Annotated in this window: 47 protein-coding genes and 5 pseudogenes (2 of these 52 only partly in view); 17 read left to right on the forward strand and 35 right to left on the reverse strand. The window is 70.3% G+C overall.

The features are described 5' to 3' along the window. The 4 genes and pseudogenes from I8N67_RS05140 to I8N67_RS44880 form a co-directional block, all read left to right on the forward strand. Positions 1–5, forward strand: the 3' portion of a protein-coding gene (locus I8N67_RS05140; protein WP_200301369.1) for a SigE family RNA polymerase sigma factor. 565 nt of this gene lie to the left of the window's left edge; 5 of the gene's 570 nt are visible here — the last part of the coding sequence; its start codon lies beyond the left edge, outside the window; the stop codon is at positions 3–5. Next, a complete protein-coding gene (locus tag I8N67_RS05145) occupies positions 2–880 on the forward strand; it encodes a hypothetical protein (protein WP_200301370.1) in 879 nt (292 codons plus the stop codon). Before I8N67_RS05140 ends, I8N67_RS05145 begins: the two co-directional genes overlap by 4 nt. An 84-nt stretch (positions 881–964) precedes the next feature. Continuing rightward, the gene (locus tag I8N67_RS05150; RefSeq protein WP_200301371.1) at positions 965–1,795 is read left to right on the forward strand and encodes a pectate lyase; all 831 of its coding nucleotides are present in this window, start codon (positions 965–967) and stop codon (positions 1,793–1,795) included. A gap of 5 nt (positions 1,796–1,800) precedes the next feature. Continuing rightward, positions 1,801–2,063 (forward strand): annotated as a pseudogene (locus tag I8N67_RS44880) (polysaccharide lyase family protein); the annotation flags it as partial. A 204-nt stretch (positions 2,064–2,267) separates the two neighbouring features. On the opposite strand, the gene I8N67_RS05155 reads toward I8N67_RS44880, so the two are convergent. Further along, positions 2,268–3,425: a right-handed parallel beta-helix repeat-containing protein gene (locus tag I8N67_RS05155; protein WP_307835154.1), complete on the reverse strand. Its 1,158-nt coding sequence runs from the start codon at positions 3,423–3,425 to the stop codon at positions 2,268–2,270. Between the two features lie 233 nt (positions 3,426–3,658). On the opposite strand from I8N67_RS05155, the gene I8N67_RS05160 reads away from it, so the two are divergent. Further along, entirely contained in the window at positions 3,659–5,875 is a 2,217-nt protein-coding gene (locus tag I8N67_RS05160) for a family 43 glycosylhydrolase (RefSeq protein ID WP_200301372.1), read from the forward strand. A 7-nt stretch (positions 5,876–5,882) separates the two neighbouring features. Here the strand turns inward: I8N67_RS05160 and I8N67_RS05165 are convergent, their stop codons facing one another. From I8N67_RS05165 to I8N67_RS05255, 19 genes and pseudogenes are all read right to left on the reverse strand, one after another. After that, positions 5,883–7,037 carry a right-handed parallel beta-helix repeat-containing protein gene (locus I8N67_RS05165; RefSeq protein WP_200301373.1) on the reverse strand — a complete coding sequence of 385 codons (1,155 nt, stop codon included), beginning with the start codon at positions 7,035–7,037 and terminating at the stop codon, positions 5,883–5,885. Between the two features lie 47 nt (positions 7,038–7,084). Then, entirely contained in the window at positions 7,085–8,242 is a 1,158-nt protein-coding gene (locus I8N67_RS05170; RefSeq protein ID WP_200301374.1) for a dienelactone hydrolase family protein, read from the reverse strand. Then, entirely contained in the window at positions 8,229–9,263 is a 1,035-nt protein-coding gene (locus I8N67_RS05175; RefSeq protein WP_200301375.1) for a pectinesterase family protein, read from the reverse strand. The genes I8N67_RS05170 and I8N67_RS05175 overlap by 14 nt, the downstream gene beginning before the upstream one ends. A gap of 1 nt (position 9,264) precedes the next feature. Beyond that, a complete protein-coding gene (locus tag I8N67_RS05180; protein WP_200301376.1) occupies positions 9,265–10,383 on the reverse strand; it encodes a pectinesterase family protein in 1,119 nt (372 codons plus the stop codon). Beyond that, on the reverse strand, positions 10,383–11,690 hold the full coding sequence (locus I8N67_RS05185; RefSeq protein WP_200301377.1) for a pectate lyase family protein: 1,308 nt from the start codon (positions 11,688–11,690) through the stop codon (positions 10,383–10,385). Before I8N67_RS05185 ends, I8N67_RS05180 begins: the two co-directional genes overlap by 1 nt. Positions 11,691–11,795: 105 nt before the next feature. Continuing rightward, the gene (locus I8N67_RS05190) at positions 11,796–12,602 is read right to left on the reverse strand and encodes a rhamnogalacturonan acetylesterase (protein ID WP_200301378.1); all 807 of its coding nucleotides are present in this window, start codon (positions 12,600–12,602) and stop codon (positions 11,796–11,798) included. 153 nt (positions 12,603–12,755) lie between these two features. Continuing rightward, the gene (locus I8N67_RS05195; protein WP_200301379.1) at positions 12,756–14,102 is read right to left on the reverse strand and encodes an ABC transporter substrate-binding protein; all 1,347 of its coding nucleotides are present in this window, start codon (positions 14,100–14,102) and stop codon (positions 12,756–12,758) included. Positions 14,103–14,187: 85 nt separating this feature from the next. Next, entirely contained in the window at positions 14,188–16,203 is a 2,016-nt protein-coding gene (locus I8N67_RS05200) for a pectinesterase family protein (protein WP_200301380.1), read from the reverse strand. 33 nt (positions 16,204–16,236) lie between these two features. Then, positions 16,237–17,817: a glycoside hydrolase family 43 protein gene (locus I8N67_RS05205; protein WP_200301441.1), complete on the reverse strand. Its 1,581-nt coding sequence runs from the start codon at positions 17,815–17,817 to the stop codon at positions 16,237–16,239. 5 nt (positions 17,818–17,822) lie between these two features. Next, complete coding sequence (locus tag I8N67_RS05210; RefSeq protein WP_200301442.1) at positions 17,823–18,665, reverse strand: DUF6807 domain-containing protein; 843 nt, start codon at positions 18,663–18,665, stop codon at positions 17,823–17,825. Between the two features lie 2 nt (positions 18,666–18,667). Further along, entirely contained in the window at positions 18,668–19,870 is a 1,203-nt protein-coding gene (locus tag I8N67_RS05215; RefSeq protein WP_200301381.1) for a Gfo/Idh/MocA family protein, read from the reverse strand. Then, positions 19,867–21,186 (reverse strand): pectate lyase family protein, encoded by a 1,320-nt coding sequence (locus I8N67_RS05220; protein ID WP_200301382.1) that lies wholly within the window; start codon positions 21,184–21,186, stop codon positions 19,867–19,869. Before I8N67_RS05220 ends, I8N67_RS05215 begins: the two co-directional genes overlap by 4 nt. Beyond that, positions 21,183–22,085, reverse strand: a complete 903-nt coding sequence (locus I8N67_RS05225) for a carbohydrate ABC transporter permease (protein ID WP_200301383.1) — start codon at positions 22,083–22,085, stop codon at positions 21,183–21,185. The genes I8N67_RS05220 and I8N67_RS05225 overlap by 4 nt, the downstream gene beginning before the upstream one ends. After that, positions 22,082–23,029 carry a carbohydrate ABC transporter permease gene (locus I8N67_RS05230; protein ID WP_200301384.1) on the reverse strand — a complete coding sequence of 316 codons (948 nt, stop codon included), beginning with the start codon at positions 23,027–23,029 and terminating at the stop codon, positions 22,082–22,084. The genes I8N67_RS05225 and I8N67_RS05230 overlap by 4 nt, the downstream gene beginning before the upstream one ends. 195 nt (positions 23,030–23,224) lie before the next feature. Further along, on the reverse strand, positions 23,225–25,015 hold the full coding sequence (gene araD / locus I8N67_RS05235) for an L-arabinonate dehydratase (protein WP_200301385.1): 1,791 nt from the start codon (positions 25,013–25,015) through the stop codon (positions 23,225–23,227). Continuing rightward, a complete protein-coding gene (locus I8N67_RS05240; RefSeq protein ID WP_200301386.1) occupies positions 25,012–25,923 on the reverse strand; it encodes a dihydrodipicolinate synthase family protein in 912 nt (303 codons plus the stop codon). Before I8N67_RS05240 ends, araD begins: the two co-directional genes overlap by 4 nt. Before the next feature lie 89 nt (positions 25,924–26,012). Beyond that, the gene (locus I8N67_RS05245) at positions 26,013–26,678 is read right to left on the reverse strand and encodes a GntR family transcriptional regulator (RefSeq protein ID WP_200301387.1); all 666 of its coding nucleotides are present in this window, start codon (positions 26,676–26,678) and stop codon (positions 26,013–26,015) included. Between the two features lie 138 nt (positions 26,679–26,816). Then, positions 26,817–27,606 (reverse strand): annotated as a pseudogene (locus I8N67_RS05250) (MBL fold metallo-hydrolase). Between the two features lie 89 nt (positions 27,607–27,695). Continuing rightward, positions 27,696–28,289: a TIGR03086 family metal-binding protein gene (locus tag I8N67_RS05255; RefSeq protein ID WP_200301388.1), complete on the reverse strand. Its 594-nt coding sequence runs from the start codon at positions 28,287–28,289 to the stop codon at positions 27,696–27,698. A gap of 215 nt (positions 28,290–28,504) precedes the next feature. Here I8N67_RS05255 and I8N67_RS42295 point away from each other — a divergent pair. Next, positions 28,505–28,750 (forward strand): annotated as a pseudogene (locus I8N67_RS42295) (MFS transporter); the annotation flags it as partial. A 26-nt stretch (positions 28,751–28,776) separates the two neighbouring features. Here I8N67_RS42295 and I8N67_RS05260 read toward each other — a convergent pair. Then, positions 28,777–30,132, reverse strand: a complete 1,356-nt coding sequence (locus I8N67_RS05260) for an NsdA family TPR-like regulatory protein (protein ID WP_200301389.1) — start codon at positions 30,130–30,132, stop codon at positions 28,777–28,779. A 304-nt stretch (positions 30,133–30,436) separates the two neighbouring features. Here I8N67_RS05260 and I8N67_RS05265 point away from each other — a divergent pair, with 304 nt between their 5' ends. The 3 genes from I8N67_RS05265 to I8N67_RS05275 all read left to right on the forward strand — a co-directional run bounded on the left by I8N67_RS05265 (position 30,437) and on the right by I8N67_RS05275 (position 32,546). Continuing rightward, positions 30,437–30,634: a hypothetical protein gene (locus I8N67_RS05265; RefSeq protein WP_200301390.1), complete on the forward strand. Its 198-nt coding sequence runs from the start codon at positions 30,437–30,439 to the stop codon at positions 30,632–30,634. A gap of 237 nt (positions 30,635–30,871) precedes the next feature. Beyond that, the gene (locus I8N67_RS05270; protein ID WP_307835155.1) at positions 30,872–31,735 is read left to right on the forward strand and encodes a radical SAM/SPASM domain-containing protein; all 864 of its coding nucleotides are present in this window, start codon (positions 30,872–30,874) and stop codon (positions 31,733–31,735) included. Positions 31,736–31,742: 7 nt separating this feature from the next. After that, positions 31,743–32,546: a protein kinase gene (locus I8N67_RS05275; RefSeq protein ID WP_234045086.1), complete on the forward strand. Its 804-nt coding sequence runs from the start codon at positions 31,743–31,745 to the stop codon at positions 32,544–32,546. 70 nt (positions 32,547–32,616) lie between these two features. On the opposite strand, the gene I8N67_RS05280 is transcribed toward I8N67_RS05275, so the two are convergent. Together I8N67_RS05280 and I8N67_RS05285 are read right to left on the reverse strand one after the other, a co-directional pair. Next, entirely contained in the window at positions 32,617–33,783 is a 1,167-nt protein-coding gene (locus tag I8N67_RS05280; RefSeq protein WP_200301391.1) for a hypothetical protein, read from the reverse strand. After that, complete coding sequence (locus tag I8N67_RS05285; RefSeq protein WP_200301392.1) at positions 33,780–34,769, reverse strand: 5-dehydro-4-deoxyglucarate dehydratase; 990 nt, start codon at positions 34,767–34,769, stop codon at positions 33,780–33,782. Before I8N67_RS05285 ends, I8N67_RS05280 begins: the two co-directional genes overlap by 4 nt. Before the next feature lie 266 nt (positions 34,770–35,035). Between I8N67_RS05285 and I8N67_RS05290 the strand changes: the two genes are divergently transcribed. From I8N67_RS05290 to I8N67_RS05310, 5 genes and pseudogenes are all read left to right on the forward strand, one after another. Continuing rightward, on the forward strand, positions 35,036–35,845 hold the full coding sequence (locus I8N67_RS05290) for an NAD-dependent epimerase/dehydratase family protein (RefSeq protein ID WP_200301393.1): 810 nt from the start codon (positions 35,036–35,038) through the stop codon (positions 35,843–35,845). Positions 35,846–36,151: 306 nt separating this feature from the next. After that, positions 36,152–36,922, forward strand: coding sequence for a DeoR/GlpR family DNA-binding transcription regulator (locus tag I8N67_RS05295; RefSeq protein ID WP_200301394.1), 771 nt, complete (start codon positions 36,152–36,154; stop codon positions 36,920–36,922). Between the two features lie 76 nt (positions 36,923–36,998). After that, positions 36,999–38,369: an ABC transporter substrate-binding protein gene (locus tag I8N67_RS05300; protein WP_200301395.1), complete on the forward strand. Its 1,371-nt coding sequence runs from the start codon at positions 36,999–37,001 to the stop codon at positions 38,367–38,369. Between the two features lie 32 nt (positions 38,370–38,401). Next, a pseudogene (locus I8N67_RS05305) lies at positions 38,402–39,088 on the forward strand (zinc-binding dehydrogenase); the annotation flags it as partial. A gap of 183 nt (positions 39,089–39,271) precedes the next feature. Then, positions 39,272–40,504, forward strand: a complete 1,233-nt coding sequence (locus I8N67_RS05310) for a TerD family protein (RefSeq protein WP_200301444.1) — start codon at positions 39,272–39,274, stop codon at positions 40,502–40,504. 173 nt (positions 40,505–40,677) lie between these two features. Here I8N67_RS05310 and I8N67_RS05315 read toward each other — a convergent pair whose 3' ends face one another. From I8N67_RS05315 to I8N67_RS05335, 5 genes and pseudogenes are all read right to left on the reverse strand, one after another. Next, the gene (locus I8N67_RS05315; protein ID WP_200301396.1) at positions 40,678–41,697 is read right to left on the reverse strand and encodes a 1-aminocyclopropane-1-carboxylate deaminase; all 1,020 of its coding nucleotides are present in this window, start codon (positions 41,695–41,697) and stop codon (positions 40,678–40,680) included. Positions 41,698–41,916: 219 nt separating this feature from the next. Beyond that, positions 41,917–42,555 (reverse strand): annotated as a pseudogene (locus I8N67_RS05320) (GntR family transcriptional regulator); the annotation flags it as partial. A 91-nt stretch (positions 42,556–42,646) separates the two neighbouring features. Continuing rightward, positions 42,647–44,236, reverse strand: coding sequence for a TROVE domain-containing protein (locus I8N67_RS05325; RefSeq protein WP_200301397.1), 1,590 nt, complete (start codon positions 44,234–44,236; stop codon positions 42,647–42,649). 471 nt (positions 44,237–44,707) lie between these two features. Then, positions 44,708–46,180, reverse strand: a complete 1,473-nt coding sequence (locus I8N67_RS05330; protein ID WP_200301398.1) for an alkaline phosphatase PhoX — start codon at positions 46,178–46,180, stop codon at positions 44,708–44,710. A 332-nt stretch (positions 46,181–46,512) separates the two neighbouring features. Continuing rightward, a complete protein-coding gene (locus I8N67_RS05335) occupies positions 46,513–47,973 on the reverse strand; it encodes a hypothetical protein (protein WP_200301399.1) in 1,461 nt (486 codons plus the stop codon). 435 nt (positions 47,974–48,408) lie between these two features. Here I8N67_RS05335 and I8N67_RS05340 point away from each other — a divergent pair, with 435 nt between their 5' ends. Continuing rightward, on the forward strand, positions 48,409–50,232 hold the full coding sequence (locus I8N67_RS05340; RefSeq protein ID WP_200301400.1) for a DUF8508 domain-containing protein: 1,824 nt from the start codon (positions 48,409–48,411) through the stop codon (positions 50,230–50,232). 26 nt (positions 50,233–50,258) lie between these two features. Here I8N67_RS05340 and I8N67_RS05345 read toward each other — a convergent pair whose 3' ends face one another. From I8N67_RS05345 to I8N67_RS05355, 3 genes are all read right to left on the reverse strand, one after another. Next, positions 50,259–50,993 carry an SRPBCC family protein gene (locus I8N67_RS05345; protein ID WP_200301401.1) on the reverse strand — a complete coding sequence of 245 codons (735 nt, stop codon included), beginning with the start codon at positions 50,991–50,993 and terminating at the stop codon, positions 50,259–50,261. A 19-nt stretch (positions 50,994–51,012) separates the two neighbouring features. After that, complete coding sequence (locus I8N67_RS05350; RefSeq protein WP_200301402.1) at positions 51,013–51,693, reverse strand: ArsR/SmtB family transcription factor; 681 nt, start codon at positions 51,691–51,693, stop codon at positions 51,013–51,015. Positions 51,694–51,783: 90 nt separating this feature from the next. Next, the gene (locus tag I8N67_RS05355) at positions 51,784–52,488 is read right to left on the reverse strand and encodes an antibiotic biosynthesis monooxygenase (protein ID WP_200301403.1); all 705 of its coding nucleotides are present in this window, start codon (positions 52,486–52,488) and stop codon (positions 51,784–51,786) included. A gap of 145 nt (positions 52,489–52,633) precedes the next feature. On the opposite strand from I8N67_RS05355, the gene I8N67_RS05360 reads away from it, so the two are divergent. Next, positions 52,634–53,689 (forward strand): YihY/virulence factor BrkB family protein, encoded by a 1,056-nt coding sequence (locus tag I8N67_RS05360; RefSeq protein WP_200301404.1) that lies wholly within the window; start codon positions 52,634–52,636, stop codon positions 53,687–53,689. Between the two features lie 63 nt (positions 53,690–53,752). Here the strand turns inward: I8N67_RS05360 and I8N67_RS05365 are convergent, their stop codons facing one another. Continuing rightward, positions 53,753–54,016, reverse strand: coding sequence for a DUF3618 domain-containing protein (locus tag I8N67_RS05365; protein ID WP_200301405.1), 264 nt, complete (start codon positions 54,014–54,016; stop codon positions 53,753–53,755). Then, positions 54,013–54,477: a phage holin family protein gene (locus tag I8N67_RS05370; protein ID WP_372443638.1), complete on the reverse strand. Its 465-nt coding sequence runs from the start codon at positions 54,475–54,477 to the stop codon at positions 54,013–54,015. Before I8N67_RS05370 ends, I8N67_RS05365 begins: the two co-directional genes overlap by 4 nt. Before the next feature lie 165 nt (positions 54,478–54,642). Between I8N67_RS05370 and dapA the strand changes: the two genes are divergently transcribed. Further along, positions 54,643–55,539, forward strand: a complete 897-nt coding sequence (gene dapA, locus I8N67_RS05375; protein WP_200301406.1) for a 4-hydroxy-tetrahydrodipicolinate synthase — start codon at positions 54,643–54,645, stop codon at positions 55,537–55,539. Positions 55,540–55,549: 10 nt separating this feature from the next. On the opposite strand, the gene I8N67_RS05380 is transcribed toward dapA, so the two are convergent. Next, positions 55,550–56,785, reverse strand: coding sequence for a WD40 repeat domain-containing protein (locus I8N67_RS05380; RefSeq protein WP_200301407.1), 1,236 nt, complete (start codon positions 56,783–56,785; stop codon positions 55,550–55,552). Further along, positions 56,782–57,309 carry the 3' portion of a SigE family RNA polymerase sigma factor gene (locus I8N67_RS05385; RefSeq protein ID WP_200301408.1) on the reverse strand. It continues 33 nt past the right edge of the window, so the window shows 528 of its 561 coding nt (coding positions 34–561); the start codon falls outside the window, past its right edge; its stop codon occupies positions 56,782–56,784. The genes I8N67_RS05380 and I8N67_RS05385 overlap by 4 nt, the downstream gene beginning before the upstream one ends.

A 57,309-nucleotide genomic window follows, 5' to 3' on the forward strand; every position in this document is an offset into this window, starting at 1 on the left:
GATGAGGGACGTGCACGAGGAGCTGCGTGCCCGGCTGCGCGAGTCGGCCGAGGCACACGAGCCCGACCGCGCCCGCATCCTGGCCCGGATCGAGCGCGGCATGGCCGCCCCCGAGAAGCACCGCGTCCGCGAGGCGACGCGGCCGCCGCTGTGGGGCTGGGTGCGGGTGGTCACCGCCACCGCCGGTGTCGCGGGTGTGCTCGCGGTCGGCGGCTACGCGGTCGCCTCCGCGGTGAAGGCCGAGGAGAAACCGCCGGCCGACCAGACCGTCGCGGTCTCCCCGACCCCGCCCGACTCCCCCGCCGCGACGAGCCGGGCCCCGGCCCACCCCGACCACCCGACCCCGAGCACCCGTGACGACTCGGCGGCGAAGCCCAGCTCGACCCCGTCGAGCAGCCCGTCGGCCAAGGACACGACCACACCGAAGCTGCCCACCTCGGGCAGCGAGGAGGACGGCCCGCTCTGGTCGGACGGCTCGGTCGACCCGCACAGCAACGACTTCTGGGCGCAGAGCGATCTGACCGTGAAGACGAGCGAGCAACTCACCGCTCTCTCCGTCCAGTTGAGGATCGCCCAGACCGGCGGGGTCACCTCGGCCGGCGCCTGGCGCTCGCTGCCGGAGCAGGACTTCGACCTCACGGTCGAGGAGGACGACGGCTTCCTGGTCTACACCTGGGTGCTGAAGGACGGCCGTACGGTCCCGAAGGGCGAGTTCGTCTTCGCCGGGCAGTACAACCACGAGCGCGGCGGCCGGGACGCGGACGGCGACCGCTACGCGATGACGGCGAGGACGGAGAAGGCCGGCGGCGAAGAACTCGCCGTGGCGGGCGACTTCGAGGGCCACGACGACAACGACTCCACAGACGAAGGCGATTCGTAAAGAAGTCTCGCGGAGGCGGCAACCCTTTCTCCACCGGTGGCGACCAGTAGGCGCAAGAGTCACCACCAGCAAGGAATCGGGTACATGACCGCACCTGCAGAACAGCGCGTCCGGCACCGCCGTCGGGTCACCGGCCGGCGGGCCGTGATCGGCTCGGTGGCCGCCCTCGCCCTCACCGGCGGAGCCCTCGTGACGACGTCGCTGCTGTCCCCCGCCGACGCCGCCGCCACCTGGCCGACGGCCAAGGGCAGCAAGGCCGTCTCCTCGACGATCAAGGTGTCGGGTACGTACGACGGCAAACTGAGGAAGTTCTTCGGCAAGGGCGCGCTGGGCGACGGCAGCCAGGACGAGGGCCAGGACCCGATCTTCGAGCTCGCGGACGGCGCGGTCCTGAAGAACGTGATCATCGGTGTCCCGGGCGCGGACGGCGTGCACTGCAAGGGCAGCTGCACCCTGAAGAACGTGTGGTGGCTGGATGTCGGTGAGGACGCCGCAAGCTTCAAGGGCAAGTCCTCGAAGGCCGTGTACAAGGTCGTCGGGGGCGGCGCGAAGAACGGCTCCGACAAGGTGCTGCAGTTCAACGGCGCCGGCAAGCTGACCGTCACCGGCTTCCGGGTGCAGAACTCCGGCAAGCTGGTGCGCTCCTGCGGCAACTGCAAGAAGCAGTACAAGCGCACGATCGTGCTGAGCGACATCGACGTCGTGGCGCCCCTGAAGGCGATCGTCGGCGTCAACGCCAACTACGGCGACACCGCGACCCTCTCGAAGATCCGCATCCATGGCGACCCCAAGAAGAAGGTCAAGACCTGCGTGCGCTTCAAGGGCAACAGCTCGGGCAAGGAGCCGACGCAGATCGGTGTCGGCGCGGACGGAACCACCTGCAAGTTCTCGTCATCTGCCATCACGTACAGGTAAGCCAAGAGTGGACGGGCAATGTCACGCTCGGTGGCGGGGACCCGGCCGCGTCCTTCCCCGCGTACATGTGGCAGGGCGTCAACGACGGCATCCTCGTGCACTTCAAGCTCACGGCCGCCCAGGCCGCACCGCGCACACCCTGCGGATCGGTGTCACGGACGCGTTCTCAAACGGGCGTCCGCGGGTATCAGTCAATGACTGGGGCTCGTCGATCCCGACGGCCCCGAAACAGCCCTCGACCCGTTCCCTCTCCACGGGTTCGTGCAGACCTGCCGGCCTGAGCCCCCCTCGGCCGGCAGCGGGTGCCGACCAGAGCCCCCCTCGGGGTCGGCACGCACAGAACGCCCCCGCCGGTGACGACCGGCGGGGGCGTTCCTTTCAACTCCCGGGCCCTGCGGCTTTTCAGGGGCGCGGGGAACTGCGCGACCAGCCACAGCCGGCCCGCGGCTTCCCAACAACCTGTCGCGGCAAGTCAGTTCATCGTCGTACCGACAGCCGTGGAGCCCGTGGTCAAAAACGTGGTGACCGGCAAGGACCCGTTCGCCTGCCGCGAGGCATACGCCGAGGCGGGGTCGGTCGACTTTAAGGCCGGCGCGGCCATCTGGCTGTCCCAGTTGTTGGCCGCGGACACGGTTGAACCGCCGAGCTTCGCCTTGCCCGTGCCGTTGCTCACCGCCAGGTTCCGCGCCAGCCGGGCCTTCCCCGTGGCGAAGGAGAACCCCTGCTCCTTGTTGGCGTACGCGGTGTTGCGGTTGAGCAGCATCGCCCCGGTGTTGGAGTTCTCCGTGAAGCCGTGCAGCGTGTTGTTCCAGGCCGCGTTGTTGTTGGCGGAGTGGGCTACCGACGCTCCGCCGCCGCCCAGCTCGAACCCGTTGCCGTTGCCCTCGAACGCGGAGTCGTTCCAGCGGTTCTTGCCGTTGCCGAAGGCCCAGGAGTGCTCGACGGTGACGGGTGAGGAGAACTGCCAGAGGTCGAGGCCGTCATCCGAGTTGTTGTAGAGGCGGGCGCCGGTGATCTTGTTGCCGGTGCCGGAGCCGAACTTGATCGCGATGCCGTCGGCGTTCTGGCCGTGGCCGGCGGCGTCGTAGTTGCCGTAACTGTCCAGGTTCCGCACGAGGTTGTTCGTCGTGCCGTCGCCGCGCAGGGTGAAGCCGGAGTCGCCGTTGTTCGCGGTGACGAGGTTCTCGAAGATCCCGCCGACGGAGGAGGTGGCGACGAAGCCCTGGGCCGGGGAGTTCTGGAACGTCAGAGCGGAGACGGTCCAGTAGTCGCCATAGATCCCGGCGAGCCAGGAGCCGGCGGCCAGCTCGGAGCCGTCGATCCTGACCTTCTCGCTGCCGTACGCGGTGAGCGTGATCCGGGCCGAGGCGGTGCCGTTCGCCGTGGACTTCAGGGTCTTCGTCGGCCGGTAGGTGCCACCGCGCACCTGGATGACCGTACCGGCGGTGGCGCTCGCGACGGCCGACTCCAGCTGGGCGGCGCTGGAGACGGTGACCGTGGTGGCGGCGGCCTGGGCGCCGTCGCGGGAGAGGCCGAGGTGGACGCCGCCCGCCCCCGCGGCGACGGCCACCGCGGCGGCGATCGACAGGGTGCGGGTTCTGCGATGGCGTCCACTGCTGCTCTGACGCACGGGTGTTCCTTTCTCAGGGGGACGAGGAACGAAGCGGGCCGGAGGGGCCGCCCCGGCCCGCTTCTGATCACTGGTCGCCGCCCGGCCGTAAAGGGTTGCCGTGGTCCGTACGAAAGTCGTCGAAAGTTTCGCTCACGATCGCCACGTCCTCCCCATTGACGCGTCGTGCCCCACTGGTGAGACTCCAGAAGTCCATATCCAACAGAATCCACCAGACTTCCACAGGATGTGTCATGCGCCCCACCGCCCGTACGCTCCTGCTCCCCCTCCTCGCACTCTTTCTCAGCCTGCTGGCGGCCCCGCCGGGTGCGGCCGCCCAGCCCGACGCGAAGGCATCGGCACCGTCCGTGAAGAAATCCAAGTACGCCGGCTATCTCTTCGCCTACTTCACCGGTGAGGGCACCGCCGACGGCGAGCAGATCCGCTATGCCCTCAGCCGCGGCAACGACGCCCTGCACTGGCGGGAGCTGAACGCGGGCAAGCCGGTCCTCACGTCCACCACCGGCGAGAAGGGGCTGCGCGACCCGTTCGTGATCCGCTCCCCCGAGGGCGACAAGTTCTACATGATCGCGACCGATCTGCGGATGTACCAGAACAGCAGCGGCAGTTGGGACCAGGTCCAGCGACACGGCAGCAAGTCGATCATGGTCTGGGAGTCCACGGACCTGGTGAACTGGACGGACCAGCGCCTGGTGAAGGTCTCGCCCGACTCGGCCGGCAACACCTGGGCGCCGGAGGCGTACTGGGACGACAGCCTCGGTGAGTTCGTCGTCTTCTGGGCGTCGAAGCTGTACGCCGACGACGACCCGGACCACACCGGCTCCACGTACAACAAGATGATGTACGCGACGACGAAGGACTTCCGCACCTTCAGCGAGCCGAAGGTCTGGAACGATCCGGGCTACTCGGTCATCGACTCGACCGTGGTGAAGCACGACGGCACGTACTACCGCTACACCAAGGACGAGCGCGACCCCACCTCCTCCAGCCCCTGCGCCAAGTTCGTCACCGGTGAGAAGTCGACGAGTCTGACCTCGACGAAGTACGACTTCGTGGCGGACTGCATCGGCAACGGCGCCATGGACCGCGGTGAGGGGCCGACGGTGTTCAAGTCGAACACCGAGGAGAAGTGGTACCTGTTCATCGACGAGTACGGCGGCCGGGGCTACCTCCCCTTCGAGACGACCGACCTCGACTCCGGCAAGTGGACTCCGTCGACGAACTACCAACTCCCCGCGAGCCCCCGGCACGGCACGGTCATCCCGGTCACGCAGAAGGAGTACGACCGGCTGCTGGCCGCGTACCCGGTGAGCCCCACCTCGGTGGTGGACGTGACGGCCAAGGGCCAGGAGGGGTACGCGATCGTCACCGAGGACGCGAACAAGGTCGTCCTGCCGATGGAGCCCGACGCGAATCTCGTACGGCTGGCACCGAAGCTGTGGCTGGGTGAGGGCGCGACGGTGAGCCCCGAGCCGGGCGCGCGCCGCGACTTCCGCAAGCCGCAGAAGTACACGGTCACGGCGGCGGACGGGACGAGGCGCGTCTGGACGGTCGAGGCGGTGCCGACCCGCAGCCCGGTCCTGCCGGGGCTCTACGCCGATCCCGACGTCAAGTACATGAACGGCCGCTACTGGATCTACCCGACGACGGACGGCTTCGCCGGCTGGGGCGGCACCCAGTTCAAGGCCTTCTCCTCCAAGGACCTCGTCCACTGGAAGGACCACGGCCTGATCCTCGACCTCGGCCCCGATGTGACCTGGGCCGACAAGAACGCCTGGGCCCCGGCGATCGCCGAACGCGACGGCAAGTACTACTTCTACTTCTGCGCCGAGGGGAACATCGGCGTCGCTGTCGCGGACTCCCCCGCCGGCCCGTTCAAGGACGCCCTCGGCAAACCCCTGGTCGCCAAGGGCCAGTACAGCGGCCAGGCCATCGACCCGTCGGTCTTCGTCGACGACGACGGACAGGCGTATCTCTACTGGGGCAACGGGCACGGATACGTCGTACCGCTGAACGACGACATGGTGTCGTTCGACGCGACCGAGGTGAAGGACATCACCCCGGACAACTACCGGGAGGGCTCCTTCGTGATCAAGCGCGGGGGCACGTACTACTTCATGTGGTCCGAGGACGACACCCGCAGCGAGAACTACCACGTGGCGTACGCGACCGGACCGTCCCCGCTCGGCCCGTGGACCAAGCGGGGCACGATCCTGTCCAAGCGTCCCGAGTACGGCATCAAGGCGACCGGCCACCACTCGGTGGTGAACGTGCCCGGCACGGACGACTGGTACATGGTCTACCACCGGTTCGCCCTGGGCGGCCCCGGCAAGTCCGGCGGGGACGGCACGCACCGGGAGACCACCATCGACCGCATGGAGTTCGCGGCCGACGGGACGATTCTGCCGGTGGTGCCGACCCTGGAGTCGATCAGGCCCGTCAAGAAGTAGGCGCCGTTCAGTTCATCGTCGCGCCGATCGTCGTGCTGCCCGTGGTCAGGAAGGTGGTCGCGGGCAGCGTGCCGCTCGACGAGCGGGCGTTGTACGTCGAGGAGGCGTCGGTGGAGCGGAACGACGGGGTGGAGATGCCGGAGTCCCAGTTGTTGCCGGACGAGACCACCGACGAACCCTTGCTGACCGTGCCGCCGCCGTTGCTCACCGCCAGGTTCTTGCCGAGCCTGGCGGCGCCGGTGGCGAAGTAGTAGCCCCACTTGGTGTTGGCGTAGGCGGTGGTGCGGTTGATGACGATGGCGCCCTTGTTGCTGTTCTCGGTGAAGCCGTGGCCCGCGTTGTCCCAGGCCGCCGAGTTGTTGATGACGTGGGCCACGGTCTCGCCGTCGCCGCCCAGCTTGTAGCCGTTGCCGTCGCCCGCGAAGGCGGAGTCCGACCAGCGGTTCTTGCCGTTGCCCATCGCCCAGGTGTGCTCGACGGTGACGGGGGACGAGAAGGACCAGAAGTCCAGACCGTCGTCCGAGTTGTTGTACAGGCGGGCGCCGGTGATCAGGTTGCCGCTGCCTGAGCCGTACTTCACGGCGATACCGTCCGCGTTCTCCCCGTGGGTGGCCGCGTCGTAGTGGCCGTAGGAGTCGATGTTCCTGACGAGGTTGTTGGTGGTGCTGTCGCCGGTGAGCGTGAAGCCGGAGTCGCCGCCGTTGATGGTCTTGATGTTGTCCCAGACCGTGGAGGCGCAGGACTGGCAGACGACCGCGCTGTCCGGTGAGTTCTGGAAGGTGATGCCGGAGACGGTCCAGTAGTCGGCGGTCAGCTTGAAGATCCAGTCGCCGTCGGGGAGGTTCGAGCCGTCGATCTTCACGGTCTCGGAGCCGTACGGCTGGAGGTATATCCGGCTGGACGAGGTGCCGTTCGCCGTCGACTGGATGGTCGCCGTCGGGTAGTACGTGCCGCCGCGCACCTGGATGACCGTACCGGCGGTGGCGTTCTTGATGGCGTTGGACAGGTCGGTGGAGTTGCTGACGACCACGGTGGCGGCGTGGGCGGGGCTCGCCAGGGTGCCGAGGCCGGCGGCCGCGGCGACGGTGACGAGAGCGGTGAGGGACGTACGGACGCTCCGGCTGCTCCTGCTGCTCCTGCTGCTGCTCCTGGTACGACGCATGGGATGCGGGTCCTTTCCTGCGAGCGGGGAGAGTGGGGACGGTGGAGCTACAGGACGGCGTCCAGCCATGTGACGACGTCGTCCTGCATGGGTGCGGTGAAGACATGGCCGAGGTCCGGCCGGATGCGGATGTCCAACCGCTCCCCGGCGTGGCGTGAGCGCCAGACGGCGCGCAGCTTCTCGTGCGCGACCCGGAGACCCTCGCTGGTGAAGAGGGGGTCCTGGCCGCCGTGGAGGAAGAGCATCGGCTTGGGGGCGCCGATGCTCGCCACGTCGGGGAAGTCGAGGTGCCGGGCGAGCCCGGGGTGGAGCATGTAGTAGGAGGACTGGCCGCGCAGGATGTTGTTGCCGGGGACCATGACCTCCTTGAGCCCGGTCATCCAGCAGACGCTCGCCGCGGCCGCGATGTCGTCGCTGAGCGCGGCCGTCTGCCAGGCCCGGAAGGCGCCCATCGAGAAGCCGAGGGCGGCGACCCGGCGCCGGTCCACCCGGTCGAGGCCGGCCAGGAAGGCCGCCGCGCGCACGTCCTCCCTGGCCATGAGGCCGGCGAGCGAGGAGCCCAGGTTGTAGAAGTTGCTCGCGAGGGCCTGCTGCCCGTCATAGGTGACCGAGCCCCGGTCGCCCCAGCCGAGCGCGTCCACGGCGAGGACGACGTATCCGCGCCGGGCCAGCTCGTCGCCGGCGAACCGCCCGCTGAAGTACCGGTCCGCCCAGGTCTGCGCGGAGCTCAGCCGGGTGTCGTCGAACCAGGGCCGGACCAGCTTCTCCTTCCCGATGTCGAACTTGGCGCCGTGGTCGTGCAGCAGCAGGACCGCGGGGAACGGCCCTGTGCCGTGCGGGGTGAGCAGGGCGCCCCGCACCCGGCCGTACCGGGTGAGGGAGAAGGTGACCAGCTCCCGGGTGAAGCCGTCGCCCTCGGCGCGCCGCTCGCCGAACTCGGGGGCGTACGGGGTGTCGTCCCGGGCGACGAACAGGTGTTCCTCGACCTTCGCGCGGGCGGCCCGCCGCCAGGTGCGGAAGTCCCGGATCGGGGAGGTGCCCCAGGCGAGCGGGAAGCGGAGCTCGTCCTTGAGGAGGGGGTGGAAGTCGGGGAGGCCGCTTTCCGGGGCCGCCGCCTCGGCAGCCGGTCCGGCGCCGCCCAGGAGGGCGGCCGCCCCCGCCCCCACCACGAAGGCGCGCCGCCCCACCGGATCACGGGCGGCCATAGGGCCTCCACTCCCCGAGATACGTCCGCCGCGTGTGCGCCCCGGCTTCGGCGGCCGTGAGCTGGGGCCGGTTCTCCGGCATCGAAATCACCGCCCCGGGGCCAGAGTTGGCGTACTCACGAAAGCGCATGGTCTGCCATGGGTAGGCGTCCCGCATGTTGGTGTAGGGCGCGACCGCGTCGATGCCGGGGCCGATCCAGGTGTCCCGCACGACCAGCGACGGCCAGGCGGTCGTCTCGTACGACGGCACCCAGGGCCGGGCGATCTTGTACGCGGCGTCCTCCGCGCCGGAGGTGATCCGGCTGTGGAGGGCGAGGAAACCGTACGGGTTGGCCCGGGCGGTGGCGGGGGCGAAGACCATGCCCTTGGGGGTGAAGGACACGTCCCGCTGGAGGGTGTGGAAACGGCAGGAGTCGAAGACGGCCCGGGCCCGCCCGAACACGAAGTCGACGTCACCCTCGATGTAGCAGTGCCGGTAGTACTGCCGGTCGAAGGTGTCGAGCGCGGTGGTGTCCGCGAAGAGGGTGTCCTGGTGGGCGAGGAGCCGGACCCGCTCGAAGTGCGACCGGTCCCCGGTGACGTACGCCGCCACCGCCTGCGTCCCGGTGAACTCCGGGTGGTCCGCGCGCAGCCAGTCGTTGGCGATGGTCAGTTCGCGTACGGTCAGGCCGGGCGCCGCCGAGGTGAGGGTGGCGGAGCCCGCGGTGCCGTACGTACCGCCCTCGGGCCTGGGCGTGCCGTTGGCGCGGTCGAAGACGATGACGGCGGCGCGCGGGTCGCGCGAGGCACCGCACAGGGTCAACTCCCCTTTGCCAGCAGGGATGTTGACGACGTCACGGTACGTCCCCGGGTGGACGACGATCGTCCACCCGGAGCCGTCCACCGCGTCCACGGCCGCCTGGACGGACCCGCCGGGCCTGACGTGCAGGACGCGGCGGTCGTGGGCGAGGGCAGGGACGGGGGCTGCGCCGACGGCCACCAGGCCCCCGGCGATCCCGGTGAGCAGTGTGCGCCGGCGCATCTCAGCACCTCTCCCACGGGGTCCAGTCGCCGAGGTACGCCTCGCGGGTGGCCGACTCGGCTTCCGCACGCGTGAGTTGGGGCCGGTTCTCCGGGACGGTGATCGCGGCGCCGGGCCCGGTGTTGCGGTACTCGGCGAAGCGCTGGTCCTGCCAGGGGAAGCCCGACGACATGTTGGTGTAGGGCGCGACCGCGTCGATCCCGGCTCCGAGGCGGGTCTCGCGCACGGTGAGCATGGGCCGGGCGGTGGTGTCCGAGCTGGGCACCCAGGGTCGGGCCAGCTTGTAGTAGGCGTCCGGCGCCGCGCTGGTGACGCGGCTGTCGGTGACCAGGTAGCCGCGCGGGTTGGCGCCCGCGGTGGACGGCGCGAACACGAACCCGTACGGGGCGGAGGCCAGGTCGGCCCGGGTCAGGGTGTGGAAGTGGCAGCGCTCGAACACGGCCGTGGCCCGCCCGAAGACGAAGTCCACGTCGCCCTCGGCGTAACAGTCCCGGAAGTACTGCCGGGCGAACGTGCCGAGGGCCATCGAGTCGGCGTACAGCGTGTCCTGGTGCCCGAGGAACCGGCACCGCACGAACGCCGCCCGGTCGCCCTGCACCTTGATCGCCACGGCCTGGGTGCCGCTGATCCCGGGGTGGTCGGCCCGCAGCCAGTCGTTGGCGAAGGTGATGTCCCGCGCGGTGAACCCGTCGCCCTGCACGAGGGTGGTCGCCGAGCCGGTGGTGCCGTACGTGCCGCCGCCGGGCTTCGGGGTGCCGGCGGCGTTGTCGTACACGACCACGACGTCCCGGGCGTTTCCGGAGGCCCCGATCCACGTCATCTCCGTACGGGCGGCACTGACGGCGACCGTCTCCCGGTAGACACCCGGCGCGATGACCAGCGTGTACCCGCTGCTGCTCGCGGCGGTCACGGCGGCCTGCACGGTGGTGAAGTCACCGGCGCCGCCGGCGTCCACGTACAGCGTCTGAGCGGTGAGCCGGGCGGAGGGCGATCCGTACCGCCCGAAGGGCGACCGCCCACGGGAGGCGTGGGCCGGCGTCGCGATGCCCAGCGCGATCGCGGCGCCGACGCTCGCGGCGACGAACGACCGTCTGCTGACCCCGATGTGGTGCCCGCTCATCAGCAGACCTTCCCGGCGCCCGCGCCGCCCGCGACGATGCCCGGCACGGCGCGCGGCGAGTCGACCTTCGGGCGGAGGGTGGGTGTCCAGCCGGCGCCGGACTGGAGGGTCTCCTCGGGGATCTCGGCGTTGTGGACGGCGATGAGGTCCGTCAGCTTGCCGTTGACGTAGTTGTTCCGGGCGGTGAGCGGGGACTCGTTCCACTTCTTCAGGACCTTGCCGACCTTGGCGTCGGCGGGCAGCGAGATGGCGTTGTCGCTGGCGTGGAGCTGTGAGGAGATGCCGACACCGAAGATGTAGTAGTCGTCCTTCTGCTCCTCGGTCACCACGTAGTGGTTGTTGTAGACGTCGACCTGTCCGAACCGCACCCGCGGGGAGCGCTGGAGGATCCCGTCGAAGCGGTTGTGGTGCATGGTGACCTTGAGCTTGCCCGCGTCGGTGGTGGCGAGGCCGTCGCCGTTGCCGATCAGCATGTTCTTGTCGTGGTCCTGGAAGCGGTTCCAGGACACGGTCACGTAGTTGGAGCCGCGCACGATGTCCGTCAGCCCGTCGTGCTGCTGGAAGACCTTGCCGAAGTAGGACGGCCGCTCGCTGTCGGGGTAGCGCCCGTCGGTGAACGTGTTGTGGTCGAGCCACACGTGGTCGGTGCCGTAGACGACCACGGCGTCGTACTCGGAGTTCCAGGCCCCGGTCCTGTTGTCGTCGGTCGGGTCCCACTTCGGGAAGCAGTCGAGCGGGGCCTCGATGGTGAGGTTGCGCATGATGACGTTCGAGACGCCCTTGATCTGGAGGCTGCCACCGAGGATGCCGGAGTTCCTGCCGACGCCGACGATGGTGGTGTTGCTCGGGACGGCGGCCTTGATGGCCGTGCCCTGGTTGGCCTGCGACGCGGCCCGCGCCTCCTCCTGCGGACCGCTGGCGACCTCGTCGTTGCCCCAGACGGCCGGGTCGTAGTCCTTGAGGTACTGCGCGAGGTCGTACTCTCCGGCGACGAAGGCCTCGCAGCCCTCGGACACCGCGTCGATCATCCCCTTGACCTTGATGATCTTGGGTGCGTCGCCGCCGTCCCGCAGCGCGGCCTTGAACTGCGCCCAGGTGGTGACGGTGTAGACGTGCGAGGAGTCGGCGGCCGAACCACCGGTGGTCCCCGCTCCTTCGGAGCCCCACCCGTCACCGGCGCCGAGAACCTGCCGCCCGAGATCACGCGACTGCGCTTGGGCGACACCGGTCCCGGTGACACCGAGCACCAGAGCGGTACAGCCGACAACGGATGTAATGACATGGGCATGCCAGACACGAGAACGCATGAATGCGGTTCCTTTCAAAACAAGGGGGAGACTTCTGGGGGCGCGGGGAACTGCGCGACCAGCCACGAACGACCCGCAGCCGAAAACCGGTCTACAAGCGGAGCGCTACGCCGCGGGCCACGTGATCCACGACTCGGGAATCGCCTCGTCCAGGCGACGCACATCCCGCCGTGAGAGCACATTGCGCCGCAGCGACTCGGCGGCCACCAGCCGAGCCACTTCGATCGCCCCCGGCGGATTGAAGTGCGTGTTGTCCTGCTCGGTGGCGGTCCAGTTGAAGTACTTCTTGGTCTCCTCGACGCCGAGCCGCTGCCACAGGGCGATGGACAGCGCCTGGATGTCGAGCAGCGCCACTCGTTCCCGCTCGGCGAGGGCCCGCATCGAAGCCGGGTAGTCACCGTGGGTCGGCTGCGCCACACCGTCCGCGTTGAACCTTCTGCGCTCGACGGAGGTGGCCAGCACCGGCCGGGCCCCCCGGGCACGCGCGCCGTCGATGTACCGGCGCAGACAGTCCTGGTAGGTGGTCCAGGGCTCGGTGTAGCGCGTGGGGTCCTCGGCCTTGGAGTCGTTGTGCCCGAACTGGATGACGAGGAAGTCCCCGGGCCGAATGGCGTCGAGAACGACGTCGAGTCGTCCCTCGTCGATGAAGCTCTTCGAACTGCGCCCGTTCACGGCGTGGTTGGAGACCCCCAGCCGGTTCTCGAGGAAGAACGCGAGCGCCGTCCCCCACCCCGTCTCGGGCGCGGCGGCGGCGTACTTCTGCGCGGCGGTGGAATCACCGGCGATGAAGAGGGTGCGCTCACGCCGGCCCCCGCCGGGCGGGGCCGCGGCGGACGCGGTCCCCGTGGCGGCGGCGGTGAGCGGAACAGCGGCGAGCGCCGCGGTGGTGACCTGTCTACGGGTGATCGACACGTGCGGGTGCCTTTCTCAACAGGTGTGCTGGATTAGGAGGTTGCGGGTGCCTTTCAAGCGGGGGGTGCCCCCCGCGCCCCTGAAGGGGCGCGGGGAACTGCGCGACCAGCCACAGCGGACCGGCAGTTTCAGTCGGGCGCTCCTAGCGGAGCGTCATCCCTTCTGCTCACTCCACTCGGCCTGCGCCTTGTTCAGCTGATCGGCCAGCGCGTCCAGGAACTCCTTCGCGCTGGTCTGCCCGTCCATCACCTTCTGGAAGGCCGGCTCGTTGTCGGTCTTCGAGATCGTGTTCCAGTCCGGCAGGAAGTACGGCAGCTGCACGATGGTCGTGGACCCGTCGGTCAGCGCGGCGGCGGCCAGCTTCGTCGGCTCGGCCTCCGAGATCCACGAGTCCTGCGCGGCCTCGTTGTTCGCCGGCACCTGGCCCGCCGACTCGTTGAACTTGGAGTTCTGCTCGTGCGAGAGGGCGAACTCGATGAACTTCCAGGCCGCGTCCTTGTTCTTGGAGCTCTTGAACAGGCCGAGCCCGTCGACGGGGTTGGAGACCTGGACCCGCTTGCCGCCGGGCCCGGTCGGCTGCGGGATACCCCGGAACTTGTCGACGCCGAACGCCTTCACATGGTCCTGGTAGGAGCCCAGGTTGTGGTTGAGCATGCCGATGGTGCCGGAGTCCCACTGGGCGACCATCTTGGTGAAGTCGTTGTTGAGGTCGGCGGCCGGGGTGGTCTTCTTGTAGAGGCCGACGTACTTCTCCAGGGCCGCCACGTTCTTCGGGTCGTTGACCGTGGTCTTCTCGCCGCTCGCGTCCCAGAACGAGGTGATGCCGGACTGCCCGTACATCGCGTCCAGCGCCTGGGCGATGGAGCCGGCGCCACCGCGGATGGTGTAGCCGAACTCGTTCTTGTCCTTGTCGGTGAGCTTCTCGGCCGCCGCGTAGAACTTGTCCCAGTCGGTCGGCTCTTCGAGGCCCGCCGCCTTGAACAGGTCGGTGCGGTAGTAGAGGACACCGTTGTTCGCGGAGGTCGGGATCGAGTACAGGGCGTCGCCGCCGCCGGCGGACTTCAGCGACTCGACCATCGACTCGTTGAGCTTGCCGTTCAGCGAGGACCCGGAGAGCCGGTCGTCCAGCGGCTCCAGCGTGTCCTGGGCAGCGAACCCGGCGGCCATCGCCGCGCCCACGCCGCCGACGTCCGGCAGACCGCCGCCCTGGATGGCGGTGTCGACCTTGGACTGGTACTCGGTGGAGGCGATCCCGACGTACTCGACGTCGATGTCCGTGTTGGCCTTCTCGAAGTCGGCGATGACCTCCTTCCAGATGTCGGTGCGGACACCGCCGTTGTTGTCCCAGAAGACGATCTTTCCCTTGCCGCTGCCCTCGGCGCCCTTGTCGCCGCCCGCCCCGCTGCCGTCGTCACCACAGGCGGTGGCGGTCAGCGCGAGTACGGATCCGAGGGCCACCGCCACGGCGGCGCGCCTGCTTCTGCGATTGCTGATCTTCATTGAACGGCTCTCTTCTTCTTCTGGATCCAACGAGGGTTATGAAGTTGTGGGGGGTCTGGTCCGTCACGGGGCGGACTCGACGGGTTCAGCTGCCGACGCGTACGCGCTGCGGCGCCCAGCCGTCCGTCCCCGCGAGGTAGTCCGCGACCGTGTACCTGTCCGCGTCCGCCGCCGCCAGCTGCGGCCGGTCGGCGGTGACTGCGGCCCCCGGTCCGTAGGTCCGGTACTCCGTGAACCGCGCGTCCTTCCACGAGAACCCGCTCATGTCCGTCCACGGCGACGACTTCACCGCGGCCGGCAGCTCGGTGTCCCGGAACAGCACCTGGGCGACGGCGTTCGGCTCGCCGCCCGGGTGCCAGGGCCGGCCGAGGTGGAAGGTCCCGGCGGGTGCGTCGCTGATCACCTTCGACCTGGTGATCAGGAAGCCGTACGGGTTGTCCTTCCAGGTCGAGGCGGCCGTGATGTAGCCGTTGTTCGAGTCCGAACCCCGGCTGAGCGCCTTGATGACGGACCGCTCGACGACCGTGGTCGCACGGCCGTAGATGAAGTCGACATCGCCCTCGATGTAGGAGTCGCGGATGTAGACCCGGCTGATGACGTCGAGCTTGGGGCTGTCGGTCATCAGGGTGTCCTGGTTGCCCAGGAAGGCCGTGTTCTCGAAGACGATCCGGTCGCCGGTCGTCTTCACCGCCAGCGCCTGCTCGCCGTTCAGCTCGTGCGCGGCCTCGTCGAAGTCGTTGCTGAAGGTGAGGTTGCGGGCGGTCACGTCACCGGCGAGGATCCGCACGGTGGCGCTGCCGTTGGAGCCGCCGTACGCGGCGGGCGTGTCGAAGACGATGACGGTGTCCGAGCGGTCCTGTCCAGTCCCCTGCAGCACCAGGTTCGGCTTGGTCGCGGGGATGAGGACCTTCGCGCGGTAGGTGCCGGGCGCGATCCGGACGGTGACGGTGCCGTCGTTGCCGTCGGGCATGGCGTCGACGGCTGCCTGCACGGTCGGGTAGTCACCGGGGACGTTCAGCACGGTGTTCGTGCCGATGCGCTGCTGCGGCCCGGAGAAGCGGGTGACCAGCGCGGGTACGGCGGCGGCCGGGTCGAGCCGGTAGTCGTAGAAGTCCTTCGGCTCGAAGGCCGTGCCCCAGGCGTCCTGCCGTCCGCCGACGTTCTTCAGGATCGACCCGCGCTGCACCAACTCGGCGGTGGCGTCGGCCTGGTAGGGATGCTGGACACCGTCGTAGTAACTGTTCTCGATGACCATCCTGGTCTTGCCGCGCGACCAGTTCCCGTACGTCCACACGGGGTCGCCGTCGGCCACCTGCGCCGACAGGTAGTTGTTGTAGAGGTGCGCGTAGGCGCAGTTGTCGGCGGAGGGGTTGCGCTGCTTCGTGCCGGTGAACCAGTTGTGGTCGATGGTGATCTCGGTCTGGACGTTCGTGGTCCAGCCGATGCCGAGGGCCTTGTTGTGGTTCTTGAACTGGTTGGCGGAGACGGTGATGTACCGGCTGTCCTTGCGGATGTCGAGCAGCCCGTCGCCCATGTGCTCGAAGCGGTTGTGGTCGATCCAGACGTGGTCGACGGTGTCCATCTGGATCGCGTCGAAGTCGGTCGTCTTGCCGTCCCAGTCGCCCTCGACGTAGCTGTCCCGGATGGTCAGATTACGGATGATGACATTGCTGGTGCCGGGGTTGAGATGCAGTTCCCCGTGGACGATCTCGCCGGTGTCGCCGACGCCGATCAGCGTCTTGTTCGAGGTCACGACGATGTCCGAGCCGAAGGGCGCCACGTCGATCGCTCCGGCGACCCGGATGACGTACGGCTCCTCGGCGCCCGCGTATCTGGCGAGCGAGGCCTGGTCGGTGGCGGTCACCACCTTGCCGCCGGCCCCGCCGGTGGTGCCACCGGCGAGGGAGGCGAAGCCGTGGGGCTTGTCGCTCCATCGAGGTCCCGGGGCTGTCGCCAGGGACTCGGTGGCCTCTGCGGCCGCTGTGGCTTCTGCGGCCTCCGCCGGGGTCAACGCCCCGACGATGAAGGAGGCCAGCAGGGCCGTGACAGCGGCAAGGGCTCTCCCTTTACCCGGCAAGCGCTTGCTACGGAGGTGCGTCATTGCGGCTCCCAACAGGCGTACGAAGACTGGAGGTCAGGTGGTCGTGGCTCTCGTGGCGGTGATCCGGAACTGCGTGAACGTGGCCGCCCCGGCGTGTCCCCCGCCGGTGGGCGCGACCGCGAAGAGGCCGAGCAGGGCGCCGACCCAGCGCCAGGGGGTGGCGGCGAAGATCTGGCCCGAGGACTGCCACCCCTGGCCCACGTCGTAGGAGAAGCGGCAGCGCGCCCCGGCCCGCGTCTCGATCCGCAGCCGGGCCCGCCCGTCGGGCGCCGGTCGCGGATGGTCGGCGTCCCGCTCACGCTCGGCGACGGTCTCGGCGAACCGGTGGACCAGGTGCACGGTCCCGTCGGCCCCCCGCTGGAGCCCGATCCAGCGAAACGCGTCCCCGAGCACCGCGAGCCCCGCCCGCGCCCCCGGTTCCTCGCTGTCGAGCCGCAGCTCCACCTCGACGACGGCCGGGATGCCCGGCAGCCGCTGGGTGAGCACGTTCGCCAGTGCGCGCAGGTCGTGCGCGTGCGCGGAGCGGACGCAGGTCAGCCGCAGCCCGTCCCCGGAGTGCTGGGTGGCCCAGCCGTCCTCCGGGTTCGCGGTCCACTGCCACTGGCGTCCGAAGCGGCCACCGGGGAAGTCGTCGTCGGTGGCGGGCGCGGCGGGCGGCTGCGGCGGCAGCGCCGGCTTGCGGTGTACGGCCACGGGGGCGCCCTCGTCGCCGAGGACGGGCCAGCTGTCCGGGCCCCAGCGCATCGGCTGGAGATGGACGACCCGGCCGTACGCGCCCCGCTGCTGGAAGTGGACGAACCAGTCCTCGCCGGCCGCCGTGCGCACCCAGCCGCCCTGATGCGGCCCGTTGACCTCGGTGTCCTTCTGTTCGAGGGCGATTCGCTCCTCGTACGGCCCGAAGAACTCACGGGAGCGGAAGACGCCCTGCCAGCCGGTCTCCACTCCCCCGGCGGGCGCGAAGATCCAGAACCAGCCGTCGTGGTGGTAGAGCTTGGGGCCCTCCAGGGTGAACCAGCCGGGGAGCCGGTCCGCGTCGATGATGACCTTGCCCTCGTCGAGTAACCCGGTGCCGTCGGGCCGCATCCGGTGCCCGGTGAGCCGGTTCTTGATCCCGGAGCGGGACTTGGCCCAGGCGTGCACGAGATACGCCTCCCCGCTCTCCTCGTCCCACAGCGGACAGGGGTCGATGAGCCCCTTGCCCTCCTTGACCAGGTGCGGGCGGGTCCAAGGGCCCCTGACTTCGGCGGCGTTGACCTGGTAGATGCCGTGGTCGGGGTCGCCCCAGAAGATCCAGAACCGGTCGTCGAAGTGGCGGAGCGAGGGCGCCCACACACCGCAGTCGTGGCGCGGGACCCTGAACGCAGCTGCGGGTTCGAGGAGTTGGAGGGCATGGCCGACGAGCGACCAGTTGACCAGGTCCCGGGAGTGGAGCAGGGGAAGGCCCGGGACCCGGCCGAAGCTGGAGGCCGTCAGATAGAAGTCGTCGCCCACGCGCAGGACATCGGGGTCGGACCAGTCGGCGTCGAGGACGGGGTTGCGGTAGGTGCCGTCGCCCTGGTCGGCGGAGAAGGCGGCCGTGGGAGCGGGGGCAGCGGCGGCGGATCCGCCGGGTATCGCGCTCACGGGCTCACCGCCTTGCGGACGAGGGCGGCCGCCTCGCCCCGGTCGAGGGTGCCGTCGGCGACGACGGTGACGACCCGGCGTACGGCGGTCTCCCCCGGCTCGACCGGGACGCGTTCGGTGTGGGCGAGGGAGGAGCCGACGCCCGGGTACTCGTCGGCGCGCACGAACCACGGGTCGCGGCGGGTGGTGTCGGTGGCTCCGGCGAAGACGAGGGTCCAGTCGGTGCCGGCCAGGGCGAGCCAGTCGGCGCGGATGCCGTGCACCCCGGCCTCGCCCTCGGCGTCGGCGGTGAAGACGCGGGGCGCCTCGGCCTCCTTCCGGGCCCGCCAGAAGAAGCCGCCGTACGCGGCGCCGGGGCGGCCGTTGGTGGCGGGGCTGCCGATCGACACCGTTTCGCCGGTGATGTTGGTGAGGGAGAAGGTGAAGTCCAACGCCCAGGCGGTGTCGGTGAGTTCGGTGGCCGCGACCGTACGGCGCTCGCGCAGCAGCTCGGTGCCCGCCGCCACCCAGCGCAGCTCCTCGACGAAGCCGTCGGGGTCGCGCAGCTGGTAGGCGGTGTGGCGCTGGGAGCCGTGGTTGTCGAGCTCGGTCGGGCCCCGGTCGCGGACATAGGTGCGTCCGCCCCAGAAGTTGTGCCCCTCGACGTCGGGAACGGCGACACCGACGCCGAGGTGGTGGAGGTGGTCGGCGGGGCTCAGCTCGGTGACCGCCGTACCGGACAGGGTGGTGACGGGATGCAGATAGGGGCGCGGGGAGAGCCGGTTGGGAAGTTCGGGCCGGGTGATGTACCGGCCGACCGGACGGCCCGCCACCCGCAGGACCAGGGAGTCGTTGGTCATCGTCACGTGCTCACCTCTTTCGCTGGAGCTTCGGGGAGCGCCCAGGGGGCGCCCAGCTCGGAGTAGAGGGCGAGGCGGTCGGCGGCGGCCGTGACCAGGGCGTCGATGCCGTCGACGACCCGGCGGTCCTCCTCGGGCTGCAGGTGCCAGGCGTCGGCCGGGAGCGCGACCGGGTCGGGGGCGGTACGGATCGCCTCGACGACCTTCATGAACGCGCCGGTCACCTCCGGCGGGACCAGCAGGCCGGCGCCGTCGACGAGGTGGTCGACGAGGTTCTCCAGCAGGTCCGTGCGGCCGTACTCGATCTCCTGCGGGCCGTGTCCGGCCCGCTGGACGAGTACGCGGTCCTGCTTGTACCAGAAGGTGATCCGGCCGCTGGTGCCGTGGACGACGTTGTACGGCTCGCCCGGGCTCTCGGCGCACAGGGTGACGGCGACGGTGATCGGGCCGCCGTCGGCGGTGGTGACCCGCACGCAGGAGGTGTCGTCGGACTCGATGTCGTTGGCCCGCAGCAGCTCGGTCTCGATGGCGGTGACGTCCTCGGCGCGGCCGGCGCCACCCAGCGCGAGCCCGGTGGCGACGGCGTGCGCGAGGGGGTTGGTGAGCACCCCGTCGATCACGTCCACGCCGCCCAGGCGGCGCTTGCCGGCCCAGGGCGCCCGCCGGTAGTAGGCCTCGGCGCGGGCCCAGGCCCCGGCGCCGCCGATGCCGACGACCTCGCCGATCATGCCGTCCGCGACCATCTTCCGGATCGCGGGCACGGCGTGCGAGCCCAGCGACTGGAAGCCGATCTGACAGACCGTCCCGGCGGCCGCCACCCCGTCCGCCATCCGGCGGAACTCGTCGTACGACGGGGCCGGCGGCTTCTCCAGCAGGACGTGGACGCCCCGCTCGGCCGCCGTCAGGGCCAGGTCGGTGTGGGTCGGGATCGGGGTGCAGATCACCGCGATCGCGGCGCCCGTCGAGTCGAGGAGCGCCCCGAAGTCGGCGGACTGCTCGGGCGTGCCGAGGCCGCCCGGGATCTCGTCCGCGCCCAGCGGGGTCAGCTCGCAGATGCCGGCCAGCCGGACGATGCCCTTGTCCGCCAGGCGGCGGATGTTCTCCAGGTGCCAGCGGCCGTGGCCCCGGGCGCCCGCGAGGACGAGCGGGAGCGGGCTCTCGTAGGCGGTGGTGGCCTTCGGGTTCGTCGTACTGATGGGGTTCATGGGGTCCTCCCTGCGCCCGCGCCGCGTGCCACCTCTCGGTCGGCCTTCCCGGCGCTGTCGATCTTTTGGTGCAGGGTAGGCGTCCAGCCCACGTCGGCCGTGAGATCACGCTCGCTGCCGGAGTTGTAGGCGTTGTAGATGGCCAGGAGATCCACCGGATAGCCGTTGAAGAGCGTGCCCGTCTGGTGCAGGGCGGTGCCGTTCCAGCTCTTCACCAGGTCGGCGACCTCGATGTGGCCGGGCGTGGTGAACGCGTTGTTCTCGGCGTACACGGCGGACTCGGTGGAGACGCCCAGGGAGTAGCGGTAGTCGTGGGCGCCGGCCGGGACGACGTACCGGTTGTTGTAGAGGTGCACCTGCCCGAAGCGGACGCGGGGCGCGCGCTGCACGACACCGGTGAACTCGTTGTGGTGCAGGGTCACCCGGAGCCTGCCCCGGTCGCCCGTGGCCGTGTCGCCGTTGCCGATGAGGATCGCCTTGTCGTGGTCGGCGAAGCGGCTCCAGGAGACGGTGACCAGGTCGGAGGCGTTGGTGATGTCGAGCAGGCCGTCGTGCCGGAGGTAGTTGCGGCCGAAGTAGGTCGGCTCGTCCTCGTCGGGGTGGCCCTTGTCGGAGAGGGTGACGTGGTCGATCCAGACATGGCTCGCGCCGCGCAGCCAGATGTTGTCGTACGCCGTCTTCCAGTCGCCGAGGCCGCCGGTGTTGGGCTGCCAGACGGGGAAGCAGTCGTAGGCGTCGCGGAGTTCGAGGTTGCGGACGATCACATTGTCCGCGCCCTTGAGCTGGAGGCTGGCGCCCTTGAGGACCGCCGAGGAGCCGAGCCCGACGATCGTGGTGTTGGAGCCGACGGCCAGCTCGATCCGCTCGGCCTGCTTGGCCGCCGACGCCTGGCGGGCCTCCTCCTGGGGGCCGCTGGGCTTGGCGGAACCCCAGGTGCGCGGGTCGTACGCGGCGAGGTACTTCCGAAGGTCGTAGCCGCCGGTCGCGTAGTCGTCGCAGTCGAGCCGGTCGCCGTCGTCGGTGGTGTTGGCGTCGACGGTCCCCGCGATCCGGATGATCTTCGGGGTGGCGCTGCCCCCGTCGAGCGCGCGGACCAGCTCGCCGCGGGTCCGTACGGTGAGGACATGGGCGGCGTCGGCGGTGGAACCCCCCGTGGTACCACCGTCGGCCGCCGCCCAGCCGTCGTCCGCCGCGAGGGTGTCGCGGCTGATGTCCCGGCCGAGGTCCCCGCTGATGCCGCGCGTCTCGGCGCCGGCCGGCGTGGCGAGCAGGAGCCCCAACAGCCCGACGGTGACGCCCAGTTGGATCCTTCTCATCCCTTCACCGCCCCCGCACTGAAGCCTGTGATCAGCCACTTCTGGATGAAGGCGAAGACGATGACCACCGGTACGGCGGCGATGATGCCGCCGGCCGCGAGCGCGCCCAGGTCGACGCTGTCAGCGCTGAGCAGGGTGTTCAGGCCGACCGGGATGGTCTGCTTGTCCTGGTTGCTGAGGAACATCAGGGCGAACAGGAAGTGGTTCCAGGAGTGCACGAAGGCGAAGGAGCCGACGGCGATCAGACCGGGCCGCAGCAGCGGCAGCACGACCACCCGGAACGCGGTGAACCGGTTGCAGCCGTCCACCCAGGCCGCTTCCTCCAGCGAATACGGCACGTTCTTGATGAAGTTGGAGATCAGGATGATCGACAGTGGCAGCTGGAAGACCGTCTCGGCGAGGATGACGCTGCCGAGCGAGTTGATCATCTGGAGTTCGGCGAAGATCTGGAACAGCGGGACGAGGAGCAGCGCGCCCGGTACGAACTGGGAGCAGAGCAGCGCCAGCATGAACGCGTTCTTGATCTTGAAGTCGAAGCGGGCGAGGGCGTAGCCGCCGGCCAGGGCGACGAGCGTGGTCATCACCAGGGTGGCGACGCCGACCAGGACGCTGTTCTGGAAGTAGGTGCCGAAGCTCCGCTCGTTCCACACCTTCTCGAAGTGCTCGAACGTGATCGGCCACGGTACGAGCGAGGTCGAGCCGGGCTTGCGCAGCGCGAAGAGCAGGATCCAGTAGAAGGGGACGAGGGTGAAGACGAGGTAGATCGACAGGGGCAGATAGATCTGCCAGCGCGGGATCTCGTCCCAGGCGCGACGGAACTTGCGCGGTCGCTGCGCAGGCTCCTCGACGGCGGGCGCGAGCCGCACCGGAGCCGCCTTCTCGGCGTCCTTGGTGATCACTTGGACTCGCCTCCGAACTTGCTCAGCCGCAGATAGACCATCGAGCAGAAGAGAAGGATCACGAACGCGACCGTGGTCAGGGCGGACGCGTAGCCGAAGTTGTGGGCGTCGACCGAGGTGTTGGCGATGTAGAGCGGGAGAGTGGTCGTCTCTCCGGCCGGTCCGCCGCCGGTCAGCGTGTAGAGCAGGTCGACGTTGTTGAACTCCCACACCGCGCGCAGCAGTGTGGAGAGGATGATCGCGTCCTTCAGATGCGGCAGCGTGATGTGCAGGAACTGCCGGACGCGGCTGGCGCCGTCCACCTCGGCGGCCTCGTACAGGTCCTTCGAGACGGACTGGAGGTCGGCCAGGATGAGGATCGCGAAGAAGGGGACACCGCGCCACAGGTCGGCGACGACCGCCGCCGAGAAGACGGTGGAGGTGTCGGAGAGCCAGCTGGTGCCGTACTCACCGATGCCCATGTCCGCGAGGTAACGGGTGATGCCCGTCTGGGAGTTGTAGAGGAGCACCCAGATCGCGGAGGTCAGCACACCGGAGACGGCCCACGGCGAGAAGACCATCGCCCGGCCGACCGCCCGCCCCACGAAGGTCTGGTTGACGATCAGCGCGAGGGCGAGCCCGAACAGCAGCTGGAGCGAGACCTCGACGAGGACCCACTTGGCGCTGAAGACCAGGGTGTCCCAGAACAGCGGGTCCTCGGTGAAGGCGTGGACGAAGTTGTCGAAGCCGGCGAATCCGTTCCGCCAGGGCTTGGTGGGGTTGTAGTGCTGCAGGCTGTAGTAGAAGACGCTGATGACCGGGTAGGCGATGAAGCCCAGCATGAGCAGGGCGGCCGGGGCGATCAGCAGGTAGGGCAGCCTGCGCGGTGTCGCGGAGACACGGCGCCGCGCACGGCTCCGCCGGGGTGGCGCGGGCGGTTTCGCCACGGCTGCGGCTTGGGCCATGACTGGGGCTCCGTTTCTGGGTACGTCGTCGAGCGTTGTCGTGCGTCGCGCAGGAAGCGCTTTCTCGATGTGCGTGGGTGTGTGCTGGGTTGCGCGGTCCGGGGTGCCTCTTGCGGTGCGGTGGCGGGTGCGGGTGCGTGGGGGCCGGTCGCGCGGTTCCCCGCGCCCCTTTGTCGACACCCGGTGTCACATCGTTCAACCCGCGTACGGGTCCGGTACCTTGCCCGGTCTGGCCAGGAACTCGAAGTCGCAGCCGGTGTCCGCCTGGGTGATCTGCTCGTTGTAGAGCGCGCCGTAGCCGCGCTCGTACCGCGTGGGCGGCGGTGTCCACTGCGCCCGGCGGCTCGCCAACTCCTCGTCGTCCACATTGAGTTGGAGCATGCGTGCCTCGACGTCCAGGGTGATCGAGTCACCCGTGCGCACCAGGGCGAGCGGTCCGCCGACGTACGACTCCGGCGCCACGTGCAGGACGCAGGCGCCGTAGCTCGTGCCGCTCATCCGGGCGTCGGAGATCCGCACCATGTCCCGTACGCCCTGCTTCAGCAGGTGGTCGGGGATGGGCAGCATCCCGTACTCGGGCATGCCCGGGCCGCCCTTGGGGCCGGCGTTGCGCAGCACCAGGACAGTGTCGGCGGTGATACCGAGGGACGGGTCGTTGATCGTCCGCTGCATGGTCCGGTAGTCGTCGAAGACGACCGCGGGACCGGTGTGCTTGAGCAGGTGCGGCTCGGCCGAGATGTGCTTGATGACCGCGCCGTCCGGGCAGAGGTTGCCGCGCAGGACGGCGACCCCGCCCTCCGCCGCCACCGGGTTCTCCCTGGTCCGGATCACGTCGTCGTTGTGGACGAGCGCGCCGTCGAGCTGCTCGCGCATCGTGTCGTAGGAGACGGTCGGCCGGTCCAGGTGGAGCAGGTCGGTGATCCGGGACAGGAACCCGGGGAGGCCGCCCGCGAAGTGGAAGTCCTCCATCAGGTACGTCTGTCCGCCGGGCCGGACGTTGGCCAGCACCGGGACCGTACGGGCGATGCGGTCGAAGTCGTCGAGGGTGAGCTTGACGCCCGCCCGGCCCGCCATGGCGATGAGGTGGATGACCGCGTTGGTCGAGCCACCCAGGCCGAGGACGGTGGTGACGGCGTCCTCGAAGGCCTCGGCGGTCAGGATGTCGCTCAGCTTCCGGTCCTTGTGGACCAGTTCGACGATCCGCAGGCCTGCGGCCGCCGCCATGCGGTCGTGCCCGGAATCCACGGCGGGGATGCTGGACGCGCCCGGGACGGTGACCCCGAGGGCCTCGGCGGCGGCGGTGAGCGTGGACGCCGTGCCCATGGTCATGCAGTGGCCGGGCGAGCGGGCCAGGCCGCTCTCCAGTTCGGTCATCTCGCAGTCGCCGATCAGCCCGGCGCGCTTGTCGTCCCAGTACTTCCACATGTCGGTGCCGGAGCCGAGGATCTCGTTGCGCCAGTGGCCCGGCAGCATCGGCCCGGCCGGCACGAAGACGGCGGGGAGGTCGGCACTCGCCGCCCCCATGAGCAGGGCCGGCGTGGACTTGTCGCAGCCGCCCATCAGGACGGCCCCGTCGACCGGGTACGAGCGCAGCAGTTCCTCGGTCTCCATCGCGAGCATGTTGCGGTAGAGCATCGGGGTCGGCTTCTGGAAGGTCTCGGAGAGGGTCGAGACCGGGAATTCGAGCGGGAAGCCGCCCGCCTGCCAGACGCCCCGCTTGACCGCCTGTGCGCGATCCCGGAGGTGCACATGACAGGGGTTGATGTCCGACCAGGTGTTGAGGATCGCGATGACCGGCTTGCCCAGATGCTCCTCGGGGAGGTAGCCGAGCTGGCGGGTGCGGGCGCGGTGGCTGAAGGAGCGGAGGCCGTCGGTGCCGTACCACTGGTGGCTTCTGAGGTCTTCGGGACGCTTGCGCGGCCGTTCGCCCCGGCTGTTGTCCGTGTTCCGGTGCTCGGGGTTCGTCTCGTTCTCGGTGTTCGTCATATGGACCACCCGGCGGCTATGGCGGCGACCTCGGCGCGTTCGTCCTCGGGCAGGTGTTTGCTGGGGGCCCGGACGTCGCGGCGGCAGAGGCCGAGGGAGGCGAGGGCCTCCTTGACGACGGTCACGTTGTTGGCGGAGCCGTTGGCGGCGCGCAGTTCCTCGAAGCGGCGGATCTGCTCCCAGACCTTCATGGCGGCCCGGAAGTCGCCCGATCGAAGCGCTTCGATCATGTTCAGCGAAACGGCCGGGGCGACGTTCACCAGCCCCGAGGTGAAGCCGGTGGCGCCGGCCGAGAAGTAGGAGGGCGCGTACGGCTCGGCGAGCCCCGCCACCCACACGAACCTCTCCAGCCCGGCGTCACGGGCGAAGGCGGCGAAGCGCGCGGCGTCGGGGACGGCGTATTTGACCCCGACCACGTTCGGGCAGGCGTCGGCGAGTTCGGCGAGGCGGGCGCCGGTGAGCTGCGCGTTGCGGATGTAGGGCACGACGCCCAGCTCGGGGACGGACTCGGCGATCGCCCTGTGGTAGTCGACCCAGCCGCCCTGCGACACGTACGGGTGCACGGGCTGATGGACCATCACCATCTGGGCCCCGACGTCGCGGGCGTGCCGGGCGGAGGCGACGGCGGTCGGTAGGTCGTGCCCGACACCGACGAGGACGACGGCCCGGTCGCCGACCTCGTCCATGGTCGACTCGGTGACCAGCCGCCGCTCTTCGGGGGCCAGGGCGTAGAACTCGCCGGTGTTGCCGTTCGGGGTGAGGGTGGTGATCCCTCCGTCGAGCAGCCGACGCAGCAGGACCCGGTGGGCGCCCTGGTCGACGGTGCCGTCCTCGGCGAACGGAGTCACCGGAATGGCCACCACGTCGGCCAGAGCCGTCCGTTGGGTCTCGAACGTCACGCTGCTCATTGATGACCTTCCTCTTCGAGGCTGCGAGGCCTGTCGGGCGGCGGAGACCTCGCGGTCGCCGTCGGCCCGTCGGGCCTGGACTCTGGGGCTTACCTGACCGCGTCGGCCTCACGGGCTTCGTCGGCCTCGGGGAAGGCCCGTTCGACGAACGAGGCGATGTGCGCGTGCAGGGCGTCGGCCGCGCCGTCGGCGTCGCCGCCGAGGGCGAGCCGCAGGATCTCCCGGTGCTCGGCGGCCTCCCGCTCCCAGGAGGGGTCGGCGGCCCAGGCGACGGCCGAGACGAGCGCCGCCTGGTCGCGCACCTCGTCGAGCATCCGGCCGAGCAGCGGATTGCCGCAGGGCACATAGAGCGCGCGGTGGAACTCCCGGTTGGCCAGCGAGCGTTCGGCGGTATCCGTGGCCGCGTCGGCCCTGGTCAGCGCGTCGCTCGCGGTGTCCCACGAGGCACCGCGCCGCACCGAGCGCCGCAGCGCCTCCGGCTCCAGGAGCAGTCGTACGTCGTAGACCTCGCGCGCCATGTCCGCGTCCACCATGCGCACCGTGACGCCCTTGTACTGGTTCATCACGACGAGCCCGGTCCCGGCCAGCGTCTTCAGGGCCTCGCGCACGGGCGTCTTGGACACCCCGAACTGCGCGGCCAGCTCGGTCTCGACCAGGGCCTGACCGGGCGTCAACTGCCCGGTCAGGATGCGGTGCTTGATCCCCTCCTGCACGAACTGCGTGCGGGACGGGATCGGCGTGGGCACAGAGGTCATGCGCACCTCTCGGATCTCATCAGATCTCGGATCTCACATATCGCGTCTCATATATGACGTACGAAGTACGACGGGTTGAAGGTAGGGAGGGGCCCCGTGTTTCGTCAATGCTTCTGACAAAAGAACCTGTGGTTGCCGTCACACGATCTTGGTGTCGCCCTCACGCGCGCTCTCGGTGGGCCCGCCGAAGACGACGGCGGCCCGCCCGGTGGCACCCTCCGACGTCAGCGCGGGCCCGACATGGGTGATCAGGAGCCGGCTCGCGCCCTTGGCGTACGCGCCGGCCCCCTCCGGTGTGAGATGCACCCGGGGTTCGCCTTCGCGATGTGTGTCGACGTCGGCCTCGCACAGGAACAGGTCGGCGCTGCCGGCGAGCCCGGTGAGCGCCTCGCACGGTCCACCGTCCCCGGAGTAGGCGAAGACCCGCCCCCGACATTCGGCGCGCAGCCCGTACGCCTCCACGTCGTGGACGACGGCGCGGGTGGTGAGGGTCAGGTTCCAGTGCCGGACCGTATGGCCGTCGTACAGGGGACGGAAGTCGAACACCCCGCTCAGGAACGCCGTGTCCGACCGCCCGAGGAAGCCCGCGAGGCGCCCCGCGCAGTCACCGGGCGCGTAGACGGGCAGCGGCGCGGGCAGGGTGAGGCCGCCGTACGCGAACCCGTACAGCGCGGCCGCCAGATCCGCGATGGGGGCACCGCCCGGTCGAGCGAAGCCGAGACTGGGGGAGGTCCGCGTGCAGATGGGAGATCCAGATCGCCGTGAGCCGGGCGGGATCCGTGTGCCGCTGCAACTCGGCGAACGTACCGAACCCCGCGTCCACCCATATCTCCGCACCCCCGCCGCGCACCAGATAGCCGGGGGCGGGCCGGCCGGGGCGGGGATGCGGACAGGCGGTGCCGAGGATGGTGAGGCTCAGGGGCGGCATGTGGGGGAGCGTACGGACGCGCGCGGGGGCGCGTGCCCCGTTGAACGTTCTTTCGTGCGGATGTGCCTATGGCTTCGGGGCGGGTGTACCTATGGCTTCCAGTTCGGATCACGTCCGCTCAATCCGATCGCGCGGTCCAGGAGGGGCCCGTCGTCCGGTACGGGGACGACGGGGCCGAAGATGGCGCCGCGAGTGGGGTCCTCGACCGCGGCGGCGAGGAAGGCATGCGTCGCGGTCAGGGCCGCCGGGTCGGGGGTGTACGCCTGGCCCGTGGCCCGGGCGAGGTCCCAGCCGTGCACGACGAGCTCGTCGACGGCCACCGCGCCGGCGACGGCACCCGGCAGCGACACCCCGCCCGCGCGGGTGTCACCGGTCCAGGCGGCCGGGTCCCGCCAGGCCCCGGCGAGCTGGTCGAGCACCTCGGGCAGGTCCTCCCGCCAGCCGGGCCCGATGTCCGGCACGGCCCCGGTCGGGTCGGTGTCCGTCGTGGGGCCCAGGTCCTTGCGGCCCGCGTCACGGAAGGCGGTGGCGAGGCCGAGCAGATGGCCGAGCAGGTTGCGCACGGTGTACTCCGGGCAGGGGGTCGGCTCGGAGAGCTGCGCATCACTCACGCCCAGCGCGAGCCGGGCGATGACGCGGGTCTGGGGGCCCAGGTCGAAGGTCGTGGTGTCGTCGTCGGTCATGTACTGCTCCTCTACTCCTCTGTTCCTCAGAGACGTGCCGGAGGGTCGCCTCTCGACGAGGTTGACCCTTGGCGCGCCAAGAACTCATCGCTCGCCGCGCGCCCACCCCTCCCGGCGACGATTCCTAGGGCATCCGCCCGATCCGCGCGGCAGGGCCTCAACACCACGATGACCAGCCATGACAGCGATGACTTCGATGACCAGCCATGACAGCGATGACTTCCAAGACCTGGTCGACGAGGCGGGTCCTCACCGACCGCGACGCGGGGCTGTATCTGGCCGCGGTGGTGGTCTCGGGCCTGGGTTCGTCGGCGATGGGACTGGTCGCGGGCATCTGGGTCAAGGACCTCACCGGCTCGGACGCCCTGGCCGCGCTGTGCACGTTCGCCCTGTGGGCCCCACTCCTGGCCGGCCCCCTCCTGGGCGCCCTCGCGGACCGCCCCCGCCGCCGCGCGCTACTCCCCGAGCTGTCCCGCGCACAGCCCCGTCAGGCCACCGCTTTCTGCCGGGCGAGTTCGCGTGCCCGTTCGTTGAGATTTCGCGCCTGGGGGTTGGACAAGTGGCGGCGGATGCGTCGCCGCATGACGTCGAAGTGTTCGTCGGCCCGAGACGACGACAGCGTCTCGTAGTCGTCGAGGAACTTCCCCCACGTCGCGCACGCCGCTTCGAGGTGTCCCATCTCCAACTGGCGCTGCGCGAGCAGCCCGTTGGCGTGTGCGCTGCCCTGCTTCTCCGCCGGGGGCCGTACACGGTTCGAGTCGTGCATGGCCTTGATCGATCCAGGCAGGTCACCGAAGGCGTAGAGGACGCTCGACACATGGAAAAAGTAGGCGGCCTGGTCATAGCCGCCGATCGCGTCACGCCGGTTGTCCGCCTTCGAGAGCGCGGTCTCGGTCTCCCGCAGCCGCTGGAAGGCTTGCCGTCGATCGCCCACCAGGGCGGCGCCGTGCGCTTGCTGCCCCGTCAGAAAGGCTTGGAGCCGGGGGCCTGCCTTCGGGGCCGCTTCCGCGGCGGAGTCCGCGAGTTCGAGGCTCTTGCGCGCGTGCTTCAGATTGGCGGCTTGAAGTGACATGCCTCGAAGCGTGCGGCAGTAGGTCACATGGTCTTCAGCAGCTCCGGCGAGTTCGAGGGCCTGCGTGTAATAGCGCTGGCCGAGTCCGTGAGCTTTCTCGTACATCGCCATCCATCCCGTGAGATAGACGAGATCGGAGGCGGCGGCCATCATGTCCTTCTTCACGGCCTCGGACGCGTCCGCCCGAAGGTAGGGCGCAACCGTGTTGACCAGGAAGGCGGCGGCCATCGGCCGAGCGTGCCCCCCGCCGAGTTCGTCAAGGAAGTCGGCGATTCGTTCCGTCATGGTGCGCACGGTGGCGACTTCACCGGCCCCGATGCGTGTGGTGCGTCCAGTCGCGTGTGCTTCGGCCCGCCCAGTCAGGTCCGCGTACGCGGGGATCGGCAGAGTCGCGGAGTAGAGGGTCGTCGCGAGGAACTTGCGCCGAGATGGGTCCATGTCTTCCCTTCCGGTCGTGACAAGCCCTTCCACGATGTCAGCGGGCCCAGCGGCTGCGAAGACAGCGGATTCGGCCGCCGAGAGCGGCCAACCCGCTTCCTCGTAGGTGACAGGCCGCCCAAGTCGTCGCGCCAGTGCTTCGAGGACGAATGGACGCACGGCCTTCCGTGGCTTCGTCCCACCGAGCCACTTGTTCACGTTGCTCTTGTCGCAGTTCACGGCGACATCGGCTTCCGCCCCAGTCCGGTTGACCGCAGCGGCAAGCTCGACCTGCGACCACCGGGCTTCGGTGAGAAGCCCGCTCAGACCCTCGTTCGGCCGGCGCTCAGTCATGGATCGACTCCCCGTAAGTCGGCGGACTTTCCACGCTTTCCACTTCGCACGCTCCCCCAACGGTACCGCTGTGCGCTGTCGCTTGGTTGCGTAGTGCGACAACGTAAGCGAGAGGGCAAACGATGCGATCCAAACTGCGAGAGCAGGTGTCGAGCTACAAAGGCCCCTGTTCTGTGCAGGTCCCGTTGGACCAATGGCGCGGCTTCCACCAGCACTCCCCCGCCTGGTGGCCAAGAAAGTTCACGGCCCCGACGCGTGACTTGATCAGCCGTGTCGACAGTGGGCTTCGAAAGCAGCTCGGCCGATGACCCAGAGATATCCGGAGCCGCCGGTTGAGCTACCGCTCGACGATTGGCTGTACGCGGCGCAAGCGGTCGAGGGCTGTGGAACATGCGCCGGTGCGGCTACGCGCCTTGCCCAAGCGAAGAAGGCCGGCAACTCCACAGCCCGCTTCGAGGCGGCCCGCACCATCCGGCTGCACCCGCATGAGGCCGCGAAGTGACCTCGGCGTCCGACCCGCCGCCGAGACCGACCGTGCTCGACCTCTTGGCGAACCTTCCGCAGCGCTGCGGTACATGCGTCGACGAGAGGCTGATCTGGTGCCCCGATTGCTGGGGCTTCGCAGGCTGCTCCATCTGCAACCACACCTGCAAGGTCGCCTGTCCGAGCTGCGCCGGCGGGGCCTTGGAACCCGTCCATTGCTGAACTCACGCAGAGAGGTACGACAGTGACCGCAACCGTGGAAGCTCCGACCATAGAGGTGGCCCCGGCCGCCGCCCGACTTCTGTGGCTCGACCTGACCCGCCGGTGCCGGCTGAGTTGCGGGCACTGCTACAACGCGTCCGGGCCGGAAGGCACGCACGGCACCATGTCCCGCGACGACTGGAGGACCGTTCTCGATCAGGCCATGAGGGCCGGCGTGCCCCGCGTCCAGCTCACGGGCGGTGAAGTGACCACGCACCCGGACGCGCCCGGTCTCGTCGACCACGCGCTGGCACTCGGTCTGAAGGTCGAGGTCTACAGCAACTTGGTACACATCACGAAAGAGTGGTGGGGCCTGTTGCAGCGTGACGGGGTCACGCTCGCGACGTCGTACTACTCCGACCACTCGGCGGAGCACAACTCGATGACCAGGCGCCCGAGTCACGCCCGAACGCGGGAGAACATCGAGAAGGCCGTACAACTCGGCATCCCGCTTCGGGTAGGGCTGATCGTCGGCGACGACGCGCAGCGCGCAGCCGAGGCGGAGCAAGAGCTTCACGCCCTCGGCGTGACCAACGTCCGCAGGGATCGCGTACGCCCCTTCGGCCGTGGCGCTCATGGGCAGGCCCCGGACATGGGCGGCCTGTGCGGCCGGTGCGGTACCGACCGGGCGGCCATCGGGCCGGACGGTGATGTCTCGCCGTGCGTCTTCTCGACGGCGTGGCCGGTCGGCAACGTTCAGGCAGCGCCGCTGGCCGATATCCTCGGCGGCGCCGCGATGGCGTCCGCCCAGACCTCCATCCGAAACGCGCGCACACCCGGCTTCGACGGCTGCACGCCCGACACCGATGACGAGTGCACTCCCGGTACGCCGGGCAGCGAGTGCACTCCGAGGAACTGAAGGACACATGAGCACCGACTTCACCGCATCAGAGGTTCAGGCGGTGATCCGCACCCACACGGGTCCGGTGGCCGACTTCCAGCGCACGGCACGCGGCTTCAGCTCGGATGTCACCGCCATCGTGGAATGCGAGAAGGGGCCGTTCTTCATCAAGGCGATTCGCAACCGGCCCGGCGGTCGTCGCGACTCCCTGACCCGCGAGAGGCAGATCAATCCGTTCGTGTGGCCCATCTCCCCGGCGTTGCGATGGCACGCCGAAGACGAGTCCTGGATCGTGCTCGGCTTCGAAGCGGTTGAAGGGCGGTCGTCCGACTTCGGGCCTGACTCCGCGGATCTGTCTTCCGTCGTCGAACTCATCGATTGCATCGGGAAGTTGCAACTCCCGCCCGTGGCCGAGGACTGGCCCGAGACCCGGTGGGACCCGTTCGTCCGTGACGACTCGGAGGCCGAGCTGCTCCGGGGTGATGCCCTCCTTCATACGGACATCAACCCGAGCAACCTGCTTGTCGGCCCGGTCGGCATGTGGGCCGTGGACTGGGCCTGGCCGACTCGGGGGGCGGCGTTCATCGATCCGGCCATCCTTGCTCTTCAGCTGGTGTCCGCGGGGCACAGCCCGGAGTCGGCGGAGTCGTGGGCGTCCCGCTGCACAGCATGGCGGGACGCGGAACCGCAGGCGATCGACGCGTTCGCCGCCGCCCAGCTCCGCCTGTACCGCGTGGCCCTCGGGCGCAAGCCCGATCAGCCATGGCTTCACGACATGGTCTCGGCGGCTCGATCCTGGGTCGACCATCGCGGGGTAGCGATGGACTGAAGCGAGTCCCAGGAGCTGCGCCCCTGGGGATGGGGCGGGTAGGGGCGGCGGGGGCGAAGGAAAGCCCGGGTCAGCCGAGCGCCGTCAGCGCCTCCCGTACCGCCACCAGATCCTGATCCGAGGCCAACCCCGCGTGATAAAGCCGAAGCTCCGTCGCCCCCAACTCCACCGCCCGCCCCGCATCCTCGACCAACGTCAACGGACTCCCACCCATCCCCGAGACGACACCGAAGTTGGCGGCCAGCACGGCCCCCTCCACCCCGGCCTCCGCGAACGCGGGCAGCAGGCCCGGCCCACCCGCGCACGGGACGACGACGCCGTCGGCGACGCCCAGGATGTGGGAGGGATCGACACCGGGGTTCGCCCCGCAGTGATACGTCACGGGGTCCGCGTGCAGCAGGATCTGGAACCCGGGGGGCGCGGCAGCGCGCACCGCCGCGACGGCCGTCTCCTGGAGCGAGCGCGCGACGCCGTCGCGCCACACCCGCGTTCCCGCCGCCAGTTCGCCGCCGAGGAACTTCTCGACAGCCGCCCAGCCCTCGTCGCCGCCGTCCCCCCGCCACAACGGCTCCAGGGCGTTCCGCACGGCCGCCGCCAGGGCATCGGGATCCAGCCCGACCCCGCCGTACCCGTCGCGACAGGTCCCGCAGAAGCACAGCGACATCAGGTACTGCCCGGCGTCCCCGAGCCCGACCCCGCCCGTCTTGTCGTGGGCGTGGAGGTGGGAGAGGCCGTACCAGCCGAGCGACTCCAGTTCGGTGCCCCGGGCTCCCGGCCGGACCGCCGCTTCCACCGCCAGATCGACGAGGTACTCGCGGGTCGCCTCCTGCGCGACACACGGCGCCCACGGATAGCGGTCCCCGTACGCGTTGACCAGGGAGGTCGACGGATGCTCGGCGCCGAGGCGGGAGTTGTGCGCGAGGACGACCCAGGTGTGCACGTCGAGGCCGGCGTGCGCGAGTGCGGTCGCGGCCTCGCCGAACGCGTCGCCGGGTGCCCATTCGCCCGCCGTGTACGGCCGCAGCGTACGGCCCTCCCAGCGCTCCCCCGGCGGGTACAGCACGGCCGCGTGCTCGGCGGTGACGATGCGGTGGCCGGGGTGGCGGGGGGTGAGCGCGCGGGTGGAGTGGTACGCGGAGGCGAGTGTGGCCTGCCGTACGCCCAGGTCCGCGATGCGTTCCGCGGCGGCCGGATCCCCGTTGACGTCCCAGGGGTAGACGAACGTCGACGCCTTCACTTGTCCTCCTGGCTTCCTTCGGACTCGGCGCCCGTGGCGCGCCGCTCCTCGCACTCTTCCAACAGCGCGTATCCGCGCTCGATCAGCCGGCCCAGCCGCTTGACGTGGTCCTCCGCCGGCTCGTGCAGCGGCGGCCGTACCTCTCCCACGTCCAGCCCCTGTAGCCGTACCCCGGCCTTGACCAGTGACACCGCGTAGCCGCGTCCTTGGGCGCGGAGTTCGACGAAGGGGCGGTAGAAGCCGTCCAGCAGCCGCTCCACGATTGCATGATCGGCGGCTTCGAGCGCCCGGTGGAACGCCAGGGCGATCTCCGGTGCGAAGCAGAAGACGGCCGACGAGTAGAGGGGGACCCCGACGGCCCGGTAGGCGGGCTGGGTCAGCTCGGCGGTGGGCAGCCCGTTGAAGTACAGGAAACCGCCCGGCGCCTCGCCGCGCACCGTGCTGACGATCCGCTGCATCAGATCCAGGTCGCCCACCCCGTCCTTGAGCCCGACGATCCCCTCCGTGCGGGCCAGCTCCACGACGGTGGCGGGCGTGAACACCGCGTTGTCGCGCTGGTAGACGACGACGGGGAGGGAGGTCGCCGCGGCCAGTTCGCGGTAGTGCCGCAGCAGGCCTTCCTGGGCGGCCACGACGAGGTACGGGGGCATCGCGAGGAGGCCGTCGGCGCCGGCTTCCTCGGCGAGGCGCGCGTAGCGCACGGCGAGGGCGGTGCCGTAGCCCGCGCCGGCCACGACGGGGACCCGCCCGGCCGTCTCGGTCACGGCCGCCCGTACGCAGTCCTGGAACTCCTCGGGCGTGAGCGCGTGGAACTCGCCGGTACCGCAGCAGGCGAAGACGGCGGCGGCACCGGCTTCGACGCCCCGGCGGACGTGCGCGCGGTAGGCGTCGAGGTCGACCGTGCCGTCCGGGCCGTACGCCGTGACGGGGAAGAACAGCGGTCCGCTGGGGACTTCGAGCCGGGCGGCGAGAGGGGCTGACGTCACGGGCTCTCCCAGTCCATGTCACTGATCGGTGTTTACATTTCTGAACAGAAGCACGCTAAGGCGCCTCCTTGGGGCCGGTCAAGCCGGGCAACCCGCGCCGCACCAGCGATTTCCCGCCTTCGTGTCACCATCGCGTCCCCCTTGACTCACCAGACCCGCACTCCTTAGCGTGTCCACGAATGTGAATGTCGGACGCACATGTGCACAGGATGCTCATGTGCACAGTTGGCGATGCTGCACAGTCGGCGATGCAAGGAGATCCCCGGATGCCCGCTCCCCGCACCGTTCTGCTCACCGGTGCCGCCGGTGGCCTCGGCACCCTGATGCGGGAGCTGCTCCCGGCCCACGGCTACGAGCTGCGCCTCCTGGACCTGCTCCCCGTCGAGGGCGAACCGGACGCGATCACCGCCGACCTCGCCGACAAGAAGGCCCTGCGCGAGGCCGTACGCGGCGTCGACGCGATCATCCACCTCGCGGGCATCTCCCTGGAAGCCTCCTTCGAGAAGATCCTCAGGGCAAACATCGAGGGGACGTACAACCTGTACGAGGCCGCCCGCGAGGAGGGCGTGCCGCGTGTGGTCTTCGCCTCCTCCAACCACGCGGTGGGCTTCGCGCCCCGCCCGCGGGGCCGCGATCCGCTGATCCCGATCGACACCCCGCACCGCCCCGACACCTTCTACGGCCTGTCCAAGTCCTTCGGCGAGGACCTGGCCCAGCTCTACTGGGACAAGCACGGCCTGGAGACGGTCTCCGTCCGCATCGGCTCCTGCTTCCCCGAGCCCACCAGCGTCCGCATGCTCTCGCTCTGGATGAGCCCGGCCGACGGCGCCCGCCTCCTCCACGCGGCCCTGACCGCCGAGCACGTCGGCCACACCGTCGTCTACGGCTCCTCCGCCAACACCCGCCTGTGGTGGGACCTCTCCACCGCCCGCGCGCTCGGCTACGAGCCGCAGGACGACTCGGAGCCGTACGCCGCCAAGCTGATCGCCGAGCAGGGCGAGCTGGACCCCGCGAACGTGGCCCACGCCCACCTGGGCGGCCACTTCGTGAGCGACCCGCCGATCTGGCCGTACTGACGGCGCCGGAAGTCCGCCGCGCGACGGCGGCGTAGGGCGTACGTCGTACGGGAAACGAGGGCCGTACGGCGCACGAGAGGAGCGGGCGGGCAGCGAACGGGCCCGCCCGCTCCGGCATTCGGGCACGCCCGTTGCCCGCTCCCACGCCCGCCCCAGGTCCGCGACGGACGGCGGCCGTGCGAAACGGGCCGGGACGGGCATCATCGGACCCGCAACAGGCCTGGTCGGCGCCGCACACCCGCTGTAGAACTTCCCCCAAGGCCCGCACCGGGCCCGAACGGGCAGCACCACGGCGAGGGAGAGCAGGTGTCGGCCATGAGCGCGGAGGAAAGACAACGCGAGATCGTCAGGGCCGCCCGCCGCACGGGCTCGGTCGACGTCACCGAGCTCGCCGTCACCCTCGGCGTGGCCAAGGAGACCGTACGGCGTGATCTGCGTGCCCTGGAGGACCACGGACTGGTCCGCAGGACGCACGGGGGCGCGTATCCCGTGGAGAGCGCCGGGTTCGAGACGACGCTCGCCTTCCGCTCGACCAGCCATGTGCCCGAGAAGCGCCGGATCGCCGCCGCGGCGGCCGAGCTGCTCGGGGACGCGGAGACGGTCTTCGTCGACGAGGGCTTCACCCCCCAGCTCATCGCCGAGGCCCTGCCCCGCGACCGGCCGCTGACCGTGGTCACCGCCTCTTTCGCCACCGCGGGCGCGCTCGCGGAGGCCGGCAACACCACCGTGCTGCTGCTCGGCGGGCGGGTACGCCCCGGCACCCTCGCGACCGTCGACCACTGGACGACGAAGATGCTCGCCGGCTTCGTCATCGACCTGGCGTACATCGGCGCCAACGGCATCACCCGCGAGCACGGCCTCACCACCCCCGACCCGGCCGTCAGCGAGGTCAAGGCCCAGGCCATCCGCGCCTCCCGGCGCACCGTCTTCGCGGGCGTCCACACCAAGTTCGGCGCGGTCAGCTTCTGCCGGTTCGCCGAGGTCGGCGACCTGGACGCCATCGTCACGAGCACCCTGCTCCCGGCCTCGGAGGCCCACCGGTACTCGCTGCTGGGCCCCCAGGTCATCCGAGTCTGACAACCGACCGACCTGCCCCATGGCACTCCCCCGCCATGGAACATCCCTTATCTCCCCATACGTCCAGGAGCGATCCATGCGAATCCCGAGCCGACGGAGGCCGCGCGCAGCACTCGCCGCGGTCGCCGCAGGGACGCTGCTCGCCCCGCTTCTCTCCGGCTGCTGGACCGGAGCGGGCGGGGCGGGATCCGGCGGCGACGCCATCAACGTACTCATGGTCAACAACCCGCAGATGCAGGAGCTGCAGAGACTCACGGCCGCGCACTTCACGAAGCGGACCGGCATCAAGGTGAACTTCACCGTGCTGCCCGAGAACGACGTCCGCGACAAGATCAGCCAGGACTTCGCCAACCAGGCGGGCCAGTACGACGTGGCGACGCTCAGCAACTACGAGATCCCCATCTACGCCAGGAACGGCTGGCTGGAGGAGCTGGACCCGTACCTCGCGAAGGACACCGCGTTCGACCAGCAGGACATCCTCAAGCCGATGCGGGAGTCACTGACCGGCGACGACGGCAAGATCTACGGGGAGCCGTTCTACGGCGAGTCGTCCTTCCTGATGTACCGCAAGGACGTCTTCGCCGAGCAGGGGCTCACCATGCCCGAGCATCCCACCTGGCAGCAGATAGCCGATCTGGCCGCGAAGACGGACGGCGCCGAGCCGGGCATGAAGGGCATCTGCCTGCGCGGCCTGCCCGGCTGGGGCGAGGTCATGGCCCCGCTCACCACCGTCGTGAACACCTTCGGCGGCACCTGGTTCGACAAGGACTACAAGGCCCGGCTCGACTCCCCCGAGTTCGAGAAGGCCACCAAGTTCTACGTCGACCTCGTACGCGAGCACGGCGAGTCCGGCGCCGCCCAGGCCGGCTTCGCCGAATGCCTCAACAACATGACCCAGGGCAAGGTCACCATGTGGTACGACGCCACCTCCGCGGCCGGCTCCCTGGAGGCGGCCGACTCCCCGGTGAAGGGGAAGATCGGCTACGCGCCTGCGCCGGTCGAGAAGACCGAGTCCTCCGGCTGGCTCTACACCTGGGCCTGGGGCGTCCAGCAGGCCTCCCGCAACCCGGACAAGGCCTGGGAGTTCGTCTCCTGGGCGGCCGGCAGGGAGTACGAGGAGCTGGTCGGCGAGCAGATCGGCTGGTCGAACGTGCCCGCCGGGAAACGGGAGTCGACGTACGCGAACCCGGACTACCGCGAGGAGGCCGCCGCCTTCCAGGAGATGACCCGCGAGGCCATCGAGGGCGCCCGCCCCACCGACCCCGGGGTGCAGCCGCGCCCCGCGCCCGGCATCCAGTTCGTCGGCATCCCCGAGTTCACCGACCTCGGCACCAAGGTCTCCCTGGAGATCAGCGCGGCCATCGCCGGACGCCAGTCCGTCGAGTCGGCCCTGAAGAAGTCGCAGGCGCTCGCCGAGCAGATCTCCGAGGAGTACGAGGGACGATGACCGCGACCACGACAGCGCCGAGGGCGACGGCCTGCGAGCGCTGGGCCGCGATCGGCGTCACGACGGCGGGGGGTGCGGCCCAGTACGCCCTCGCGCCGGTGGCGAACTGCGTACGGCTGCCGGAGCACGTCCGCACGCAGGACGCGGCGCTGGTGGAACCGCTGTCCTGCGCGGTACGGGGCTACGACGTCCTCCGGTCCCGCCTGGGCGCTCACGTCCTGATCTACGGCTCGGGAACGATGGGCCTGATGATGCTGGAGCTGGCGAAGCGGACGGGGGCGGCGAGCGTGGACGTCGTCGATATCAATGCCGCCCGTCTGGAAACGGCCCGGCGACTGGGCGTCTCGGCGTCCGCCGCGAATCCGGACGAGCTGGAGCGCCCCACCGGCTGGGACGTGGTCGTGGACGCGACCGGCAACGCGGCGGCCATCCAGGACGGCCTGGGCCGGGTCGCCAAGGCCGGCACCTTCCTCCAGTTCGGGGTGGCGGACTACTCCACCCGGGTCACGATCGACCCCTACCGCATCTACAACCAGGAGATCACCATCACGGGCTCCATGGCCGTCCTGCACAGCTTCGAACGCGCGGCCGAACTCTTCGCCAACGGTGTCCTCGACCCCGACATCTTCATCAGCGACCGCCTCCCCCTCACCCAGTACCCCCAGGCCCTCGACCAGTTCGCCGCGGGAGTCGGCCGCAAGACCGTGGTCCTCCCGTAGCGTCGTGGTTGATCGCGCGGTTCCCCGCGCCCCTGCCTTTCAGGGGCGCGGGGAACCGCGCGACAAGCCCCCACCGGACCCGCAGCTGAAAGCACCCACCCCCCGCTACCCGAACGGCCCAAGCGGAGCGGTCGGGTAAGGGAACGGTAAAGCGGCCTGAATCGTTCACCCGGCATGACCGCTATGACCCCCGGCTCGAACATCCCACTGCCCGCCCCCCGCGTCGCGGTGGACGTCGCCGCCCCCGTGCGGCTGGACGTCTCGGGCCTGCTGCTCACCGCCGACGGCAAGGTGCGCTCGGACGACGACTTCATCTTCTTCAACCAGCCCACCGGCCCGGGCGTGACCTACCGCTCCGGCGGCGGTACGACCCCCGACTCGATCACCGTGGACACGGCGGCCCTCCCCCCGGGCATCGAGAAGATCGTCATCACGGCCAGCCCGGACGCGGCGGGCCAGTCCTTCCAGGGCATCGAGCCCACGGCCACGATCCGCAACGCGGCCGACGGCTCGGTGATCGCCACGTTCACCCCGCCGCAACTGGGCACGGAGACGGCCCTGGTGATCGTGGAGATCTACCTCCGCAACGGCGCGTGGAAGGCCCGCGCCGTGGGCCAGGGGTACGCGAACGGCCTCGCCGGCATCGCGACGGACTTCGGCGTCTCGGTGGAGGAACCCGCGGCCCAGGCGGCCCCGGCACCGCCCGTCTCCACCCCCACCGTCCAGACCCCGGTGGCCCCGCCGGCCCCGACCCCCACCCCGGACCCGCGGCTCACCGCGCCCCCGGTCCCCACCACCCCTCCCACCACGGGCACGGCCCCCGCCGCTCCCGTGGCAGGCAAGATCAACCTGGACAAGGGCCGCGTCAGCCTCCAGAAGAACCAGACCGTCTCCCTGGTCAAGGGCGGCCGCCCGCTCCTCTCCCAGGTCAAGATGGGCCTCGGCTGGGAGCCGGCGTACCGGGGCAAGGACATCGACCTGGACGCGTCGGTCATCGCGTACGGCCCGCAGCGCAACCACATCGACAGCTGCTACTTCGGCAAGCTCTCGATCGTGAACGGCGCGATCAAGCACTCCGGCGACAACCTCACGGGTGAGGGCGGCGGCGACGACGAGGTGATCGTGGTCGACCTCGGCCGCATCCCCCAGGAGGTCACCGGCCTGGTCTTCACGGTCAACTCCTTCTCCGGCCAGAAGTTCACCGAGGTCGCCAAGGCATACTGCCGCCTCATCGACGCCGCCACCGGCGAGGAGCTGGTCCGCTTCGACCTCACCAACGCCGAAGCCCAGACGGGCGTGATGATGGCCAAGCTGATCAAGCAGTTCTCCGGCGAGTGGGAGATGACCGCGATCGGCGACTTCGTGAAGTCCCGCACGGTCAGGGGGATGGTGAAGCCGGCGGCCCAGTCCCTCTGAGAACCCGCCGAGAGCACGTACGCGTCGCCGGGCCCCCACCCCCAAGGGCGCCCGGCGCGTGCCCGACCTGACAGCAGGGCGGGAGGACAGCGGTACCCCCACCCCGTATCCGGCCTGACATGACCGCCGACAGGAGCCGTACCCGCGTCAGCCTCGCGACAGTGCCTCCGACGTCACTGGATCACACCGCTGTACGCGTTCAGCGCGGGCTGCCCGCCCAGGTGGGCGTAGAGGACGGTGGACTCCGGGCCGATCTCGCCGCGTTCGACCAGGTCGATCATCCCGGCCATCGACTTTCCCTCGTACACGGGGTCGGTGATCATGCCCTCGGTGCGGGCGGCGAGTTGCATCGCCACGAGGGTGGCGTCGTCCGGGACGCCGTAGATCCCGGCGTGGTAGCGCTCGTCCAGCTCCACGTCAGCCACGGTCAACTCACGCTTGACACCGATGAGTTGCCCGGTGTTGTGGGCGATGCGGGCGATCTGCTCGCGGGTGGGGACGGGTTTCGCCGAGGCGTCGATGCCGAGGACTCGTCGGGGGCGTCCGCCCGCCTCCTCCAGCGCGGCGAAGCCGGCGACCATGCCGGCCTGCGTGGAGCCGGTCACCGAGCACACGACGACCGTGTCGAAGAAGACGCCCAACTCGCGCTCCTGCTCGGCGACTTCGTACGCCCAGCCGGCGAAGCCGAGGCCGCCGAGGGGGTGGTCGGAGGCGCCGGCCGGGATGGCGTACGGCTTGCCGCCGCTCTCCTCGACCTCCCTGAGCGCCAGCTCCCAGCTCTCCTTGAAGCCGATGCCGAAGCCGGCGTGGACGAGCCGTACGTCGGCGCCGGCCAGCCGGCTGATGAGGATGTTGCCGACCTTGTCGTACACCGCGTCCGGCCAGTCGACCCAACTCTCCTGCACCAGCACGCACTTGAGTCCGGCGCGGGCGGCCACTGCGGCGACCTGGCGGGTGTGGTTGGACTGCACGCCGCCGATGGAGACGAGGGTGTCACAGCCCTGGGCGAGCGCGTCGGCGACGAGGTACTCCAGCTTGCGGGTCTTGTTGCCGCCGTACGCGATACCGGAGTTGCAGTCCTCGCGCTTGGCCCAGAGGGAGGCGCCGCCGAGATGGGCGGTCAGGCGCTCCAGCGGGTGGACCGGTGAGGGCCCGAAGAGGAGCGGGTAGCGCTCGAAGGAAGAAAGGGACACGGGTCCTCCGGGGGGGGGTGGAGTGGGTCAGTGGTCCGCTGCGCCGAGAGGCTCGACGGTGGGCCCATCCGGTCCGGCGGGCTCGGCGGATTCGGCGGGTCCGGCAGGTCCGGCGGGTTCGCCAGGTCCGGCAGGTCCGGCAGGTCCGGCAGGTCCGGCAGGTCCGGCAGGTCCGGCAGGTCCGGCAGATCCGGCGAGTTCGCCAGGTCCATCCGGCTCGTCGGCGAGTGCGGCCAGGCCGCGCCAGATCTCCGCCGTGACCCGGACCGCCTCGTCCGTGTCGCCGGCGGCGCAGGCCTCGATCAGCTGCTCGTGCAGGCCGGCCGAGCGGCAGTTGCCGCCCTCGCCGAAGCGGCGGCGCTCCAGTCTGCGGATGAGCGGGGTGTAGCGGGCGACGGTGGCGGTGGCCGCGCGGTTGCCGCTCACCCGGACGAGGACGTCGTGCAGTTCGTCGTCGGCGACCAGGGCCGCGTCGACGTCGCCCACGTGGACGGCCGCCGCGAACCGCTCGTTGGCCGAGCGCATCGTCTCGACGTCCGCCGCGAACAGCCGGGGCACGGCGACCCGGGTGGCCAGCTCATGCATGGCCCCGACCACCGCGGCGGCGTCCCGGACATCGGCGGCCACGACAGCCGTGACCCGGGTGTAGCTCTGCGGCTTGCTCTCCAGCAGCCCCTCGTCGACGAGCCGGGAGAACGCCTCCCGCACCGGCGCCCGCGACAGCCCCAGCAGCTCCGCGAACTCGGCGTCTCGCACCACCGCGCCCGGCTCGATCTCTCCGGCGACGATGGCGTCCCGGATGGCTTGGTAGGCGCGGTCCCTGAGCAGGGTGCGGCCGACCGGTCGTATGGCCTCCATGGACTGAAATGTTAGATGTCAGTACGGGGAGCGAACAAGAGTGTGGCCCGTATCCCTGCTGGGATACGGGCCACACTCACTGCGCCGCTCTTCAGCCCACCCACGGCCAGTCGGCGTCCCGTGCCGCTTCCAGCAGCGGAACCATCCGGAAAGCCGAGTCCGAGAGGCCGCCGAAGGTGTGCCGGTTCGCCTTCGCCGTGCCGGACCGGCCGTGGCCCGCCCGGTGTCCGGCGAGGTTCCAGGTGTAGACCGGGACGTCGTCGGGGACCTGCTGGGTCGGGTCGCCGTAGTGGCTGTAGGTGGCCTGCTCGTCGGTGACGATCAGCACCCGGTCGTGCTTCTTGTAGTGCCGGCGGACGGCCTCGGTGGTGTCGGTGCCGCCCAGGTCGCCGAAGCGGCCGAGGATCTTCAGCACCGACTCGCCCGAGCTGAACCGCACCTCACGACTCGTGCTGCCGAACTCGACGAGATCCGCGTCCGCCGCCCGCAGCGCGAGCGCCGTGCCGAAGATCGCCGCCGCGTCGGCGTACGTGAGGGACGAGCGGTCGGTCAGCCGGGAGTAGAACATCGAGCCCGAGCGGTCGACCAGGACCAGGGTCCGGCCGGGCAGCGCGGGCACCTGGGACAGCGAGTGGCCGAGCGCCTGCTCCAGCGGGTACGACCAGCGCAGCGAGGGCGCGTGCCGGTACGCCGCGAGGTAGCGGAACGGGAACTGCCGCGATCGCGCGACCTCGACCGGGTCACTGATCTTCGCCGCCACCTGCGCCGCGACCTCGTCCGAGACGCCCGCCTCGTCGAAGTTCCGCAGGTTGCGGGTCAGCGCCATCGCACCCATGGACGGAATGACGGACTCCCACGCCGACTTGTCCATCGGCCCCTGAAGCCAACCTGCCAGCGCCTCCCAGGTGATGCCCGCGTCCGCCAGCCGCCGCGAGCCGCCCGCACCGGTGACGACCCGGCGCCGCTTGGCGGGCCGCAACTCCATCAGGTCACGGTGCGCCGCGAGCACGGGCAGCGACTTGGGCACGACGGCCGTGTCCGGGTTGTGGCGCCGGTCGAGGGCGTACTGGAACAGGTCCCCCTGCCACGGCTTGTCCGGGTCCGGCGCCGCGTGCACCAGGTTCAGGATGTCGCCGAAGCGGTAGCCCTTGGACGCGGTGTCGTACTTCAGCAGCGACTTGGCGCTGTAGAGCCGTCGTACGGCGTCGGCGACGCCCCGCTTCACCGGCTTGGGGATGTTGCGGCCGTACCGCGAGGTCCAGTAGGCGAGCAGCTCGCCGGGCTCGTCCGGGCGCCGCAGCACCGAGTCGACGACCTGGCGGTTGGTCGGCCCGTCGGTGACGCCCGCGTCGAGCCGTGCCTTCACGTACTCGGCGGCGCCCACGATCGAGGCCGTACGGAGGTTGCCCTCGCCGCGCAGCCAGCCGAGCAGGCCGGCCGTCCACACCGGGTCGGTGACGGCGAGCCGCCGCACGAGCGCGGCGAACCGGTCGTCCCGGTCCTCGCCGCTCTCGTAGTAGGTCTTCTGCGCGACGAAGTTGGCGATCGACAGCAGGAACAGCTCGGAGCGCTCGTCCCGCTCATGGCCACGGCCGCCCTGGTACGTACGGAGCACGCGCCCCGTCGAGGTGACCCGCGAGGTGGGCTGCGCCTTGGTGGCCTTGGTGTTGAATCGCGCCATGATGAATTCCCCCGAATTCGTCAGCACTTCGTGCGTGGAATGTTGGTTTCGGAGGGAGGCGCAGCAAAAGGAAGGTGCCCGAGGTCGAAGTCGGCGGCGGTTGCTTATAACTGGCGCGTCTTCCGTTCCGCCACACCGACCCGAAGTCGATGACGGGATTCGAACCCGCACGAGGAATTTTCCCCACCAGTGCCCGAAGTATCCGCTGCCTGCGCACCGGGCACCCACCATCCGCTGCGCCTCCCGAGATCAGATCGCACCGGGAGGTGCATGAAGTTTTAGGTGTCCAGAGATCGAAGCCGGCGGAACCGACGTAGGCGCTCTAACCCCTGAGCTACACCGGCGCGTTGTACCGGTGGCGGGACTCGAACCCGCGGCCGCCCCATTATCAGTGGAAGTAGGTCCTGCCTTCGCACCTGGACATGCATCACTCTAGGAGGCGTAGTGCGGGCCGGGCGAACGAATTAACCGCTACCGCTTCTGTCGCTTCCACGGCCCGGTGATCGCCAGCAGGATGCCCGGCGTCTGGATGTTGGCGTACAGGGTCTTTCCGTCGGGTGAGAAGGTGACGCCGGCGAACTCGCTGTATTCCGGCTCGTCCTCGGTGCCGAGGTTCAGGTCGTTGCGGGCGATCGGGTAGGTGCGGCCGCTGTCGGTGGCGCCGAAGAGATGCTGGACGCCCTCGCCGTCCTCGGTGAGGATGATGCCGCCGTAGGGGGAGACGGTGATGTTGTCGGGGCCGTCGAGCGCGCCGTCGACGGACGGGTCGGGGTTGACGCCGAGCAGGACCTTCAGGGTCAGGGTGCGGCGCTTGGGGTCGTAGAACCAGACCTGGCCGTCGTGCTGGACCGGGCTCTCGTCACGGGCGTACGAGGAGACGATGTAGGCGCCGCCGTCGCCCCACCACATGCCCTCCAGCTTGCGGGCGCGGGTGATCTCGCCCTCGCCGAACTGCTTGCGCACGGCGACGGTCCTGGCGTCACGGTCGGGGACGTCGATCCAGTCGACGCCGTACACCGTGCCGGTCTTCGTGGCGCGGGACAGGTCGTCGACGAACCGGCCGCCGGAGTCGTAGCACCTGGGGGCCCGGAGGACGCCCGCGTCGTCGGCGAGCGTACGGAACCTGCCGGGGCCGTAGGTGAATCCCTTGGGAGGGGTCCAGCGGAAGAAGAGGCCGTTGGGGGTCGCCGCGTCCTCGGTGAGGTAGGCGTGGCCGCGCTTGGGGTCGATGACGACGGCCTCGTGGTCGTAGCGGCCGAAGAACTTCAGCGGCTTCGGGGAGCGGTTGGCGCGGCGGTCGCCGGGGTCGACCTCGAAGACGTAGCCGTGGTCCTTGGTCATGCCGTTGACGCCGGCCCGGTCGGAGTTCTCCTCGCAGGTGAGCCAGGTGTTCCACGGGGTGCTGCCGCCCGCGCAGTTGGTGGAGGTGCCCGCGATGCCGACCCACTCGGCGACCCGGCCGTCGGGGCGGATCTCCACGACGGTGCAGCCGCCGGCCGCCGCCGGGTCGTAGACCAGGTCCTCGGTGAGCGGCACCGGGAACTCCCAGTTGGCCCGGGGTCCCTTCAGCTCGTGGTTGTTGACGAGGAGGGTGGTGCCGCGGGGGCCGGGGAAGGCGGCGGTGCCGTCGTGCTTGCCGGGGGTGAACTCGCCCGACTCCAGCTTGGTCTTTCCGCTGTGGGTGATGACCCGGTAGGTGAAACCGGCGGGCAGCGCGAGGATCCCGGCCGGGTCGGCGATCAGCGGCCCGTAGCCGGGTCCGCCACCGTGCCGGTCCGCCCCGCGCTCGGTGTCCGTGCCGTCGGCGTACGTGCCCTCGGCGTCCGTGTCCGTCGACGCGAGGGCGTTCGGCGCGGTCGCCAGGGCGCCTACGCTGCCGGCCAGCGCGACTGTGGCCCCGGTGGCCGCGGATCGTCTGGCGAAGTCCCTGCGGGTGAGCGGCATGCTGTCTCCTGCGTGGCGGTGGATGACCGTGGGGGGGGCGGACCCGTGTGTCGCGCCGAACTGTCCCGCTCGCGCCTGAACGCCGGTTGAACACCGGACGAAGCGAGGGCCCTCGCTTCCGTGAATCCGCCCCTACCCGTCAGTCGGCTGCGGGTGCGTCGTGGTTGCTCGCGCGCAGTTCCCCGCGCCCCTGAAAGACACGGCCCCCGCGGGCCGAAAAGCACGGGGCGCAGCCCCTGCTTCTCAGGGGCGCGGGGAACTGCGCGACAAGCCCCCACCGGACCCGCACCCGCCAACGCACCCAAGCCGCCCGAGCTACTAGGCGCCCCGCATCAATCCCCCCGCTGCGACCGAGCCTTGAACGCCGCCTTGCGAGCCTCCTTCGCCACCCTCTTGTCGGGATGGATCCGCCCCATCGCCTCCAGCACGTCCGGCGTGGCCGGGTGCTCCACCCGCCAGGCCGCCGCGAAGAACCCCCCGTGCTGCTGCGCCAACCCCTCCACGAGTGCCCGAAGCTCCGCGGAGTTCCCCTCGGCCGCCAGCTGCGCGGCAACCGTGTCGATGGTCAGCCAGAACACCATGTCCTGGGACGGCGCGGGCACATCCGTGGCGCCGCGCTCGGTCAGCCACACCCGCGCGAGTCCGCCCAGCTCGGCATCGTCGAGGACCTCCCGCAGCGCCGACTCGGTCACGGCCCCCACCAGGGACAGCGCCTGCTGACAGCGCAGCCGGCGCAGGGGCGCGCCGGGGTCGGCGCCACGGGCGGCCGCCAGCAGTTCCCGGGCCGCGTCCAGGGGCTCCCGGCGTGCGAGCCACTGCTCGGTCTCGGCCTGGGCGGCCGCCGGGGGGAAACCGCCGGTGCCGTCCAGCAGCACGTCCGCGCCCTTGTCGACGAGGTCGCCGACCGAGGGCGTCACGACGCCCGCGTCCCGCAGCCGCGCCCGCATCCCGTACAGCCCGAGCGGGGTGAGCCGCACCATGCCGTACCGGGTGACATCGGTTTCGTCGACGACCGGCGCGCCCGTCCCGCCGTCGGCGACGGCCTCCTCGGCGTCCGTCATGAGCGCCTCGTCCACGGGCTGGTACTCGACCAGCCCGACCGGCTCCAGCACCCGGAACTGGTCGTCGAGCCGCATCATCGCGTCCGAGACCTGTTCCAGTACGTCGTTGGTGGGCTCCCCCATGTCGTCGGGGACGATCATCGACGCGGCGAGGGCGGGCAGTGGCACGGGCCCGTCGCCGGGTCCCTCCTCGCTGACGGTGAGGAGGTAGAGGTTGCCGAGCACCCCGTCGAGGAAGTCCGCCTCGGCGTCGGGGTCCCAGTCCAGCTCGGCGAAGTCGATCCGCTCGCCGGCCTCCATGGCGTCGACGATGCCGTCGAGGTCGGGCACGCTCGCGTCGGCGAGGGCGGACTCCAGGGCCGTGAGCCAGATGCCGAGTACGTCCTGCGGGCCGCCGGAGGTGAGAAGAGCGAGATCCTCGCCCGCGGCGACCGTCCCCTGCTCCTCGTCCACGATCTCGACGAGTCCGGCGTCCAGGGCGATCCGCCAGGCCTCACTGGCCAGGGCCGCCGCGTCGTCGCCGTCGGCGTCCTGGCCGGTGAGCCCGAGCGCCTCGGCGGCGGCGGGCAGCTGCTCCTCGACGAGTTCGCCGCCGGCGCCCACGCGCGTGTCCGGCCCGGCCCAGCGGGCGAGCCGCGCGGCGCGTGCGAGCAGCGGGGTGGCGAGCGCCTGCCGCGCCAGTTCCGCTTCGGGGAGCAGCCGCACCGGCGGCAGTGGCGAGCTGTCTGACATCGGCGGGGTTCTCCTCGGAACGAGCGGTGACGACGGTGGCGGGCGATACCGGGGTGTCCGTACGCGACAGGCCAGGGCACTACGAGTACACCTGCTGGTACGAGCGGAACACCGCATCCGATCACCCGCGGCACCCATACAAGTACGCAGCCGCTCAGCCTAGACGGATTTCCACCCATGCCACCCGGTTCATGTACCTGTCAGGAGTCGGCGTGGCTGAAACCTTGACAACTGGCCTGACCAGGCAGGAGATTGACGCGCGTAGAAACTCACGGGTAGCTCTGGGGTGATTCCGGGGCCACCCACAGAAACACGACCATCGAACTTCGTCGCAGCTCGTCGGAGTTCTACGCGCGTCGCGCCGCCCCACCGGTCGCAGGCCACCCCCCGTCCACTCTCGTCCCGGCGCCCACGTACGCCCCCGGAGGGATCCCCTTGCCGAGCAAGAGAACCGCGCGCATCGGCGCGCTGACCGTCGCCACCATCTGCTCCACCGTGTCCGCCGTGGTCCTGACCTCGCCCGCGCAGGCGGACTCCCTACGTATCCACGACATCCAGGGCACCACCCGGACGTCCCCGCTCGTCGGCCAACAGGTCACCGACGTCGAGGGCATCGTGACGGGCGTACGCACCTACGGTTCGCGCGGCTTCTGGATCCAGGACACCCGGGCGGACGCCGACCCGGCCACGAGCGAGGGCGTCTTCGTCTTCACCAGCTCCCGGCCGACGGTCTCGGTGGGCGACGCGGTGAAGGTCTCGGGCACGGTCGGCGAGTTCGTGCCGGGCGGCACTTCGTCCGGAAACCAGTCCGTGACGCAGATCACCCGGCCGACGATCACGGTGGTCTCCACGGGCAACACCGTCCCGGCCGCCGGCGTCGTCGACGCCAGGTCCGTGCCGGGCCGGTACGCCCCGGCGGGCGATTCCGCCGCCGCCGGCTCGATCGACGGCCTCACGCTCGCCCCCGCCAAGTACGCCCTGGACTTCTACGAGTCCCTGGAGGGCATGAACGTCCGGGTCGCCGACACCCGCGTGGTCACCGCCACCGACCCGTTCACCGAGCTGTGGGTCACGGTCAAGCCCCGCGAGAACGCCAACCGCCGTGGCGGCACGGTGTACGGCTCCTACACCTCGCAGAACACCGGCCGGCTGCAGATCCAGTCGCTGGGCGCGGTCGCCGACTTCCCGAAGGCGAACGTCGGTGACGTACTGAAGGGCTCCACGGCCGGCCCGCTGGACTACAACCAGTTCGGCGGCTACACGCTCGTCGCGAACGAGATCGGCACCCTGGAGCAGGGCGGCCTTGAGCGCGAGACGACCCGTAAGCAGGCGCGCGGCGAGCTCGCGGTGGCGACGTACAACGTCGAGAACCTGGACCCGTCCGACGCCTCCTTCGCGGACCACGCGGCGGCGATCGTGCACAACCTCCAGTCGCCCGACATCGTGACCCTGGAGGAGATCCAGGACAACAACGGCGCCACCAACGACGGCACGGTCGCCGCCGACCGGACGGTCCAGAAGCTCGTGGACGCGATCGCGGCGGCCGGCGGCCCCGCGTACGACTGGCGGTCCATCGACCCGGTGAACCTCGCGGACGGCGGCGAGCCCGGCGGCAACATCCGCCAGGTCTTCCTGTTCAACCCCGAGCGGGTCTCCTTCACCGACCGCGCGGGCGGCGACGCCGCGACGGCCGTCGGGGTGACGAAGTCCCGCGGCAAGGCACAACTGACGGTCTCCCCGGGCCGTGTCGACCCGGCGAACACCGCCTGGACGAACAGCCGCAAGCCCCTCGTCGGCGAGTTCTCCTTCCGCGGCAAGTCCGTCTTCGTGATCGCGAACCACTTCGCCTCCAAGGGCGGCGACCAGTCTCTGCACTCCGGGTTCCAGCCGCCGACGCGCGTCTCGGAGACCCAGCGCCACCTCCAGGCGACCGCCGTGAACACCTTCGTCAAGGAGATCCTGGCGAAGGAGAAGAACGCGAACGTCATCGCTCTCGGCGACATCAACGACTTCGAGTTCTCCGGCACCGCCCAGCTGCTGGAGGACGACGGCGCCCTGTGGTCGGCGTTCAAGTCACTCCCGAAGAGCGAGCGTTACTCGTACGTGTACCAGGGCAACGCCCAGGTCCTCGACCAGGTCCTGATCAGCCCCTCGATCCGGCGCTCCTGCGAGTTCACGTACGACAGCGTGCACATCAACTCGGAGTTCAACGACCAGATCAGCGACCACGACCCGCAGGTGCTGCGGTTCGAGCCGTAGCCGGTAAAGCCGGTAGCCGGTGATGCTCAGGGCTGGCTGAACACTCCGTCCAGCCAGCCCTGCCAGGCGGCTTCGCACTCCTTGATGTCGTCGCCCGGCGTGAAGTCGTGCAGGGAGACGCCGACGGGATAGCCCCAGTGGTTGCGCCCGAAGACACGGGTGAGGCCCCGGTCCGTCCGCAGCCCGATGAAGTACGGGTCGCGGAAGTCGACCACGGCGTCGAACACGTCGGGGCCTCGCACCGTCACCCGGGTGCCGGCGGCCACGTCGTCCCCGACGCCGAGCGCCCGCCCGACGACGGCGAGGGCGTCGGCGGCCTTCGACGCCTCGGGCCCGTCGAAGGTGGCGAAGGCGGCCGGCCGCGGCGCGAAGTGGGCCAGGTACTCGCGCAGGGTGTGCATGTAGAAGTCGGTGTGCCGGGCGGCGCCGTCGTACTGGTTGTCCCAGTCGTCTACGAAGATCCCGCTGTGCACGTACCGCACCCAGGCCCGCCGGCCGTCGTCACGCGGCTCGATCGTGTGGTCGAGCTGGTTGAGGGTCTGTTCGGAGATCCCCTCGACGTCCTCGACGCGGTTGGTGTACCGGTGCGGCGGGTCCCACGCGATGACGTCGGAGCCGAAGGGGCCCTTGCCGCCGACCCGCGGCTCGGGAGCCTCCATCGGCCACAACCAGCCGCCGGTACCGCTCGTGACGGCCTCCCACACCTGCTCGGGCGTGGCGTCGACCTCGAACTCGCGGGCGATCTCGAATTCCTTGGACATGATGGGCTCCTGAGTACTACTACTGATCCAATTCGCGGGCGGATGCGGACGTGACGATGGGGTCAGCCGTGGGATCGGCCATGGGATCGGCCGTGGGATCGGCCATGGAGTCGGCCGTGGGTTTGACCGTCGGATGGACGGCGACGACGATCCGGTGACCACGGCCGCCGTCGGCCTCGGGGGCGTCGTACTTACGGATGAGCGCGCTCACCCCGGCGGTCAGCTCCTGGATGAACGCGGCCCGGTCGGCGGCCGAGGCGAAGGTGACCTCGCCGTCGAGCGCGTAGGTCGCGAGCGGCTTGCGGGCCTTGGCCGCCCCCGTGATCAGCGACCCGACGTCCCGGACCAGCCGGGCGCCGAGCGCGAGCAGCCAGCGGGCGGAGAGCTGGTCCCGGAAACGGTCCGGGTCCGGCTGTACGGCGGCGAGCGCGAGCGGCGAGATGACGTACGACGCGGCGGTCGCCCGCATCAGCCGCTCGGTGACATTGCCCTTGCGGCGCTCCCCCGCCAGCTCGACCAAGCCATGCTTCTCCAGCGCCTTCAGGTGATAGTTCACCTTCTGGCGCGGCAGTCCGACCTTCCCGGCCAGCATCGCGGCCGACGCGGGCCCCGCCGCCAGCTCGGCGAGCAGCCGGGCCCGTATGGGGTCGAGCGAGACCGCCGCGGCCTCCGGGTCCTCGATCACGGTGACGTCCAACATGGCTCCACCGTCTCACCGAAAACTTTTCTTGTCCAGACAGTTTTAGTGATCGGTTGAGTCGGGCCGGCGGCCGGGCGGGCGGGCCCGGAGTCAGTCGGGGACAAGGCCGAGGGCGTACTCGTAGCGGCTGACCGTGCTGCTCCTCAGTCCGGGCCAGTCCTGTACGCGCCGCCACAGCTCGGTGGGCGAGCCGACGCCGTCGCCGGGTGGGGCGAGGGCGTCCATGTGGTGCTGGGCGGTCTCCCACTCGGCGTAGTTGAGGACGCGGGTGCCGTCGGTGGCGAGGTGGAAGTGGGCGGAGATGCCGCCGGGGTGGAGGTTCGGCTCGGCGGCCAGCGCCTCCTGGACGGCGTCCACCCAGGCCCGCTGCCGCGCCGGGTCCGGCCCGTCGAACTCGACGTCGACGATCACGACGCAGCCCGGCACCCGCGCTCCGTGGTCGTCCCCCGTGAGGGCGCGGTAGTGCCGGTAGCGCCCGAGCCCGACCCGCTCGATGCCCGGCACCGCCGTGTCGATCGCGTCGTTGCGCTCCTGCCGCCGGGTCTTCACGAAGGCCTCGTACGTCTGCTCGTCGGCCCACTGCGAGTAGTGCAGCAGCCCGGAACCGTCCTTCGCCGCGTAGAGGAAGTACCCCAGCAGCCCTTCGGCGGGCCACGGCCGCCGTTCCCAGGTCTCGGCGACGGCCTCGACGGTCTGCCGCTGCCGCAGGGGTGTGCCCACCCGCCACGTACTGAAGAAGGACGCCCCGACTTCCGGGCGGGCGGGGTCGGGATGGATGTCCGTACGACGGGTCATGCCGCTCTCCAATGATCGGTACGTGATGGACGTGTGATCGGTACGTGATGGACGTGATGTACGCGCACTCGTCACCCTTCAACCTCAACCAAGATTCAGGTCAAGTCCGCGATTCGGGGCCCCGATTCGGGAGACCCGCCCGGTCATGGACGAGAAGCGGCCGACGGCCGAACGGGCGGAGAAGGAACCGGAGACCGAAACCGAACCCAGGACCGGTGCGAACGACCCCCGGGATCTGCCCAGGCGTTCGTGGTGGGCGGTGGTGCGGCGCACGGCGAGGGAGTTCCAGGAGGACGAACTGTCCGACCGGGCGGCCGCGTTGACGTACTACGGGGTGCTGTCGCTCTTCCCCGCGCTGCTGGTGACGGTGTCGCTGCTCGGGGTCGCCGGCCGGCACGCCACCGGCAAACTCCTGGACAACATCGGCGACTTGGCACCGGGCCCCGCGCGGGACATCCTGCGCGACGCCGTCGTCCAGCTGGGCGACAGCGGCGGTACGAGCGGAGTGCTGGCGATCGTCGGTCTGTCGGCGGCGGTGTGGTCGGCTTCGGGCTACGTGGCCGCGTTCATCCGTACGTCCAACGCGGTGTACGACCTGCCGGAGGGCCGCCCGGTGTGGAAGCTGACGCCACTGCGCATCGCCCTGACCCTGGTGTTGATGCTCATGCTGGCCGCGAGCGCGATGATCGTGGTGTTCACCGGCCCGCTGGCCGAGCGCGCGGGCACGGCGATGGGGCTCGGCGGCGTGGCCGTCGCGATGTGGGACATCGCGAAGTGGCCGGTCCTGCTGGTGCTGGTGACCCTGATGATCGCGCTGCTCTACTGGGCCGCGCCCAACGTCCGCGGCCGGGGCTTTTGCTGGGTCAGTCCCGGCGGTGTCCTCGCCACCCTCATCTGGCTCGCCGCGTCCGCCGGCTTCGCCGTCTACGCCGCGAACTTCGGCTCCTACAACAAGACCTACGGCACCCTCGCCGGCGCCGTCATCTTCCTCATCTGGCTCTGGCTCACCAACCTCGCGATCCTCCTCGGCCTCGAGTTCGACGCGGAACTCTCCCGCGAACACGCGATCACGGCGGGCCGGCCCGCCACCGAGGAGCCCTACGTGGAACCCCGCGACACCCGCACCTGGCCCCCACGCCTGCGCGCCCTGCGAACCGCCCGCGCACGGGTGAGGGGCGACCGGGAGACGACCGCCCCATGACCTGATGGGTGCCTGTGGATGGCTGTGGCTGGCTGTGGCTGGTTGTAGATGGCTAGGTAGTGGTCAGTGGTAGTGCCGCCAGGCCAGTGCGCCCGCGGCCACGACGGCGACGCCCGCGCCGCCGACGACCACCGCTTCCCTGGGCACCCGGTCCCACGCGGAGTGGACCCTGGCCTTCACGTCGGCCTTGGCGGCCAGTTCCTCGACCGTGTCGCCGAGCTGTGCCCGGGTCGTCTCGATCTGCCGCCGGAGTTCGTCGGGGCCCTTGGCACCCGCCGAAGCGTCGGCCTTACTGGAGGCACCGGACGTGCCGGAGGTCTGTGTCATCGCCGAGCCCTTCCCTTGATCTCGTCCATGTCCGCCTTGACGCTGTCGAGCGCCAGCTCCGGCCTGGGAGGGGTGGCCCGCCGCAGTTGCGCGCGGCCGACCGCTGCCAGCACGGCGGCGATCACGAACAGCACGCCCATGACGATGAGCGCGGCGGCCCACACATCCAGCACCAGGGACAGCGCCGCGACCCCGGCGCCGGCGAGGGTCATGAATCCGACGTAGGCGACGGCGCCGGCCGCGCCGAGGAGCCCGCCGCCGCGTCCCGCGCGCCGCCCTTTCTCGGCCAGTTCCTCCTTCGCGAGGGCGACCTCCTGCCGTACGAGCAGGGAGAGCTGTTCGGTGGCCTGTCCGACCAGCTCGCCGACGGAGTGGTGGTGGTCGTGTTCGCCCGGCCCCGGACGCGCGGATCGCACGGAGCGCACGAATCGAGTGGGCCTGGTGTCGGTGGTCCCGGTCACGGTCCCGCCTCCTCACATGTCGGGACGTCCCGGGTACCCGGCCCGGTCCGTGCTACCCCCTGACGTGCGCGGAAGGCGGCCGGGTTCATCCTCGTAGCAAAGCTCACCGATACCTCGTAGAAGAATTAAGTGGAGCTTCACAATGGTCGGGCCGAGACTACCCCCATGACGACGACCCGCCCCGCCCCCTTCGGCCGCGCCCTCTGCGCGATGATCACCCCTTTCACCGCGTCGGGCGCGCTCGACCTCGACGGCGCCCAGCGGCTCGCCGACCGGCTGGTGACCGAGGGGTGTGACGGGCTGGTGCTGTCCGGTACGACGGGTGAGTCGCCGACGACGACGGACGACGAGAAGACGGAGCTGATCCGCGCGGTGCGGGCGGCGGTCGGCGACCGGGCCGTGATCGTGGCAGGGGTGGGCACCGCCGACACCCGGCACACCGTACGGCTGGCGTTGGCGGCCGAAAAGGCGGGCGCGGACGGCCTGTTGGCGGTGACGCCGTACTACAGCAGGCCCCCGCAGGACGCGGTCGAGGCCCATTTCCGCGAGCTGGCCGACGCCTGCGGACTGCCCGTCGCGCTGTACGACATTCCCGGCCGCACCGGCACCCGGATCGAGCCGGAGACCATGATCCGGCTCGCCGGCCACCCCCGGATCGTGGCCGTGAAGGACTGCGCGTACGACCTCCTCGGCACCCAGAAGGTGCTGGCGGAGACGGAGTTGGCGTACTACACGGGCTGCGACGAGTACGTACTGGCGATGTACGCGATCGGTGGCTCCGGGTACGTCGGCACGGTCGCGAATGTGGCTCCCCGGCACTTCCGGTCCGTGCTCGACGCCTTCGACGCGGGCGACACCGGCGAGGCGGCCCGCCTCCAGCGGCTGACCGTCCCCCTCACCGAGCTGATGATGTCCTCCGGCCTGCCCGGCACCGTCACCGCGAAGGCGCTGCTGGGGCGGCTCGGTCTGCCCGCCGGCCCGGTCCGGGCGCCGCTGCGGCCCGCCGGCCGTGACACGGCAGACGGGCTGCTGCGGGCGTACGAGCGGCTGGTGGCCGCCTGAGAGGGACGGTTCAGCGGGTGGCGAAGACCGGGTTCCAGCGCCCGGCCGCCCCGTCGTCGCCCTTGCGGGCTCCGCTGAGCCTGAGCGTCTTGTCGCTGCCGATGGTGACGAGCACCAGCGCGTTGTGGAACTCGCTGTCACCGGCCGTGATGTCCCAGGCGACGAGCCGCTCGTTGTCGGCCCAGGCGAGCAACTGCTGTCCGGGGATCTTGTGGAGCCGCTTGCCGGTGCGGGGGTCGACGATCTCGGAGGCGGTGGTCTTGGCGCCGCCCGCGAAATCGCCGGCCGCGAGCTTGCCGTTCGGGGAGAGCCCCGCCTTCACCAACCAGGTCAGGTACTTCTCGGCGGCCGGCTTGTCGACCTCGGCGCCCTTCAGGTCGTAGTACTGGTCGTACGATTCTGTGCTCAGCCCGGAACGGACCAGCTTGCCGTCGTCGCTGAAGGAGAAGTCCTGGCGGGGGTTGACGATTACCAGCCCGTTCTCCGGCTCCTCCACGGGGACCTCGGTCCACTCGGTCCCGCCGGAGTCGACGTCGACGATGTAGAAGCCGGTCCGGTACGACTTGGACCACTCCTCCCGCATGAAGTCGTTCTTCTTGCCGTCACCGTCGAGGTCGTTGGCCGCCCTCGCCAGCAGATCGGGGTTCTTGCTGTAGGTGGTGGCGACGAGCCTGGTGCCGTCGGGCGAGAACTCGACGCTCGCGACACCCCGGTCGACCGGGATCCAGCGCTCGACCTCGCCGGTGAGCAGGTCGAGGAGTCCGATCCGCCGGGCGGGCAGATCCTTCTCCAGGACGGCGGCGGTCCGCATGCCGGGGGCGACCGCCACCTGGGACCAGCGGGTGTCCTTGACGTACTTGCCGGTCTCCTGGTCGAGGACCCGGTAGGTGCGTACCGGGACGGCGGTGTCCTTCGAGGTCTTGACGGTGTCCACGGTGAACCACGCGGCCAGCGCCACGTCCCCCGCCGCGATCAGATCGCGCGGCGGCGACTGGTCCGGGTGGGCGATGATGTCGCTCCTGTTCATCTCGGTGGAGAGCCGCAGCTCGTCCTTGCCGGAGTCCAGCAGCGGCACGGCCACCGCTACGGCGACCACGGCGGCGGTGGCCGCGGCGACGGTCGCGAACGACCGGGTCCGGCGGCGGCGCCTGACGGTCAGCACCCGTTCGGCGAAGCCCGGTGCCAGCGGCGGCTGTTCGGCGGCCTGCTCGCGCAGAGAGTCACGCACCAGTTCGTCGACGTTCACGGACGCACCTCCACGGGCGAGAAGTCACGGGACGGCTGCTGCTCGGCCGGGGCGGGCCCGAGGGCGGCCAGTTCGGGCGCGAGTTCGCGCAGCCGGGCGAGCGAGCGGTGGGTGGTGGAACGGACGGTTCCGACGGAGCAGCCGAGGATGCGGGCCACATCGCCCTCGGGCAGGTCCTCGAAGTAGCGGAGCACGAGCACGGTCCGCTGCCGGGCGGTGAGCCGGGCCAGCGCCCCGCGCATCACGAGCCGCAGCTCCACTCCGGCGGCCCCGTCCGCGGCGCCGCCACCGCTCTCCGGCGGTTCCGCGACGGTCAGTTCCCGGCGCCGCCACTTCAGCCGCCAGCGGCTGACCTGCTGCCGGTAGAGGATCCGCCGTACGTACGCCTCGGGTTCGTCGATGCGCTGCCACCGCCCGGCGGCCTTGATCAGCGCGTTCTGCAGCAGGTCCTCGGCGGCGTGGCGGTCCCCGCCGCTCAGCAGGACGGCTGTCTTCAGCAGTGCCGACGACCGCCCGGCCACGAA

The sequence above is a fragment of the Streptomyces adelaidensis genome, from assembly GCF_016598475.1.
Lineage (GTDB): Bacteria > Actinomycetota > Actinomycetes > Streptomycetales > Streptomycetaceae > Streptomyces > Streptomyces adelaidensis.

Coding starts and splice junctions, on each gene's coding strand:
- I8N67_RS05350 (WP_200301402.1), bottom strand. CDS start 51,693: ATGTTGGACGTCACCGTGATCGAGGACCCGGAGGCCGCGGCGGTCTCG.
- I8N67_RS05310 (WP_200301444.1), top strand. CDS start 39,272: ATGACCCCCGGCTCGAACATCCCACTGCCCGCCCCCCGCGTCGCGGTG.
- I8N67_RS05210 (WP_200301442.1), bottom strand. CDS start 18,665: ATGACCAACGACTCCCTGGTCCTGCGGGTGGCGGGCCGTCCGGTCGGC.
- I8N67_RS05275 (WP_234045086.1), top strand. CDS start 31,743: ATGAGCACCGACTTCACCGCATCAGAGGTTCAGGCGGTGATCCGCACC.
- I8N67_RS05345 (WP_200301401.1), bottom strand. CDS start 50,993: ATGTCCAAGGAATTCGAGATCGCCCGCGAGTTCGAGGTCGACGCCACG.
- I8N67_RS05240 (WP_200301386.1), bottom strand. CDS start 25,923: ATGAGCAGCGTGACGTTCGAGACCCAACGGACGGCTCTGGCCGACGTG.
- I8N67_RS05290 (WP_200301393.1), top strand. CDS start 35,036: ATGCCCGCTCCCCGCACCGTTCTGCTCACCGGTGCCGCCGGTGGCCTC.
- I8N67_RS05365 (WP_200301405.1), bottom strand. CDS start 54,016: ATGACACAGACCTCCGGCACGTCCGGTGCCTCCAGTAAGGCCGACGCT.
- I8N67_RS05330 (WP_200301398.1), bottom strand. CDS start 46,180: ATGCCGCTCACCCGCAGGGACTTCGCCAGACGATCCGCGGCCACCGGG.
- I8N67_RS05260 (WP_200301389.1), bottom strand. CDS start 30,132: ATGACTGAGCGCCGGCCGAACGAGGGTCTGAGCGGGCTTCTCACCGAA.
- I8N67_RS05355 (WP_200301403.1), bottom strand. CDS start 52,488: ATGACCCGTCGTACGGACATCCATCCCGACCCCGCCCGCCCGGAAGTC.
- dapA (WP_200301406.1), top strand. CDS start 54,643: ATGACGACGACCCGCCCCGCCCCCTTCGGCCGCGCCCTCTGCGCGATG.
- I8N67_RS05245 (WP_200301387.1), bottom strand. CDS start 26,678: ATGACCTCTGTGCCCACGCCGATCCCGTCCCGCACGCAGTTCGTGCAG.
- I8N67_RS05325 (WP_200301397.1), bottom strand. CDS start 44,236: ATGGCGCGATTCAACACCAAGGCCACCAAGGCGCAGCCCACCTCGCGG.
- I8N67_RS05255 (WP_200301388.1), bottom strand. CDS start 28,289: ATGACCGACGACGACACCACGACCTTCGACCTGGGCCCCCAGACCCGC.
- I8N67_RS05360 (WP_200301404.1), top strand. CDS start 52,634: ATGGACGAGAAGCGGCCGACGGCCGAACGGGCGGAGAAGGAACCGGAG.
- araD (WP_200301385.1), bottom strand. CDS start 25,015: ATGACGAACACCGAGAACGAGACGAACCCCGAGCACCGGAACACGGAC.
- I8N67_RS05160 (WP_200301372.1), top strand. CDS start 3,659: ATGCGCCCCACCGCCCGTACGCTCCTGCTCCCCCTCCTCGCACTCTTT.
- I8N67_RS05180 (WP_200301376.1), bottom strand. CDS start 10,383: ATGAGCGGGCACCACATCGGGGTCAGCAGACGGTCGTTCGTCGCCGCG.
- I8N67_RS05265 (WP_200301390.1), top strand. CDS start 30,437: ATGACCCAGAGATATCCGGAGCCGCCGGTTGAGCTACCGCTCGACGAT.
- I8N67_RS05195 (WP_200301379.1), bottom strand. CDS start 14,102: ATGAAGATCAGCAATCGCAGAAGCAGGCGCGCCGCCGTGGCGGTGGCC.
- I8N67_RS05200 (WP_200301380.1), bottom strand. CDS start 16,203: ATGACGCACCTCCGTAGCAAGCGCTTGCCGGGTAAAGGGAGAGCCCTT.
- I8N67_RS05185 (WP_200301377.1), bottom strand. CDS start 11,690: ATGCGTTCTCGTGTCTGGCATGCCCATGTCATTACATCCGTTGTCGGC.
- I8N67_RS05220 (WP_200301382.1), bottom strand. CDS start 21,186: ATGAGAAGGATCCAACTGGGCGTCACCGTCGGGCTGTTGGGGCTCCTG.
- I8N67_RS05165 (WP_200301373.1), bottom strand. CDS start 7,037: ATGCGTCGTACCAGGAGCAGCAGCAGGAGCAGCAGGAGCAGCCGGAGC.
- I8N67_RS05145 (WP_200301370.1), top strand. CDS start 2: ATGAGGGACGTGCACGAGGAGCTGCGTGCCCGGCTGCGCGAGTCGGCC.
- I8N67_RS05215 (WP_200301381.1), bottom strand. CDS start 19,870: ATGAACCCCATCAGTACGACGAACCCGAAGGCCACCACCGCCTACGAG.
- I8N67_RS05170 (WP_200301374.1), bottom strand. CDS start 8,242: ATGGCCGCCCGTGATCCGGTGGGGCGGCGCGCCTTCGTGGTGGGGGCG.
- I8N67_RS05150 (WP_200301371.1), top strand. CDS start 965: ATGACCGCACCTGCAGAACAGCGCGTCCGGCACCGCCGTCGGGTCACC.
- I8N67_RS05335 (WP_200301399.1), bottom strand. CDS start 47,973: ATGTCAGACAGCTCGCCACTGCCGCCGGTGCGGCTGCTCCCCGAAGCG.
- I8N67_RS05300 (WP_200301395.1), top strand. CDS start 36,999: ATGCGAATCCCGAGCCGACGGAGGCCGCGCGCAGCACTCGCCGCGGTC.
- I8N67_RS05175 (WP_200301375.1), bottom strand. CDS start 9,263: ATGCGCCGGCGCACACTGCTCACCGGGATCGCCGGGGGCCTGGTGGCC.
- I8N67_RS05230 (WP_200301384.1), bottom strand. CDS start 23,029: ATGGCCCAAGCCGCAGCCGTGGCGAAACCGCCCGCGCCACCCCGGCGG.